Source organism: Bacteroides sp. AM41-16 (genome assembly GCF_003603495.1).
GTDB lineage: Bacteria > Bacteroidota > Bacteroidia > Bacteroidales > Bacteroidaceae > Bacteroides > Bacteroides uniformis.
Window position 1 is genome coordinate 1 of the sequence record NZ_QTNE01000010.1, and the last position, 57,671, is coordinate 57,671.

Annotated in this window: 48 protein-coding genes and 2 tRNA genes (1 of these 50 running past the window's edge); 26 read left to right on the forward strand and 24 right to left on the reverse strand. The window is 45.3% G+C overall.

Annotated elements, in window-relative coordinates:
• Positions 1 to 299: 299 nt before the first annotated feature.
• The 3 genes from radC to efp all read right to left on the reverse strand — a co-directional run bounded on the left by radC (position 300) and on the right by efp (position 2,719).
• A complete protein-coding gene (radC, locus tag DW896_RS10590) occupies positions 300 to 986 on the reverse strand; it encodes a DNA repair protein RadC (protein WP_005825180.1) in 687 nt (228 codons plus the stop codon).
• Between the two features lie 31 nt (positions 987 to 1,017).
• Positions 1,018 to 2,007, reverse strand: coding sequence for a glycosyltransferase family 2 protein (locus DW896_RS10595; RefSeq protein WP_005834737.1), 990 nt, complete (start codon positions 2,005 to 2,007; stop codon positions 1,018 to 1,020).
• A gap of 145 nt (positions 2,008 to 2,152) precedes the next feature.
• A complete protein-coding gene (gene efp / locus DW896_RS10600) occupies positions 2,153 to 2,719 on the reverse strand; it encodes an elongation factor P (RefSeq protein ID WP_005825176.1) in 567 nt (188 codons plus the stop codon).
• 194 nt (positions 2,720 to 2,913) lie between these two features.
• On the opposite strand from efp, the gene rpmH reads away from it, so the two are divergent.
• The 7 genes from rpmH (at position 2,914) to DW896_RS10635 (ending at position 8,236) form a co-directional block, all read left to right on the forward strand.
• A complete protein-coding gene (rpmH, locus tag DW896_RS10605; protein ID WP_004292199.1) occupies positions 2,914 to 3,075 on the forward strand; it encodes a 50S ribosomal protein L34 in 162 nt (53 codons plus the stop codon).
• 169 nt (positions 3,076 to 3,244) lie between these two features.
• The gene (locus tag DW896_RS10610; RefSeq protein WP_034532686.1) at positions 3,245 to 3,892 is read left to right on the forward strand and encodes a PASTA domain-containing protein; all 648 of its coding nucleotides are present in this window, start codon (positions 3,245 to 3,247) and stop codon (positions 3,890 to 3,892) included.
• A gap of 53 nt (positions 3,893 to 3,945) precedes the next feature.
• Entirely contained in the window at positions 3,946 to 5,016 is a 1,071-nt protein-coding gene (locus DW896_RS10615) for an RluA family pseudouridine synthase (RefSeq protein WP_005834741.1), read from the forward strand.
• Positions 5,013 to 5,993, forward strand: a complete 981-nt coding sequence (locus DW896_RS10620; RefSeq protein WP_057281366.1) for a D-alanine--D-alanine ligase — start codon at positions 5,013 to 5,015, stop codon at positions 5,991 to 5,993. Before DW896_RS10615 ends, DW896_RS10620 begins: the two co-directional genes overlap by 4 nt.
• Before the next feature lie 12 nt (positions 5,994 to 6,005).
• Entirely contained in the window at positions 6,006 to 7,163 is a 1,158-nt protein-coding gene (locus DW896_RS10625) for a hypothetical protein (protein WP_005825164.1), read from the forward strand.
• A 4-nt stretch (positions 7,164 to 7,167) separates the two neighbouring features.
• Entirely contained in the window at positions 7,168 to 7,836 is a 669-nt protein-coding gene (locus tag DW896_RS10630; RefSeq protein WP_117589164.1) for a NigD-like C-terminal domain-containing protein, read from the forward strand.
• Positions 7,837 to 7,849: 13 nt separating this feature from the next.
• Entirely contained in the window at positions 7,850 to 8,236 is a 387-nt protein-coding gene (locus DW896_RS10635; RefSeq protein ID WP_035449865.1) for a rhodanese-like domain-containing protein, read from the forward strand.
• 140 nt (positions 8,237 to 8,376) lie between these two features.
• Here the strand turns inward: DW896_RS10635 and DW896_RS10640 are convergent, their stop codons facing one another.
• From DW896_RS10640 to ribD, 11 genes are all read right to left on the reverse strand, one after another.
• Positions 8,377 to 9,330, reverse strand: a complete 954-nt coding sequence (locus DW896_RS10640; protein WP_005825157.1) for an acetylornithine carbamoyltransferase — start codon at positions 9,328 to 9,330, stop codon at positions 8,377 to 8,379.
• Between the two features lie 44 nt (positions 9,331 to 9,374).
• The gene (locus tag DW896_RS10645) at positions 9,375 to 10,622 is read right to left on the reverse strand and encodes a glutamate-5-semialdehyde dehydrogenase (protein ID WP_009037774.1); all 1,248 of its coding nucleotides are present in this window, start codon (positions 10,620 to 10,622) and stop codon (positions 9,375 to 9,377) included.
• Positions 10,623 to 10,688: 66 nt separating this feature from the next.
• Positions 10,689 to 11,768 (reverse strand): glutamate 5-kinase, encoded by a 1,080-nt coding sequence (gene proB, locus DW896_RS10650; RefSeq protein ID WP_035449862.1) that lies wholly within the window; start codon positions 11,766 to 11,768, stop codon positions 10,689 to 10,691.
• The gene (locus tag DW896_RS10655) at positions 11,758 to 11,997 is read right to left on the reverse strand and encodes a DUF2007-related protein (RefSeq protein ID WP_005825154.1); all 240 of its coding nucleotides are present in this window, start codon (positions 11,995 to 11,997) and stop codon (positions 11,758 to 11,760) included. The genes proB and DW896_RS10655 overlap by 11 nt, the downstream gene beginning before the upstream one ends.
• 75 nt (positions 11,998 to 12,072) lie before the next feature.
• Positions 12,073 to 12,912 (reverse strand): glutamate racemase, encoded by an 840-nt coding sequence (murI, locus tag DW896_RS10660; protein ID WP_016272511.1) that lies wholly within the window; start codon positions 12,910 to 12,912, stop codon positions 12,073 to 12,075.
• Between the two features lie 109 nt (positions 12,913 to 13,021).
• On the reverse strand, positions 13,022 to 13,528 hold the full coding sequence (locus DW896_RS10665) for an OmpH family outer membrane protein (RefSeq protein ID WP_005825151.1): 507 nt from the start codon (positions 13,526 to 13,528) through the stop codon (positions 13,022 to 13,024).
• A gap of 128 nt (positions 13,529 to 13,656) precedes the next feature.
• Complete coding sequence (locus tag DW896_RS10670; RefSeq protein ID WP_035449860.1) at positions 13,657 to 14,172, reverse strand: OmpH family outer membrane protein; 516 nt, start codon at positions 14,170 to 14,172, stop codon at positions 13,657 to 13,659.
• 41 nt (positions 14,173 to 14,213) lie between these two features.
• Positions 14,214 to 16,853, reverse strand: a complete 2,640-nt coding sequence (bamA, locus tag DW896_RS10675; RefSeq protein WP_119993213.1) for an outer membrane protein assembly factor BamA — start codon at positions 16,851 to 16,853, stop codon at positions 14,214 to 14,216.
• A gap of 52 nt (positions 16,854 to 16,905) precedes the next feature.
• On the reverse strand, positions 16,906 to 17,640 hold the full coding sequence (locus tag DW896_RS10680; RefSeq protein WP_005834753.1) for an isoprenyl transferase: 735 nt from the start codon (positions 17,638 to 17,640) through the stop codon (positions 16,906 to 16,908).
• Between the two features lie 5 nt (positions 17,641 to 17,645).
• Positions 17,646 to 19,010, reverse strand: a complete 1,365-nt coding sequence (locus DW896_RS10685; RefSeq protein ID WP_118132377.1) for a DUF6242 domain-containing protein — start codon at positions 19,008 to 19,010, stop codon at positions 17,646 to 17,648.
• Positions 19,011 to 19,144: 134 nt separating this feature from the next.
• Complete coding sequence (gene ribD / locus DW896_RS10690; RefSeq protein ID WP_117952290.1) at positions 19,145 to 20,200, reverse strand: bifunctional diaminohydroxyphosphoribosylaminopyrimidine deaminase/5-amino-6-(5-phosphoribosylamino)uracil reductase RibD; 1,056 nt, start codon at positions 20,198 to 20,200, stop codon at positions 19,145 to 19,147.
• Positions 20,201 to 20,274: 74 nt separating this feature from the next.
• Between ribD and prmC the strand changes: the two genes are divergently transcribed.
• The 7 genes from prmC to DW896_RS10725 all read left to right on the forward strand — a co-directional run bounded on the left by prmC (position 20,275) and on the right by DW896_RS10725 (position 24,460).
• Entirely contained in the window at positions 20,275 to 21,111 is an 837-nt protein-coding gene (prmC, locus tag DW896_RS10695; RefSeq protein ID WP_057086998.1) for a peptide chain release factor N(5)-glutamine methyltransferase, read from the forward strand.
• On the forward strand, positions 21,108 to 21,587 hold the full coding sequence (locus tag DW896_RS10700) for a regulatory protein RecX (protein WP_005825143.1): 480 nt from the start codon (positions 21,108 to 21,110) through the stop codon (positions 21,585 to 21,587). The genes prmC and DW896_RS10700 overlap by 4 nt, the downstream gene beginning before the upstream one ends.
• Positions 21,588 to 21,669: 82 nt before the next feature.
• Positions 21,670 to 22,308 carry an orotate phosphoribosyltransferase gene (gene pyrE / locus DW896_RS10705; protein ID WP_005825142.1) on the forward strand — a complete coding sequence of 213 codons (639 nt, stop codon included), beginning with the start codon at positions 21,670 to 21,672 and terminating at the stop codon, positions 22,306 to 22,308.
• A 93-nt stretch (positions 22,309 to 22,401) separates the two neighbouring features.
• Positions 22,402 to 22,812: an SRPBCC family protein gene (locus DW896_RS10710; RefSeq protein ID WP_057087000.1), complete on the forward strand. Its 411-nt coding sequence runs from the start codon at positions 22,402 to 22,404 to the stop codon at positions 22,810 to 22,812.
• Positions 22,813 to 22,840: 28 nt separating this feature from the next.
• Positions 22,841 to 24,181, forward strand: coding sequence for an argininosuccinate lyase (gene argH / locus DW896_RS10715; protein WP_009037779.1), 1,341 nt, complete (start codon positions 22,841 to 22,843; stop codon positions 24,179 to 24,181).
• Positions 24,182 to 24,283: 102 nt separating this feature from the next.
• A tRNA-Gly gene (locus DW896_RS10720) sits at positions 24,284 to 24,356 on the forward strand.
• A 20-nt stretch (positions 24,357 to 24,376) separates the two neighbouring features.
• Positions 24,377 to 24,460, forward strand: a tRNA-Leu gene (locus DW896_RS10725).
• Between the two features lie 349 nt (positions 24,461 to 24,809).
• Here DW896_RS10725 and DW896_RS10730 read toward each other — a convergent pair.
• The 10 genes from DW896_RS10730 to argR form a co-directional block, all read right to left on the reverse strand.
• Positions 24,810 to 26,060, reverse strand: a complete 1,251-nt coding sequence (locus tag DW896_RS10730; protein ID WP_119993215.1) for an acyloxyacyl hydrolase — start codon at positions 26,058 to 26,060, stop codon at positions 24,810 to 24,812.
• A 219-nt stretch (positions 26,061 to 26,279) separates the two neighbouring features.
• Complete coding sequence (locus DW896_RS10735; protein WP_035449846.1) at positions 26,280 to 27,935, reverse strand: AMP-binding protein; 1,656 nt, start codon at positions 27,933 to 27,935, stop codon at positions 26,280 to 26,282.
• A 7-nt stretch (positions 27,936 to 27,942) separates the two neighbouring features.
• Positions 27,943 to 28,497, reverse strand: a complete 555-nt coding sequence (locus DW896_RS10740; RefSeq protein WP_016272528.1) for a helix-turn-helix domain-containing protein — start codon at positions 28,495 to 28,497, stop codon at positions 27,943 to 27,945.
• Between the two features lie 121 nt (positions 28,498 to 28,618).
• Positions 28,619 to 29,392, reverse strand: coding sequence for a pyrroline-5-carboxylate reductase (gene proC / locus DW896_RS10745; RefSeq protein ID WP_005834777.1), 774 nt, complete (start codon positions 29,390 to 29,392; stop codon positions 28,619 to 28,621).
• Positions 29,393 to 29,521: 129 nt separating this feature from the next.
• Complete coding sequence (locus DW896_RS10750; RefSeq protein ID WP_119993217.1) at positions 29,522 to 30,643, reverse strand: aspartate aminotransferase family protein; 1,122 nt, start codon at positions 30,641 to 30,643, stop codon at positions 29,522 to 29,524.
• Positions 30,644 to 30,648: 5 nt separating this feature from the next.
• Entirely contained in the window at positions 30,649 to 31,617 is a 969-nt protein-coding gene (argC, locus tag DW896_RS10755) for an N-acetyl-gamma-glutamyl-phosphate reductase (RefSeq protein ID WP_005834778.1), read from the reverse strand.
• A complete protein-coding gene (locus DW896_RS10760) occupies positions 31,610 to 31,828 on the reverse strand; it encodes a PspC domain-containing protein (protein ID WP_035449836.1) in 219 nt (72 codons plus the stop codon). Before DW896_RS10760 ends, argC begins: the two co-directional genes overlap by 8 nt.
• Positions 31,829 to 33,034 (reverse strand): argininosuccinate synthase, encoded by a 1,206-nt coding sequence (locus DW896_RS10765; RefSeq protein ID WP_035449833.1) that lies wholly within the window; start codon positions 33,032 to 33,034, stop codon positions 31,829 to 31,831.
• Between the two features lie 12 nt (positions 33,035 to 33,046).
• On the reverse strand, positions 33,047 to 33,604 hold the full coding sequence (locus DW896_RS10770) for a GNAT family N-acetyltransferase (protein ID WP_005825115.1): 558 nt from the start codon (positions 33,602 to 33,604) through the stop codon (positions 33,047 to 33,049).
• A gap of 35 nt (positions 33,605 to 33,639) precedes the next feature.
• Complete coding sequence (gene argR / locus DW896_RS10775; protein WP_005825113.1) at positions 33,640 to 34,113, reverse strand: arginine repressor; 474 nt, start codon at positions 34,111 to 34,113, stop codon at positions 33,640 to 33,642.
• A 522-nt stretch (positions 34,114 to 34,635) separates the two neighbouring features.
• Here argR and DW896_RS10780 point away from each other — a divergent pair.
• The 12 genes from DW896_RS10780 to DW896_RS10830 form a co-directional block, all read left to right on the forward strand.
• Positions 34,636 to 35,229: an RNA polymerase sigma-70 factor gene (locus DW896_RS10780; protein WP_119993219.1), complete on the forward strand. Its 594-nt coding sequence runs from the start codon at positions 34,636 to 34,638 to the stop codon at positions 35,227 to 35,229.
• A gap of 67 nt (positions 35,230 to 35,296) precedes the next feature.
• The gene (locus tag DW896_RS10785) at positions 35,297 to 36,304 is read left to right on the forward strand and encodes a FecR family protein (RefSeq protein ID WP_057281361.1); all 1,008 of its coding nucleotides are present in this window, start codon (positions 35,297 to 35,299) and stop codon (positions 36,302 to 36,304) included.
• Positions 36,305 to 36,545: 241 nt separating this feature from the next.
• Positions 36,546 to 39,854 carry a TonB-dependent receptor gene (locus DW896_RS10790; RefSeq protein ID WP_117713833.1) on the forward strand — a complete coding sequence of 1,103 codons (3,309 nt, stop codon included), beginning with the start codon at positions 36,546 to 36,548 and terminating at the stop codon, positions 39,852 to 39,854.
• A gap of 74 nt (positions 39,855 to 39,928) precedes the next feature.
• Positions 39,929 to 41,662 carry a RagB/SusD family nutrient uptake outer membrane protein gene (locus tag DW896_RS10795; RefSeq protein ID WP_119993221.1) on the forward strand — a complete coding sequence of 578 codons (1,734 nt, stop codon included), beginning with the start codon at positions 39,929 to 39,931 and terminating at the stop codon, positions 41,660 to 41,662.
• Between the two features lie 122 nt (positions 41,663 to 41,784).
• Positions 41,785 to 44,418 carry a family 78 glycoside hydrolase catalytic domain gene (locus tag DW896_RS10800; RefSeq protein WP_057281520.1) on the forward strand — a complete coding sequence of 878 codons (2,634 nt, stop codon included), beginning with the start codon at positions 41,785 to 41,787 and terminating at the stop codon, positions 44,416 to 44,418.
• Positions 44,419 to 44,562: 144 nt separating this feature from the next.
• Positions 44,563 to 45,939, forward strand: a complete 1,377-nt coding sequence (locus DW896_RS10805) for an SGNH/GDSL hydrolase family protein (RefSeq protein ID WP_119993258.1) — start codon at positions 44,563 to 44,565, stop codon at positions 45,937 to 45,939.
• A 14-nt stretch (positions 45,940 to 45,953) separates the two neighbouring features.
• Entirely contained in the window at positions 45,954 to 48,524 is a 2,571-nt protein-coding gene (locus DW896_RS10810; RefSeq protein WP_119993223.1) for a glycoside hydrolase family 38 C-terminal domain-containing protein, read from the forward strand.
• A complete protein-coding gene (locus DW896_RS10815) occupies positions 48,514 to 50,670 on the forward strand; it encodes a GH92 family glycosyl hydrolase (RefSeq protein ID WP_119993225.1) in 2,157 nt (718 codons plus the stop codon). The genes DW896_RS10810 and DW896_RS10815 overlap by 11 nt, the downstream gene beginning before the upstream one ends.
• Positions 50,671 to 50,721: 51 nt before the next feature.
• Positions 50,722 to 51,738: an alpha-L-rhamnosidase N-terminal domain-containing protein gene (locus DW896_RS21685; RefSeq protein ID WP_234130848.1), complete on the forward strand. Its 1,017-nt coding sequence runs from the start codon at positions 50,722 to 50,724 to the stop codon at positions 51,736 to 51,738.
• A gap of 48 nt (positions 51,739 to 51,786) precedes the next feature.
• Positions 51,787 to 53,385 carry a family 78 glycoside hydrolase catalytic domain gene (locus DW896_RS21690; RefSeq protein ID WP_234130849.1) on the forward strand — a complete coding sequence of 533 codons (1,599 nt, stop codon included), beginning with the start codon at positions 51,787 to 51,789 and terminating at the stop codon, positions 53,383 to 53,385.
• Positions 53,386 to 53,420: 35 nt separating this feature from the next.
• The gene (locus DW896_RS10825) at positions 53,421 to 55,763 is read left to right on the forward strand and encodes a GH92 family glycosyl hydrolase (protein ID WP_081030678.1); all 2,343 of its coding nucleotides are present in this window, start codon (positions 53,421 to 53,423) and stop codon (positions 55,761 to 55,763) included.
• A gap of 123 nt (positions 55,764 to 55,886) precedes the next feature.
• On the forward strand, positions 55,887 to 57,671 hold the 5' portion of the coding sequence (locus DW896_RS10830; protein WP_057281517.1) for a glycosyl hydrolase. The gene runs 1,389 nt beyond the window's last position; the window shows 1,785 of its 3,174 coding nt (coding positions 1-1,785); its start codon is at positions 55,887 to 55,889; the stop codon falls past the right edge of the window.

Below are 57,671 nucleotides of genomic sequence, written 5' to 3' on the forward strand. Positions count from 1 at the left end.
TATCGGTTATAAAAAGAAAAAGCGTCTAGCTAAATCAGGAAAAGACAGTTTGACGGTGGGGAAACACGCTTCACCCGCTGGGGGAACTCCCTTTACCCCTGGGGAAACTCCTTTTACAATAGGCGGTAAAGGTCTTTACAATATGGGGTAAAGGGCGTTACAATATAGGGTAACGGCTTTTACATACCGCGGTAACGGCTTTTACATTAGCTGGTAAATAGCAGGTAAATACAATATGCTGATAGTTAGTGTTATGACCGCTTTTGTCTTTCGTATAGTATGTCCGTAACTTGGATTATTTATAGCAATCCTTCGTCGTTGAAGCTGTAATGGCTTCCGTCCGTGACGATGACGTGGTCGGTCAGGTGTATGTTCATGGTTTGGGCGGCTTTCCTCACGAGTTCCGTCAGCCGCTGGTCGTCGTTGCTGGGGTGCGGGTTGCCGGAGGGATGGTTGTGGATAAGGGCTATCTGTGTGGCGCGTTGCAGCAGGGCTTCGCGCAGGATGCTGCGCACGTCGGCGGTAGTCTGGTCGATGCCGCCGCGGCTGATGCGTACCTTGTCTATCACTTTGGCGGCGTGGTTCATAAGCAGTACCCAGAATTCTTCTGTGGCAAGGTCGCAGAGCAGGGGATGGAACAGCTCGTAGATGTCGGCGGAAGAGCGGATGGCGGTACGTCCGGAGCGTTCCTGCAGCTTGCGGCGTTTGCCCAGTTCCAGGGATGCCATGACGGTGATGCTTTTGGCGGGGCCCATGCCTTTGAATCGGGAGAAGTCCCGCACCTCCCATTTGCCCAGGCGGTTGAGGTCGTTGCCGCAGGCGGCGAGTATGCGCTGCATCAGTGTCACGGCGGTTTCTTCCGTATTGCCGGAGCCGATGAGGATGGCTAGCAGTTCGGCATCGCTCAAGGCTTCCGCCCCTTTCTGCATCATCTTTTCCCGCGGGCGGTCCTCTGCAGCCCACTGGTTGATATTCAGTTTCTCCATATCATCCCTAATCCTTAACCCCTAATCCTCCTTATTTGTAAAAGTTCTTTTTGAACGCCTCGAACTCGTCCTTGCCAAGTATGCAGCGGTTCCACCAGGCGCGCAGGAACCCCGTCCCGTATCCGATGAGCTGGATGAAGGAGGCGGCGACGGAGTAGAGCCCGATGCTGAGGCTACGGTTCCGGATAGTGGAGTCCATGCATACCAGAAGCGCATAAAGAGCGATGGGCAGCAGGCTGTACGGGCAGAAGGGCGTTCCCAGCAGGAATATGGCCACTCCCAGGGTAAATGCAGCCGGCAGCAGGTGGACGAGCTTCAGCGATTCCGGATACTTCTTGTACAGATTGATGCGGGCAATCCCGGAATTGTGTACCTGCTTGAAGAATTTTCGGAAGTCTGTCCGTCGCTTGTGGTATACCCAGGCACCGGGGAACAGCCGGCATGTATATCCTCCCTTGAAGATTCGGATGCTGAAGTCGATGTCCTCCCCGAAGCGCATCCGCGAGAATCCGCCCAGGGCTTGGTACACTTCCTGCCGCACACCCATGTTGAAGCTACGCGGATAGAACTTGTCCATCTTCTTCTTCCCCCCACGGATACCGCCGGTGGTGAAGAAGGAGGTCATGGAGTAGTTGATGGCTTTCTGTATGTTTGTGAATGATTCGTGCGCGCGGTCGGGGCCTCCGAAGGCATCGGCGGCTTCGTGCTGCAGCTCTTCTTCCACAGCAAGGAAATAACCTTCGGGCAGGATGCAGTCCGAATCCAGTATTATCAGGTATTCACCCTTGCTTCGTTCCACCCCGTAGTTACGGGTCTGCCCGGGGCCGGAGTTGGGCTTGTCATAGTAATGTACGTCCAATAGTTCCTGATACTTCTCTGTGACCGGCTTGCAGGGGATGGAGGAGCCGTCCTCCACCACAATCACTTCAAAATCCTTGAAACTTTGCTGCGTCAGGCTTTGCAGCAGTTCATCCACCTCATCGGGGCGGTTGTATACGGGGATGATGACGGAGTATCTCATGGGTATGGCTTTATGTTTTGGTTGTCTCCGCAAAGATATATCATTTAAGCTTTGTAGATGAATAAATGGAAAGAAAAATCCCCGGATGCCAAGTGGAGCACCGGGGATGATATGAAAAGGGCATTTGCCTGATTTCCAAAAGGGCTTATGCTTTTACGCGGCTTACGTAAGAACCGTCGCGCGTATCGATTTCGATAGTCTCGCCTTCGTTGATGAACAAAGGAACGCGGACCGTTGCACCTGATTCTACCGTAGCGGGCTTCAGCGTGTTGGTGGCTGTGTCGCCTTTCAGTCCCGGTTCCGTATAGGTAATCTTCTGCTGAACCTTGATGGGCACATCAGCATAGAGTACGGTTTCTGTAGAAGCGTCTGATACCACGTCTACTATCATTCCTTCGAGCAAGAAGTCAACACCGTTGATGAGGTCGTGGGCGATGGGAATTTGGTCAAAAGTCTCCTGGTTCATGAATTGGTAGTTGTCACCGTCATGATAGAGGTATTGGTGGGGACGACGTTCTACACGCACGTCTTCCAGTTTCTCACCGATGTTGAAACGACGTTCCAGAACGTAGCCGTTCACCACGTCTTTCAGCTTGGTACGCATGAAGGTATTACCTTTTCCCGGCTTTACATGCAGGAAGTCGATGCAGAAATACAGCTTGCCGTCCATGCGGATGCAAGTTCCGATTTTAATGTCTTGGGCATTAATCATACTTATAGTCTTTAATATTATTATATTGGTATTTACTTCTTTAGTGCTGGTTTGCGGGTGCAAAAGTAATGGAATTCGGTAAAAAACACAAAAACTTTTGAGAGAAAATGAGTTATCTCTTGGTTTATTTGAAAAAAGTATCTATTTTTGCAGCCCGAATTCGTGAGAATAATAACATAAAACAAGATACAGTAATGAAAAGAACATTTCAACCCTCGAACAGAAAGAGAAAGAACAAACACGGTTTCCGTGAGAGAATGGCTACAGCAAACGGCCGCAGAGTATTGGCAGCACGTCGTGCTAAAGGCAGAAAGAAACTGACTGTTTCTGACGAATACAACGGAGTAAAGGCATAATAGTCGTTCTCGTTCGTATTAAAGAAATAAGGGAGCTGCAAAAGACTGATTCTGGTCTTTTGCAGCTTTTCTTATGTATTGTGCCCGCTTCTCCGGAAAAAACTATTGCCAACTCCGTGTACTATGTGGTGAAAATTGTATCTTTGTCCCAAATAATGCATTATCGATTATGACAATAAAAGATTTTTTCTCTTTCCGGCAGAACCGGTTCTTCTGGGCGAACATACTTGCGATGGCCGTTGTGGTAGTGGGATTGCTGTTCGGAGTGCTGAAAGGACTGGATATATATACCCGCCACGGCGAGGCTGTGATAGTGCCCGATGTGAAGGGCATGGGAGTGGAGGAAGCCGAGAAAATGTTCCGTAACCGCGGCTTGGTCTGCATCGTTTCGGATTCCAGTTATGTCAAGACTCTTCCTGCCGGCTGCATCCTCGAATATAATCCGGCAGCCGGACAAAAGGTAAAGGAAGGACGTACCATCTATCTTACAATCAATACGATTGAAGTCCCTCTGCACATAGTACCCGATGTGGCGGACAACAGTTCGCTGCGGCAGGCGGAAGCGCGTATTCTGGCTTCGGGCTTCAAGCTGGCCGAGATACAGTATATTCCGGGTGAGAAGGACTGGGTGTATGGCGTGAAGTATAAGGGTCGTCAGCTTTCCATCGGCGAGAAAGTGCCCGCCGGTGCAGTGCTGACGCTGATGGTGGGAGATGGAGGCGCCTTGCAGGCAGACTCCCTGGGAGTGGATTCTGTGGGAGGTACCGTTGAACCCGTGTTGTCCGAAGACTCCGCGGCAGATGAGTCCTGGTTCTGATAAACATCTGACTCCAATCGTAAATTGTAAATAGTCAAATTGTAAATGCCGTGATGATAGAAGAATTGCCGGATGATATAGATAATGATGAGCTGGACGACGTAGAGCCGGTGGGTGACGAGGCGCAACTCTATGAACACTTCCGTGTGGTGGTGGACAAGGGGCAGGAGATGATGCGGGTGGACAAGTATCTGTTCGACCGCTTGACGAACTCCTCGCGCAATCGCATCCAGAAGGCTGCCGATGCAGGCTTCGTGATGGCGAACGGCAAGGCTGTGAAAAGCAGCTATAAGGTGAAGCCGATGGATGTAATCACTGTGATGATGGACCGTCCACGCTATGAGAATGAAGTCATCCCCGAAGACATCCCCCTTGATATAGTATATGAGGACAAGTATCTGATGGTAGTGAACAAACCTGCCGGTCTGGTGGTGCACCCCGGTCATGGCAACTATCACGGTACGCTTGTCAACGCCATAGCCTGGCATATGAAGGATAATCCCGATTATGATGCCAATGACCCGCATGTGGGACTGGTGCACCGCATCGACAAGGACACCTCCGGCCTGCTGGTGATAGCCAAGACTCCGGATGCCAAGACGAATCTCGGCAACCAGTTCTTCAACAAGACGACAAAACGCCGTTACCGGGCGCTGGTCTGGGGAAATGTAGAGCAGGATGAAGGGACCGTTGTCGGCAATATCGGTCGTAATCCCAGAGACCGCATGCAGATGACCGTCCTCCCCGACGACCAGGGAAAGCATGCCGTCACCCATTACCGGGTGCTCGAACGTTTGGGATACGTCACACTGGTGGAATGTATCCTTGAAACGGGACGCACCCATCAAATCCGTGTGCACATGAAGCACATCGGACACATACTTTTCAACGACGAACGTTACGGTGGACACGAAATCCTGAAAGGAACCCACTTCGCTAAATACAAACAATTTGTAAACAACTGCTTCGACACTTGTCCGCGGCAGGCATTGCATGCCATGACGCTGGGGTTTGTGCATCCCGTCACCGGAGAAGAAATGTACTTCACTTCGGAATTGCCCGATGACATGACCCGGCTGATAGACAAATGGAGAGGCTATATCAGTAACAGAGAATTAGAATGAAACGCACGATTGCTATTGTAGCCGGAGGAGATACCTCCGAATTCCACGTCTCCCTGCGTAGTGCACAGGGGATTTACTCCTTCATCGACAAGGAGAAGTATACCTTATATATTGTAGAAATGCACGGACTGGACTGGCATGTACAGCTGCCCGACGGCGCTAAGGCTCCGGTAGACCGCAATGACTTCAGCTTCGTGCTGGATGGCGAGAAAGTGACATTCGACTTTGCCTATATCACCATCCACGGAACTCCGGGTGAGGACGGCCGTCTGCAGGGCTATTTTGATATGCTCCACATCCCTTATTCGTGTTGCGGAGTACTGGCAGCGTCGCTCACGTACGATAAGTTTGCCTGCAACCAGTATCTGAAAGGTTTCGGTGTGCGCATTGCCGAATCGTTGTTGCTGCGCGGCGGACAGTCGGTGACGGATGAAGATGTGATGGAGAAAATCGGTCTGCCTTGCTTCATTAAGCCCAGCTTGGGAGGTTCCAGCTTCGGCGTGACCAAGGTGACGGCGAAAGAGCAGATACAACCTGCCATAGCCAAGGCATTTGCGGAAGCGCAGGAAGTACTGGTGGAGGCCTTTATGGACGGAACCGAGATTACCTGCGGCTGTTACAAAACAAAAGACAAGTCCGTAGTGTTCCCCATTACGGAGGTGGTGAGCCACAACGAGTACTTCGATTATGAAGCTAAGTATAATGGTGCGTCTGACGAGATTACTCCCGCCCGCATCTCGGACGATTTGACCCGCCGGGTGCAGACGCTGACTTCTGCCATTTATGATATACTCGGGGCCTATGGCATTATCCGCGTGGACTATATCATTACCGAAGGGGAAAAAATCAATCTGCTGGAGGTGAATACCACCCCCGGAATGACTGCCACCAGCTTTATTCCCCAGCAGGTTCGTGCTGCCGGAATGGAGATGAAGGATGTAATGACAGATATTATAGAAAACAAGTTTAAGGATTAATCATTATTCATTATGAATGCGAACGTGGAATTTGATGAAATCCGTCCTTATCATGATGAGGAACTTCCTCAAGTCTATGAGGAACTGATTGCCGATGCGGCGTTCCGGCAGGCAGTGGATACTGTGATGCCTGGTGTACCTTTTGAAGTCTGGTCGCAGAAAATGCGCGCGTGTAAAACCAAGCTGGAATTTCAGAAGACCTTCTGCTATGGGCTTCTGTGGAAATTGGCGAAGGAGGCTACGGATGGATTGACTTTGGACCATACCGCGTTGCCGGCAGACAAGTCGGCGGCGTATACCTATATCTCCAATCATCGCGACATTATTCTCGATTCCGGTTTCTTGTCCATTCTTTTGGTAGACCAGGGTATGGATACGGTAGAGATAGCCATTGGCGACAACCTGCTTGTCTATCCGTGGATTAAGAAATTCGTGCGTGTCAACAAGTCCTTCATTGTGCTGCGTGCGTTGACCATGCGCCAGATGCTGGAGGCTTCCGCACGCATGTCCCGCTATATGCATTATACCATCAGTGAGAAGAAACAGTCTATCTGGATTGCACAACGTGAAGGGCGTGCCAAGGATTCCAACGACCGCACGCAGGACAGTGTGCTGAAGATGCTGGCAATAGGCGGTGAAGGCGACGTCATTGACCGCTTAATGGAAATGAATATAGCTCCGCTTGCCATTTCCTATGAATACGACCCTTGCGACTTCCTGAAAGCGCAGGAGTTCCAACTGAAACGGGACATTGAAGGCTATAAGAAAACGACGGCTGACGACTTGCTGAATATGCAGACCGGACTGTTCGGCTATAAAGGGCGGGTACATTTCCAGACGGGTGCCTGCATGAATGATGAATTGGCGAAGATGGACCGTTCACTTCCGAAGCCCGAACTCTTTGCACGCATGTCTGCACTGATAGACAAACGCATTCATGCCAGCTACCGGATGTATCCCAATAATTATGTGGCACACGACCTTCTCGAGGGGAAGGAGGATTTTTCCGACCATTACACTGCCGAGGATAAGCAGCGCTTCACGGCCTATATAGAACAACAGTTGGAGCGTATCTCCATTCCTAATAAGGACGTGGACTTTCTGCGCGGAAAAATGCTGCTGATGTATGCCAACCCGTTGAAGAATTATCTGGCGGCTATAAAAGAATGAATACATGAAGAAGTACTGTGATTGGTGGCTTTTGCCTTTGTTGGCCTGTCTGTTGACTGGTTGTGGCGATGATGATTATCATTATCCTTCCGTGAAGCTGGAGTTCCTGACTGCCTTTTCGGGGGCTGACGGCTATCTGCAGTCTGTTGTGACAGATGAAGGGGAAACCTTGCCGGTAGTGGAGGACAAGACAAAGACGAACATAGAGGCAAACGCCTCGGTACGTGTCATCAGTAATTATGCTTCGGAGGTAACTGCCGATGGAACTGCCGGTGCGGTGCTGTATGCCTTGAGCGGTGTTCTTTCTGTCGTTCCCCAAACGGTCGACAAGTTCGAGGAGGGCGTCAAGACAGACCCTACTGATGTACTGGGTATCTGGATGGGACTCGACTATCTCAATATGACACTGATAGTCAAGGAGAATGGTGAACATAAGTTCCATTTTATTGAGGATGAAGTGATTGTGGATACTGCTACCGGGTGTAGTGAAGTATATCTGACGCTGTATCATGACGCAAAGGAGGAGGTGGTGTCTTATACCAGGCGTGCCTACGCTTCCGTACCTTTGCGGCAGTATGCGGCAGAGGGTATACAGAAGGTTATGGTTCATTTCAGTGTGCACACTTATTCCGGTGACATCAAGACTTACGATTTTGTTTATAACCCTGACTAAAATGAAATATTCGATGAAGACATTGTTCGCGGGTTTTTGCCTCGTTTTTACCACCCTCTTTTCCTGCCAGCAGAAGGAGGGACAGTTCAAGTCTGTTTCGGTAGATGACTTTTCCACATTGATAGCCAATCCGGAGGTGCAGCTTCTGGATGTGCGTACTGTTGCCGAATACTCGGAAGGACACGTGCCCCACAGTATCAATATCAATGTATTGGATGAGTCGTTTGAAACGATGGCCGACTCCACTCTGCAGAAGGACAAACCGGTTGCAGTATATTGTCGTAGTGGTAAGCGTAGTAAAAAGGCCGCTGCCATACTGAGCAAAAAAGGATATATAATCTATGACCTTGACAAAGGTTTCATCGGTTGGGAAGAAGCGGACAAAGAAGTGGAAAAGTAATAGCGGTGTAGCTGAAATGCATTTGCTATAATTTCTTTTTAGGCGAGGATTACGCGGATTTCACGGAAAAATTTAAGAAAAGAATCCGCGTTTTCCGCGTAATCCGCGCCTAAAAAGAATAAAGTAGTCTTGTCCTCTGGTTAGAGGCTTTCAAGCAGTCTCTTCAGCACCACTGTTGCTGAAATCTCCCGGTTGGCCGCTTCGGGGATTACGATGGACTGCGGGCTTTCTATCACATCATCCGTCACAATCATGTTACGTCGAACCGGCAGGCAGTGCATGAAGTAGGCATTGTTGGTAACGGCCATCTGGCGCTCGCCTACTGTCCAGGTGCGGTCTTTGCTCAATATTTGTCCGTAGTTGTCGCCTGTATAGGCCGCCCAGTTCTTGGCATAGACAAAATCGGCTCCTTCAAAAGCTTTCATCTGGTCATATTCTACGCGGGCATTTCCTACGAACTTGGGGTCGAGTTCATAACCTTCGGGATGTGTAATCACAAAGTCATAATCAGTTGCATTCATCCATTCGGCAAAGGAGTTGGGGACAGCCTGGGGCAATGGACGCGGATGTGGAGCCCATGTCATCACTACTTTGGGGCGTGCCGTCTTCTTATATTCCTCAATGGTTATCAGGTCGGCAAAACTCTGCAGCGGATGGCGTGTGGCAGCCTCCATGGAGAATACCGGCCGGCCGGAATGCTTGATGAACTGCTCCAGTATCACTTCGTTGTAATCGTCTTCCTTATTTTCGAAGCGTGCAAAAGAACGTACGCCGATGACGTCGCAATAGCAGCCCATCACGGGAATGGCTTCCAGTAAGTGTTCCGGTTTGTCACCGTCCATGATGACACCACGCTCTGTCTCCAGTTTCCAGGCTCCCTGGTTGATGTCCAGTACAATTACGTTCATGCCCAGATTCAATGCAGCCTTCTGTGTACTGAGGCGGGTACGCAGGCTGGAGTTGAAGAAAATCATCATCAGCGTTTTGTTACGTCCCAGTTCCACATATTTGAAACGGTCTTTTTTAATCTCGAATGCTTCGTCCAGTGCAGACTTCAGGTTACCGATGTCCTGCACGCAAGTAAAGTTCTTCATATTTACAGTCTTTTTAGTGTATCTATATCTTTGTTATTCGGCTGTCAAGGTCTGGTCTGTCCGGAACCTTCGATAATCCATTTGTATGTGGTGATTTCTTCCAGAGCCATCGGACCGCGGGCGTGTAGCTTCTGGGTGCTGATGCCAATCTCGGCACCGAGTCCGAATTGTGCGCCGTCGGTGAAAGAGGTCGGTGCATTGACGTATACGCAAGCGGCGTCCACTTCCCGGCAGAACCATTCGGCACGTGTCTTGTCGTCCGTAATGATGCATTCGCTATGTTTGGAACCGTACTTCCGGATATGTGCCAATGCTTCCTGGAAAGAATTCACGGTTTTAATGGCCATCTTGTAGTCCAGGAACTCTCTGCCGTAGCAGTCTTCAGTGGCAAGTCTCAACAGCTCGACGGGATATTTGTCACGCAGACTGTGGTAGGCGGGTTCATCGGCAAATATCTCTACATTGCTTGATTGCAGCGGCAGGCATAGGTCGGGCAAATTAGCCAGGCTGTCGGCTTCGATAATCAGGCAATCCAAAGCGTTGCATACACTGACCCGGCGTGTCTTTGCATTGGCAATGATAGATGGACCTATGCTTATATCGCCATAGCGGTCGAAGAACGTATGGCATACGCCGGCACCTGTCTCTATAACCGGTACTGTGGCATTCTGGCGTACGAAGTTTATCAGGCTGCTGCTGCCGCGCGGAATTATCAAATCTACATAATCGTTGGCATGCAGTAGTTCGGCAGTCGCCTCTCTGTCGGCAGGAAGCAGTTCCACGATATGTGTATCTACGTTGAAATGCTCCAGTACCTCGTGTATCACGCTGATTATGGCACGGTTGGAATAGTCTGCATCGCTTCCGCCTTTCAGAATACAGGCATTGCCGCTTTTAAGGCAGAGTGAGAATACATCGAAACTGACGTTGGGACGGGCTTCGTAGATAATGCCTATGACACCGAAAGGTACACTGACCCTTTTTATCTTCAATCCGTTGGGTAATACGTTCTCTTTAAGGACTTTTCCCAAAGGAGAAGGGAGGGCGGCTACGTTGCGGATGTCCGCAGCGATGTCCTGCAAACGGCTTTTTGTCAGTTTCAGGCGGTCGTATTTAGGGTCGGTAGAAGGCATACGCTCCAAATCCTTCTGGTTTTCACTCAGAATGAAGTCTGTTTTGTTTATGGCAGCGTCTGCAACAGCCAGTAATATTTGGTTGATTTCTTTGTCGCTCAACGCTAGCATGTTACGGCTGGCATCTTGTACGGCGACAAAAGTTTTGTTTAAGTTCATTTTCTTACTGAGTATAGAGTGATAAATATGCAAGTATGAATATCGTGGATAGTATCCGTCTGTGTCCTATTCTATATATAGGTAGTCGTAGTGCACTACGGGTTTCTTTCCATGTTTTCCCATTGTTTCCCGTGCCTGGCTGGAGTCACAGTTGGCTTTTCCCACACCGATGGGTTTACCGCCGAAGTCGATAATCCGTACGATGTCGTCCTTCTCGAACTCGCCTATAACGTCAGTGATGCCTACCGGTAGGATGCTTACTGCTTTGTCCGAGAAGAGCAGTTCGGTGGCACAATGATTGATGTGCAGTTCGCCTTTGGCAAACCCTTCGCTGTGCGCAATCCATTTCTTGATGCTCGATACCGGTTCCGGAGACGGAATGAAACGGGTATAGTTTAATTCTTCATTATTCATTATTTTCACAAGGATGTTGTCCCGCTTCCCGTTGGCTATGATTACTGTGATGCCCTCATCCGCCACTTTGCGGGCAATGTTGGTTTTTGTCAGCATGCCGCCGCGTCCGAAGCTGGACTTGGAAGTTTGTATGTAGGAGGAGAGGTCTTTGCCTTGTTCTATTTCACGGATGACTTGAGACTCCGGGTCGGCGGGTGAACCGTTGTAGATACCGTCTATATTGCTGAGAATGATTAGTGCCTGGGCATCCATCATGGAGGCTATCAGGCCGGACAGCTCATCGTTGTCGGTGAACATCAGTTCGCTCACGGAGATGGTGTCGTTCTCATTGACAATAGGAATGACGCCGTTCTCCAGCATTACGGTCATACAGTTTTTCTGGTTGAGGTAATGGCGGCGGGTGGAAAAGTTCTCTTTCATTGTGAGCACTTGTCCCACGGGGATGCCATGCTCCCGGAACAGCTCGTAGTAGCGGTTGATGAGTTTGGCCTGCCCTACAGCGGAAAAGAGCTGGCGCTGGTCTACGCTGTCCAACTTCTTGGTGGGGCGCACTTCACTACGTCCCGAAGCAACGGCTCCGGAAGAAACAAGTATTATTTCTATGCCGGCCTTGTGCAGCTCGGCTATCTGGTCCACCAAAGCGGACATGCGGGTGACGTCGAGAGTGCCGTCACGACGTGTCAAAACATTGCTGCCTACCTTGACAGCAATTCTATTGAAATCAATCTCCATTTTCTCTCTTTTCGTATTCACGGACTACTTCCATGGCGGCTTCGTAGTCCTTCTCATTGACGAGAACGGAAACATCTACCGCAGTGGCAGGCAGTACAACGTTTACTACCATTCCGTCTTTTGTTACAGCTTCAATATCACTATTTCCCAGCAGGCTCTTTACGAGTTCTGCTTCCCACGGTGAACCGGTGAACACCTCAACGAGTTTGCTTTTGTCTTCTTCTTTCATGATGGTATGAATTTAGAGGTTTCTGTCTTACAAATATAACAAATGTTTTTGTTTTAATGTTTAATGCTGACGAATTTATAGTTCAATCCTCTCAACTCTTATCGATTCATTCAGGAAAGTAGAAGCCGATTCTGTGAATTTCTCCTCCGATTCCGTGGTGCGGTAGACGCATCTTCCACCTTTGGTACATTTTTTGTCCATTTCCGGATGGCGGTGAAGATAGTCTTTCAGGCTGTCTGCTACCAGTTCCCCCTGGGTGACGGTCGTGATGCCGTCGGGCATGTATTGCTGTATCTTGGGCAGCAGCAACGGGAAGTGCGTGCAGCCCAGAATGACGGTGTCTATCTGCGTGTCTTTGGCCAGCAGGTTGTCGATGTTCTTGCGTATGAAGTAGTCGGTACCCTCACCTTGTGCCTCGTTGTTTTCTACGAGGGATACCCATAGAGGGCAGGCTTCACCGCTCACTTTGATGTCGGGGAAGAGTTTATGCACTTCCAGCGGATAGGATTCAGACTTGATGGTTCCTGCCGTGGCAAGCACTCCCACATGGCGGCTTTGGGTAATGTTCCCTATGCATTCTACGGTTGGGCGAATTACTCCCAACACACGGCGCATAGGGTCGAGGCGAGGCAAATCATTCATTTGTATGTTGCGCAGAGCTTTTGCCGAAGCTGTATTGCATGCCAGAATGACGAGGTGACAACCCATCTCGAACAGTTTGGTAACTGCCTGCAAGGTGAACTCATAGACAATCTCGAACGAGCGGGTTCCGTAAGGCGCGCGCGCGTTGTCGCCCAGATAAATGTAATCATATTGGGGAAGGGCTTCCCGTATCTTGCTCAGGATGGTCAGTCCGCCATATCCGGAATCGAATATTCCGATGGGACCGGCTGCAGAAGGTAATGTCTGTTTCATGCTTTCTAAAGACTATGTACCATGCAAAGATAATGCAAATTTCTCAGTAATGTATAAAAAATAAGCGCGGATAAAACTATCCGCGCTTGCTCTATCATAGATAATTCTATTATTTAATGCCCAATTGCGTTTTAACTTTGGCAGTTACATCAACGCTCTGTGCTCCTACGAATGGTATCGGGGTACGGGCCAAGTCGAAGATATAGACCACGCCTTCAGCCTTGCCGACAGCCTGGATGGCTTCGTCCAGTTTCTGATAGATGGGAGCCATAGCATCTTGCTGTGCTTTCTGCATACTTTGATAAGCTTCTTGTTGGAACTGTTCTTGACGTTGAGCCATATCCTGCAACTCTTTCTGACGTCTTTCTGCAATGTTTTTCGGCAGAGAGTCGGCTTGTGCCAGGAATTCTTGGTACTTCTTTTGGAATTCTTCGTTTGTACGCTGCATTTCATCCTGGTATTTTTTAGACATGGCGTCCAAGTCAGCTTGGGCTTTGGTAAATTCAGGCATAACAGCGATTACATCTTGAGAATTCATGTGAGCGAATTTAGCTTGCGCCATAGCTCCCAGCGGGAGGGCGAACATAACTACGAGTAGTGCGATTTTTTTAAGCATAATGTTTATTATTTATTTGAATGATTATTCGTCGGGGACAAATATAGCGCAAACTGAACGCAATACAAAATAAGCTCGCTTATTTTTAATCCAGAATGCAGTCTATATTCTGAAACAAATGTATGAAATTAATTTGAATATCCCAGTTTTGCAAGTACCTCATTGCTGACGTCAATACTCGGTGAGGCAAAAATGATACTTGATGCGGAAGCGCGGTCTACAACTGCTGCATATCCGTTTTGTGTAGCAATTTCCTTTACAGCATTGTATATTTCGTCTTGAATGGGTTGCATCAGACTTTCACGTTTTTTATACAGTTCGCCTTCCGGACCGAAGTATTTGCGGCGCAGTTCGGCTGCTGATTTCTCTTTAGCGACAATCTCTTCTTCCTTTTTACCTCTCTGTGTTTCAGAAAGGGAAGCAATCTGAGACTGATAGTTCTTGTACAGAGTCTTGGCTTCTTCGGAAATCTTTTCGACCTCACTCTGCCATTGTCTGGAGGATTGCTCCAGTTGTTCATTGGCACGTTCGTAAGCAGGAATATTTTCCAGGATATATTCCATGTCAATCAAGGCGAACTTCTGTGCACCGGCTGTTATGCTTACTGCAAACAGCGTAAAAAGGATCAATAAACTCTTCTTCATAACGATACTGCATTAATTGTCAATTATCAATTGTCCATTGCTTAGAATTCCTGTCCCAGGATGAAGTGGAACTGGCTACCGCTGTATTGGAATGTAGGACCAATTTTGTCGAAACCGTAAGCCCAGTCGATACCCATCATACCGATCATCGGGAGGAAGATGCGGACACCGACACCGGCTGAACGCTTCAATTCGAATGGGTTGAACTTATTGACATCATGCCATGCATTACCGGCTTCTACAAACGTTAACGCATAAATACTGGTACTTGTTTCGAGCATCAAAGGATATCTTAATTCCAGTCCGAGACGTGTATAGGCATAACCTTCAGAGCCGTATGGAGTCAATGAGCTGTTCTCATAACCACGGAGGGCGATGCTTTCTGTAGCATAGCTGGAGTAGCCGGTCATACCGTCACCACCCACGTCAAACGTTTCGAATGGAGACTTCTTGTATTTGTTGTAGTGTCCCAGCAAACCGAATTCTACACGTCCCATCAATACCGGAGTACGTTTAACGGTAATCGGGTCCATCAACGGGATATAGATTTTGGATTTGAATTTCCACTTGTGGTATTCAATCCACTTGTGCATCTTGTTCATGTCTTCCTGGCTGCTGGTGCTGTACTTGCTGTAATCGGTACCGTCGAACAGAGAGAAAGGCGGTGTGATTTGTGCAGACAACGAGAACTCGGAACCTTGGCGCGGATAAATCGGGTTGTCGATAGAGCTACGGGACAAGGTCAGGTTGAGGCTGAGGTTATTACACTTACCGTTGGTAACCGGGAAGTACTGCCAGTCACTCAGAACATAACGTTGGTAAGACAACTCGGCTGTGAATTGGAAATAGTCATCCGGCCACTTCAAGCGCTTACCGAACATCACAGCAAGACCATACATCTGGATAGATTTGTCCGGGTCGTAATAATTCTCGTAGTTGTTGTAATTGCCGTAGTTGTACATACCGTAGCCATACATACCACTATAATAGCTGTTGTAATAGCTGTTCATGTAGGCCGAATTGTAATAACGGCTACTGATGTCGGTCTGGCGGGAATAGAAAGCCGATACGGAGAACGCATTCGGGCGTTTACCGCCAAACCACGGGTCGTAGAATGAAACGCTGTATGACTGATAGTATTTGGCATTGGTCTGTCCGCTGATGGTCAATGTCTGACCGTCACCTTGCGGGAGGATACCGCGGTAGTTCTCACCCGGATGCAGCAGGTTGGACAGAGAGAAATTGGTGAACTTCAGACTTAACTTACCGATAATACCCGTTTGTCCCCAACCGGCGGAGAACTCTACCTGGTCGTTGGCTTTGGATACAAGGTCATAACCGATGTCTACCGTGCCGTCTTCCGGTCTCGGCTGGATGTCGGGCTGGATTTGTTCGGGGTCGAAGTGTCCCATCTGCTGGATTTCACGCATGGAACGCATCAGGTCTTCACGGCTGAAGAGTTCGCCCGGACGGGTACGGAGTTCACGGCGTACTACGTTTTCATACAAACGGTCGTTACCGTTGATGCTGACTTTATTGATGGTAGCCTGGCGGCCTTCGTAGATACGCATTTCCAAGTCGATGGAGTCGCCCACGATGTTTACTTCCACCGGTTCGAGGCTGTAGAACAGATAACCGTTGTTGTAGTAGAGGTTGCCGATGGCATCGTCATCGGTCATTGTACGTTCTTCAAGTAACTTTTGGTTGTAGACGTCACCCTTCTTCATCTGGAGGAGGAAGTTCAGTTGTTCGGAAGGATACAGTGTGTTACCTACCCAGGTTACATTGCGGAGGTAGTATTTCTGCCCTTCATCAATTTGCATAAAGATGTCTACAGTACGGTCATCGTAGGGCTTGATACTGTCTGTCACGATGATGGCGTCACGATAACCCAGTTCGTTGTATTTGTCGATAATCAGCTGTTTGTCCGCTTCGTAGTTGTCCTCAATGAATTTCTTGGTGCGGAACAGATTGAGCAGCTTGCCCTTTTCGTTTGTTTTCTTCATCACACGCTTCAGCTTCTTGGTCGTGAGGGCCTCGTTGCCTACAATGGTGATTTGATGTACTTTCACTTTCTCCTTCTTGTCGATGTCGATGTTGACAATCACTTCATTCTTCTTTTCCGGATCATCACGTTGGGTGATGATTACATCTGCATTCTTGAAGCCCTTGTCGTCAAAATAGCGCTTTATCAAGGTCTTGGCGCGGTCCACCAGATTAGGTGTAATCTGACCGCCCTTTATCATGCCGATTCTGCTTTCCAGGTCTTCACGCTCTGACTTCTTCACACCGTTGTAGCGTATGTCGGAAACACGCGGACGCATGGTCAGATGAATGGTCAGCCAAATTTGGTCACCTTCAATCTTGTCTGCTGTAATTTCCACGTCAGAGAACAGACCGTGGCGCCAGTAGCGCTTACAAGCTTGTGTAATCTCGTCACCCGGCACGGTGATAGTCTGCCCTTTGGATAGTCCGGACAATCCGACAATTACATAATCCTCATAGTTCTGGGCTCCTTCGACCTTAATGTCGGCTATTTCATACTTCTTGGGTGTTCCCGAATAGAGTATAACCGGCTTTTCGGTTTCATCGGTGTTGTTTACGTCCTGTGCTGCTGTTGTCAGTGCGCAGCCGAAAAGGCAGACAAACGTTACGAGTATGGAGAAAATACGATAGTGCATCTTTTTATTTACTATTTTACAATTTACTATTTACTATTTGTGTGTCCGGTGATTAATTGATTTGCTCGCTGGTCTTGCCGAACCTGCGTTCGCGTTTCTGATAGTCACATATGGCTTTGCGTAGCTCCTCTTCACGGAAGTCGGGCCAATAGGTATCACAGAAATAAAGTTCCGAATAGGCGCATTGCCAGAGCATGTAGTTACTGAGGCGGAGCTCTCCTCCGGTACGTATCAGCAGGTCGGGGTCGGGCATGAAGTGGGTTGTCAGATGACGGGATATGAGCTCACTGTCGATTTGTTCGGGTTTCAGCTCACCTTTCTGTACCAGGTCGGCTATTTGCCGGGCAGCTTCCGTTATTTCCCAGCGGGAAGAGTAGCTCAATGCCAGTACCAGGCACATTCCCGTGTTGTGGGAGGTGTGTGCCACGCAAGTGTTGAGCCGTTGCTGTACGTTGGCAGGCAGTTTTTCAATATCTCCTATTACCCGGAAACTGATATTGTTCTTCATGAACGTCTCTTCCTCTATGGAGTCGAAGAGCAGTCCCATCAAGGCGGCTACCTCGTCCGACGGACGATTCCAGTTCTCGGTAGAGAACGTATATAAAGTAAGGTATCTGACTCCTAATTTAGCGGCTTCCTCTGCAATGACGTGCACAGTCTCTGCGCCGGCCTGATGTCCATAGCTGCGTTCGTGTCCACGCTGCTTGGCCCACCGTCCGTTACCGTCCATGATAATCGCCACGTGCTGGGGTATCCGGTTTAGATCGATTTCTTCCTTATATGACATCATTATTATTGTATTTCGAAGCCCAATCTGTTAAGACGTCCGCGCCATACTTCATTTTTGGTGCCGTTGCCGCCGAATATCACCCAAATGAAGTCCCGTTTGTCTGCCGGGGCCACAGTTTTGTCTTTCGTCGGTTCCACTATAATGGAGTACGCGCCTTTCCCTTTGAATTCCTGGGGTAGCAGGAACTTGGTTTCTGTCTTGCTCCACGCAATGCCTGTGATGGAGTTGTAGATGGCGTCAAGTTCTCCTCCAAAGCAATAGAACATGTCGCCATAGTACATAATGGCAGGGTTGACCATGCCGGGACAAGATGTGTCGTACACCGTGTTAGCCAGGCTTGCCCAGCCTTTGCCGTCCAATGAGAACCAGGGTATTGTCTCTTGTTCGTTGGCCAGCGGCATTCCTGCCAGAACCACCTTCTCTACACCATTGCCGGTGTTGGTCTGGGTGGTGGATATGTTTTCGGTAGGGAATCCTGCCGGGACTTCCTCAAGGGTAAGGTTGTCAGCCGTGTTTTCCGTTTCCCAATTCTTTCCGTCTTTACAGATGTTGAAATATTGCTTTCCATTGATTTCCACAATACCCGAGAGCCGGTCGGAGAAACCATTGATGAGGACTATGACATTGTCTCCCAATGTAGTGACTTCTGTCCAGGCGCCGCCGTTGGTGGAGCTGAATACTCTCTTGCTTTTTGTAACCATGTAGAGTGCATTGTTATACTCTACGGCAGATGTCAGCTTTACGTCTGAGGGGAGGTTGCTGACATTGACTTTACTCCAGTTGTATTTATCGGGCGCAGTCGATGTCTTGTAAGCGGTAGTGTTGGAAGTGTAGACAAACAACTCGTCTCCAAGTATAACCGCTTTTTGCTGGCCTAAATTGATGGTATTGGAGAATACATTCCCTCTTTTCTGCATGTCTGTCCAGACGAGTGAGTCCGGGTCTTGCAGATGTACATTAACTTTCAGTTTATATTCGCGGACTGTAACACCGTCGGCGGCATGTGCTTTGAACAGCATGCCGGCATCGTTGTTCATGGCGGGTCTCAAATCCACGGAGTCCGACATGACGAATACCGTGTCGGTAGGCGAGCCTGAAGTTATCCAACCGGTAACGGTCATAGTATCAATCAGAATACGGTCAATGATGGTATCTGAACCTACGGGCAATGAATCTCTGTTATAGATGAGTCTATTGAGCTGGTCAATTGTAAATTTGTAATGTTTGCCATGTATGGTATCGATACCAAAAGCATGTATAGTAGCATCGGAGCTGAATTCATAATTGTCGTCAGAGTCAAGGCATGAACTTAGAGCAAATGACACAATAAGAAAACTCACAATTACTGATCGAAACTTTATTCTCATTTTGAAAGTTAGTGTTTATTTACAAGTTGCAAAAATAGGAACATTTTTTTCTATAAACAGCTTTACGAGGAAGTTTTATATAAAATTATAGATAATATCCCCCTTTTTCTCGATAAAAAAGCCCTGAAATGAGGCTATTGACTGTTTCTTGAGGCAGTATAATGGCGAAAACTCCTGCCGAAAGAATGCTCTGTTGCAAATGGATATCCGTCACTGATTTCGGGTGCTTTGACGCCGGAATGAAGAAGGTACGGAGTTTCTTCCACAAAGATTTCGTCCCACAATCCGGCAGCGATGAAGGATTGGAGAGTTTGGCTGCCACCCTCTACCAAAAGGGATTGTAATCCGCGTGTATACAGCGTTTCCATGATTTCGGGGAGTACATTCCGCCGGTAGTCGCTGACTGGCAGATACTCTACATTCGGTAGCGGAGCGTGCGGGGCTTCTGTAAAAACGAGGGTCGGCACGCTACCGTCAAATAGGTGAAGGCTGGGGGATAGCTTTTGTTGCCGGTCCAGCACGATACGTACCGGTGAACGACCATACCAATGGCGGACATTCAGGCCGGGATTGTCCAGTTCAGCCGTACGGGTACCTACTAATATGGCACTGTGCTCTGCCCGTTTCTTGTGTACCAGCATCGAAGTCAGCGGGCTGGAGAGGATAACCGGTTTACCGTCCGTGCGGGAGTAATCGATATATCTGTCAGAAGATTCCGCCCATTTTAGGGTGATGTAGGGGCGTCGCAAAGTATGGAAAGTGATGAACCTGCGGATGAGCTGCCGACATTCTGTTTCCAGCACTCCGACAATAACTTCACGTCCGGCATCCTTCAGTTTCTGTATGCCCCGGCCCGCAACCTTAGAGAAAGGGTCCCGGCACCCGATGACGATGCGTGGAATCTGCTTCTCGATGATGAGGTCTGCACAAGGAGGAGTTTTGCCATAGTGCGAACACGGTTCCAGGCTGACATAGATGGTGGAACGTTTCAGCAGGGACGTGTCTTTCACGGAACGGATGGCGTTGACCTCAGCGTGGGCTTCTCCACAGCGCACATGGTATCCCTCGCCTATGATTTTCCCGTCACATACTATTACCGCTCCCACCATCGGGTTGGGTGCTGTATTGCAAAGTCCGTTTTGTGCCAGTTGGATGCATCGCAGCATATATTTCTCTTCTTCTGAATTCATATCCTTGCTTGTCTTTTGGTTGAATAATCAAAATTAATGATTACTTTTGCAGCCCGAATAAAACCGGACCCCGAATGAATGTAACCGTTTCACATATCCGCAGTGCTTTGCAGGAATGCTACCCTCCCCGGGAGGCGGCCAATCTTTCCCGTATTGTCTGCTGTGAAATGTTTGGTCAGAGTCATATTGACTATTACCTGGGCAAAGATATGATTTTATCTCCAAACGATGAAAGGGAATTGGAAAGCATTCTTTCCCGTCTGTGTAATTTTGAGCCCATACAGTATGTGCAGGGTACTGCCCGTTTCCTGGGACGTACTTTTCGGGTGGCTCCGGGGGTACTTATTCCCCGCCCCGAAACGGAAGAGCTGGTGGAGGGGATGCTGAAGGAAGTCGCTCCGGTTTCCCGTATTCTCGACATTGGCACCGGAAGTGGGTGTATTGCCGTCACTTTGTCTAAGGAGTTGCCGGAAGCGGAAGTAACTGCTTGGGACATTTCCGAAGAAGCTCTTGCCATAGCCGGCGACAATAACCACCTTTTGCAGGCTTCCGTGCTATTTGTACAGCGTGATGTCCTGACGTATCAACCGGTTGAGGGTGAATGTTTTGATGTAATCGTCAGTAATCCGCCTTATGTTACGGAAATAGAAAAGCGGGATATGGAACCAAACGTCTTGAACTGGGAACCCTCACGGGCTTTGTTTGTTCCGGATAGCGACCCGCTCCGTTTCTATCGGCGTATAGGTGAACTGGGACGGAGCATGCTGACGGCCGGCGGCCGACTCTATTTTGAAATCAACCGGGCATTTGGAGAGGCTGTCGCTTCGATGCTTCGCAAGCAAGGCTATACGAATGTCCGTATCCGAAAAGATATTTCCGGCAACGACCGGTACGTAATTGCAGAACGATGATAGAAATAACTGAAACTGAAGCTTTGAACAGAGTGGCGGCATATTGCTCCACTGCCGAGCATTGCCGGGCGGAGATTGCGGAGAAACTGCAACGCTGGGGCATTGCCTATGATGCCATAGACCGTATCATCAACCGTCTGGAACAAGAGAAGTACATTGATGAAGAGCGCTTCTGCCGTGCTTTCATCAACGACAAATACCGTTTTGCCAAATGGGGCAAGATGAAGATAGGGCAGGCGCTCCAGTTGAAAAAGATATCTTCATCTGTCTATTGGCCCTATTTGAACGAGATTGATGAGGAGGAATACCACGCCGTCTTGCAGAAACTGCTGGCGGCAAAGCGTAAAAGCGTCCGTGCCGAAAGTGAGTATGAGTTGAATGGCAAACTGGTGCGTTTTGCCTTGAGCAGGGGGTTCGAAATGAAGGATATATGTCGTTGCATAGAGGTTTCTGAGGAAAATGACTACTCCGAATGAAAATTATCGGCTTTCTCTTTTTTATTCTCATTCTGTTTCCGTATTTTTGTGCCATATTTATCATATATAGATTAGTTTTGCTATGAAAACTTTAGAAAGATTGTTTGCAGAGAAGTTGCTGAAGATAAAAGCGATTAAACTACAACCGGCTAACCCGTTCACTTGGGCATCCGGATGGAAGTCTCCGTTTTATTGTGATAACCGCAAAACCCTTTCTTATCCTTCTCTCCGTAATTTCGTAAAGATTGAAATTACGCGTCTGATTTTGGAACGTTTCGGACAGGTGGATGCCATTGCCGGTGTGGCAACGGGAGCTATCCCGCAAGGTGCCTTGGTGGCCGATGCATTGAACTTGCCGTTTGTATATGTACGCTCCACTCCGAAAGACCATGGACTGGAGAATTTGATTGAAGGTGAACTTCGTCCCGGTATGAAGGTGGTAGTCGTGGAAGATTTGATTTCTACGGGTGGAAGCAGTTTAAAGGCTGTAGAAGCTATCCGCCGTGACGGATGTGAGGTCATCGGTATGGTGGCTGCCTATACTTATGGTTTCCCGGTTGCCGAAAAGGCTTTCAAGGATGCCAAGGTGCCTTTGGTGACGCTGACCAATTACGAGGCTGTGATGGAAGTGGCACTGCGTACGGGCTATATCGAGGAAGAAGATGTGGAGACTCTGAATGAATGGCGTAAAGACCCTGCACATTGGGAATCTGGTAAATAAGAACTTATTTGTAAAAATGTTAATATGGATAAAAGAGCCATTCGGATAGATTCTGTCCGGATAGTTCTTTTTTCTTTTTGAATACGATTGATCATGACGAAATTTGAGAGTGGAGTGAAAGTTGTACCGGCTTCACAAGAAGCTGTTTATGAAAAGCTTTCCGACCTGAGCAATCTGGAGAAGGTGAAAGACCGTTTGCCTGAAGACAAAGTGAAGAACTTGAGTTTTGATGCGGAGAGCATGACGATAGAGGTGGCTCCCGTAGGAAAGATTACGTTGCAGATTGTGGAGAAGGAACCTTGCAAGTGTATCAAGTTTGCAACAACCACTTCACCGCTGCCCTTCAATCTGTGGATACAGATTGTACCCGTCACCGAAACCGAATGTAAAATGAAACTGACCATCGGCATGGATATAAATCCGTTTATGAAGACCATGGTGCAGAAACCCTTGCAGGAAGGATTGGAGAAGATAGCAGATATGTTGGCGATGATACAATATTAATCACTAACCATTAATCATTAGAAACAACGTGGCTCAGAAACTTTGGGAAAAATCCGTTCAGGTAAATAAGGATATCGAACGCTTCACGGTAGGCCGTGACCGTGAAATGGACCTTTATTTGGCAAAGCACGATGTGCTGGGTTCCATGGCGCACATCACGATGCTCGAAAGCATTGGCTTGTTGACGAAGGAAGAACTGCGGCAATTGCTGGCCGAATTGAAGGAAATCTATGCGATGGCCGAGCGTGGAGAATTTGTGATAGAAGAGGGAGTGGAAGACGTTCACTCACAAGTGGAACTTATGCTGACGCGCAACTTGGGTGATATAGGTAAGAAAATACACAGCGGACGTTCGCGCAACGACCAGGTGTTGCTCGATTTGAAGCTCTTTACCCGTGCAGAGATAAAGGAGGTGGCGGAAGCTGTGGAGCAATTGTTCCATGTGCTGGTTATGCAGAGCGAACGCTACAAGGATGTACTGATGCCGGGTTATACACACTTGCAGATAGCCATGCCGTCTTCTTTCGGACTTTGGTTTGGGGCATACGCCGAGAGCCTGGTGGACGATATGATGTTCCTTCAGGCAGCTTTCAAGATGTGCAACCGCAATCCTTTGGGTTCTGCTGCGGGATACGGTTCCTCGTTCCCGCTGAACCGTACGATGACTACCCGTCTTTTGGGATTTGATTCCCTCAACTACAACGTAGTGTATGCCCAGATGGGGCGTGGCAAGATGGAGCGTAATGTTGCTTTCGCCCTTGCCAGTGTGGCCGGAACCATATCGAAATTGGCTTTTGACGCATGTATGTTCAACAGTCAGAACTTCGGTTTTGTGAAGCTGCCGGACGATTGCACTACCGGCTCCAGCATCATGCCTCACAAGAAGAACCCGGACGTCTTTGAACTGACGCGTGCCAAGTGCAACAAACTGCAATCCCTTCCCCAGCAGATTATGATGATAGCCAACAATCTTCCTTCCGGCTATTTCCGTGACTTGCAGATTATCAAAGAGGTCTTCCTGCCTGCTTTTCAGGAACTGAAAGACTGTCTGCAGATGACGACTTACATTATGAATGAAATCAAGGTGAACGAACATATTCTTGATGATGACAAGTATCTGCTTATTTTCAGTGTGGAGGAAGTCAACCGCTTGGCACGTGAAGGGATGCCTTTCCGCGATGCCTACAAGAAGGTGGGACTGGATATTGAAGCCGGAAACTTCTCGCACAGCAAAGAGGTGCATCATACCCATGAAGGCAGTATCGGAAACCTTTGCAACGATGAAGTCTCTGCCCTGATGCAGAAAGTGGTAGATGGTTTCAATTTTGAGACCATGCAAGCTGCAGAGAAAGAGTTGCTGGGCAGGTAAAAGGTTCTGCGGGTTCAAGTCCCGCTGCGAGTACTGTACTTTTATAAAAAAAAATTTGGCAGAAACGGGAAAACTGTTTATCTTTGCACCCGTTCTCCAAATGCGGAAATAGCTCAGTTGGTAGAGCATAACCTTGCCAAGGTTAGGGTCGCGAGTTCGAGTCTCGTTTTCCGCTCTCTTTTCCCTTTTTAGGATGCTCGAATGGTGGAATGGTAGACACGAAGGACTTAAAATCCTTTGGCCATTGCGGCTGTGCGGGTTCAAGTCCCGCTTCGAGTACTCGATTAAGCTCTGTGAATCATTGATTTGCAGAGCTTTTTCTTTATAAGCTCTTGATATGAAAGACCGTTTCTCTATAGCGAACAAAGTGTTTCCCTTAATAGAACAAGTTGTTTCATTATGGCGAACACTTTGTTTCCCTTAACAAAACATTTCGTTTCATCATATGAAAACAAACTGTTTTTCCTTATTGGAACAAACTGTTTCTCTATACTTGAACAAAGTGTTCATCGCTGTGAACTAACAAACTAACTATAATACTATAGTAGATGATATGCGCGTGGCACTTACTAATATGTGCTTGCAGATGAAATAAAAGAATCTATATAAATAGCCTCCTCTTTATTGTTCAGAACAGCTTGGGGCGTTTGTTATTGAACCGATAGCCGATACCCAACATCAGATAATTGGGCTCATGAAATTCCCGGAGGTTATATCCTATATGGAGATACGAATTGCGTGTTACGTCTATTTTCAGGGCAAGAATCTGATAGAAAGACTTCATGTCACCGCCGCCGTGCAGAACATTGGCTCCCAGACCGATACCTACCGTGAAGTAAGGCATGACAAATTCTCCGCGGGCGGATAAGCCCAATGCCATCTGCTTCTTGGCGGGCGGAGTATAGAAGCCGTTCTCTTCCTCGTACGATTCTTTCATGTTCGCACTGTGGTCGTATACGCCGTCCAACGCCACACCGGCGCGGAATTTATAGCCGAAGTTGTACATGGGTGCAAAGCTGAAACCGAACACGTTGTAAGTGCCGGGTGCGGGTACCTGGCCACTACTGCCCTCATGGGCCACTGCTTTCTTTCGCCAGGAGCCGAACAAAGTCAAGTCGTAGCTGACGTGGCGGGGGAATGGAGGAACGATAGGGCGTTGCCATGATTGGGCGAGCTCATCCGCTCTGCGGTTAAAGTTATATACCAATCCCACTTTGCAGTCCACCGTGTTCAGACCGGAGTTGGGATATTGGGTGTTTCCGTTGGAAAAGTGGCTTCCGGTAGCTCCTATCATCAGGTCGAACTTGGGGGAGAGTGCCCACTTTAAGTAGAGGTTCACATTGAGATAGGCATTCACTTTCGAGCCGATAATCTGGTTCTCCGGGTTGTCGTATTCATCGTAGGGTTTCCAGCCGAACGATGCGCCGAAGTTCCATTCATAGTTCAAGGATATGCGGGGGCTGAATTGGGCGATGCGTCCCCCTTGAAACAGATAGACCGCCAGCGGGTTGCCCAGCTCTTCCGGATTGCCGAAGTTGAAATAGCCGACTCCAATCCCTTGATAGGCTCCTATATAAGCCTGGTCGGCAACGGTGTGGGGACGGAGCTGGAAGGAGTATTTCAGATGGCCGGCATAGGCATTTTTCATGGGCTTGTATTGGTGGTTGGAGTACTCCAGAAAAGGGTTGGTCTGAAAAATATAGCCAGCACGCCCTTCTACGCCTAATCTATGGATGAAGCGCTGTGAGAAAGGGAGTGTATCCCGTTTGTATTCCGAATGACTATCGGATGTCCATTGTTGGGCGTATATTGTATCAGACAAGAAAAGTACCGCTCCTAAGAAAGCCAGTATTTTCCATATCTGCATTCTATTTTTCATATGCCGTGTCGGTCTTTCTTGTTTATAAATGTTCCAAGTGAAGTTTAATTTCGTGCAAATATAGTTCTTTTCTCCTTTTGGTATTCACAATGAGACAACTATTTGTAAAAAGAGGGGGTAAAACAGAAATCGTCAATAGAATGGCCGACTTCGGTTTTATCCCCTCCTTATTCATTCACCCGGATGTTGTCTTATGATTCAGATGCTGGGTGGCGAGTATTATTTCCGGTCGTTCTCCCGGATTTCCACACGGCGGATTTTCCCGCTGATGGTTTTGGGGAGCTCATCAACAAATTCGATGACACGCGGGTATTTGTAGGGAGCCGTCACTTTCTTCACATGGTTCTGCAACTCCTTGACAAGCTCTTCTCCGGTGCGTGCCTTGTACTCTTTTGCCAACACAATCGTAGCTTTTACCACTTGACCGCGGATTTCATCGGGCACACCGGTAATGGCACATTCCACTACGGCTGGGTGGGTCATCAATGCACTTTCCACTTCGAACGGGCCGATGCGGTAACCGCTACTTTTGATAACGTCGTCGGCGCGGCCCACGAACCAGAGGTAGCCGTCTTCGTCCTTCCAGGCTACGTCTCCCGTGTAGTAAATGCCGTTGTTCCATGCCTCGTGGGTACGGTTGGCATCGCGGTAGTATTCCTTGAACAATCCCAGCGGTTTGCCTTTGTCGGTACGGATTACAATCTGTCCCTGCTCACCGGCTTCCACGGAACGTCCTTCGTGGTCTATCAGGTCTACGTCGTATTGCGGATTGGGCAATCCCATGCTGCCGGGTTTCGGTTCCATCCACGGCATGGTGGCAACGGTAAGGGTCGTTTCGGTCTGTCCGAATCCCTCCATCAGCTTGATGCCCGTCAACTTCTTGAAGGTCTCGAATACGGCGGGGTTCAATGCTTCTCCGGCGATGGTGCAGTATTCCAGACTGGATAGGTCGTACTTCGTGAGGTCTTCGTGGATGAGGAATCGGAAGATGGTGGGCGGCGCACAAAGCGACGTGACGTGATAATCTTGTATCTTCTCCAGTATGGCTGCGGGAGTGAATTTCTCGTGGTCGTATACAAATACGTTGGCGCCGGCAATCCATTGTCCGTAGAGCTTGCCCCACACGGCTTTTCCCCAACCGGTGTCGGCAATGGTGAGGTGTAGGCTGCTCTCTTTCAGGTTGTGCCAGAAGCTGCCGGTGACGATGTGTCCCAACGGATAGGTGAAGTCGTGGGCCACCATTTTGGGCTCTCCGGTAGTGCCGCTGGTGAAGTACATCAGGGAGATGTCATCGTTCGTATTCGGATGTTCAGGTTTCACGAAAGGAGCGGCAGCCTCGATACCTTTGTGAAAGTCTTCGAATCCTTCGGGAACTTCCGGCCCGACGCTTACGAGGCGTTTCACAGAAGGAGACTCCGGCATGGCTGCCGTGATATGGTCGGTGATGACGCTTTCGCCGGCGCAGACTATCATCTTGATGTCTGCGGCGTTGCAACGGTATACGATGTCTTTCTTCGTCAGCAGGTGGGTGGCGGGAATCACCACTGCACCGAGTTTGTGTAGTGCCACAATGCTGAACCAGAATTCGTAACGGCGCTTCAGTATCAGCATCACCATGTCTCCGTGGCCGATGCCGAGGCTTTGGAAATAGGAAGCCGTCATGTCTGTGTACCGTTTCATGTCGGCAAAGGTAAACTGCCGGCATTCGCCCTGGTCATTGGTCCACAACAGTGCGGGTTTGTCGGGTTGCTCGGCGGCCCAGGCATCCACTACGTCGTAGCCGAAGTTGAAATTCTCCGGTACGTTTATCTTCAGGTTCTTGATGAAGTCCTCCTGTGAGGTGAAGGATGTTTGAGATAAAAATCTTTCTACCATAACTTTATTACATGATTACTGCCAGGAATTTTACAGTCTTTCCGTCAAGCGCCTTCATGCCGTGCGGCAGTTTGGAGTTGAAGTATAGACTGTCTCCTTCGTTTAAGATTAAGTCTTTGCCGTCGATGCTGACCATCATACGGCCTTCCAGTACGAGGTTGAACTCCTGACCGGCATGGCTGTTGTAATGTATCGGCTCGCTGTCCGGTTTCGGTTCTACGGTCACAATGAACGGGTCTGCCGTGCGGTTGATGAAACCGGCTGCCAGCGATTGGTATTTATATGCCTTGGTACGTTCTATACTGGTTCCTTTTCCGGCACGTGTCAGGAAGTAGGAGCTCATTTTGGGCTCTTGCCCAAACATCAGTGCGTCCAGTGATATGCCGTAGTGCCGTGCTATCTTCTGCAGCATGCTGACCGAGATGTCGAATTCTCCGGTTTCGGCCAGGCGGTACTCTTCTGCAGAAATGTCGCAGTCACGGGCGATATCGTCGGCAGTCAGTTCCAATACGTCACGCAGTCCGCGCAGGCGTTCGGCTATTTGTCTGATTTGTTCGTCCATAATTATATTTTTTTAATGGGTTGTTATTAAAGTGTGGCAATGTGCCAATAGGCTGCACAATGTTTAATTATACCGTAGCTCATAGGCATATCGGGACATCGTTACATTAGCACATTAAATATCATTTACTCGCTTTGATGGCTTTAATCACAGTGGAGGTGAATCCTTCATGTTCCAGCTCGTTGATTCCCTTGATGGTAATTCCTCCGGGGGTACACACCTTGTCAATCTCAACACTGGGGTGCGTGTCGTTGTTCAGAATCAGCTCGGCTGCCCCTTTCACGGATTGTGCCACCATGCGCATGCCGTCTTTGGGATAGATACCCATTTCAACGCCGGCCTGCATGGCTGCCTGGATATACTTAAGCACGTAGGCGATGCCGCAGGAAGTCATGGCAGTGGTTGCCGCAATCTTTTCTTCGGGAATGAGCATGGCGAGTCCCATCTGGTTGAAAATGTCCAGCATCAGTTGCTCCTGCTCCTTGGTGGCATTGCGGCTGGCGATGAGTGTCATGCTTTCCATCTCGCTGATGGCGGTATTGGGAATAAGACGGAACATGGTCATTTCTTTGTCTGCTACATAGTGTGTCAGCTCTTCAAAAGGAATGCCGGCTGCAACGGATATAAGAATCTCTGTGCCTTTTAGTTCCAGTTCCTTTATCACTGGCTCCATCAGCCATGGCTTCACGGCAAAGATTATCATATCTGCACCGGCTGCCGCTTCCTGGTTGTCATTGGTCACTTGCAATGCGGGGAATTCTGCCTTCAGCTTGTCCAGCTTGCCCTGGGTGGGGTTGGAGACAATGATGTTACCGGCAGGGATGATTGTTCCTTTTGCCAGCCCTCGGGCAATGGCTCCCCCCATATTTCCTGCACCGATAATTGCTGTTTTCATATCTTTTTGTTGTTAAAAGAGTTGTTTTGCTGGCAAAGGTAGATAAATTTTCTACAAAAAACGACCGAGAGAGAAAGGTATTCTGCTTTTCGGTCGTTTCTTTTGCTGGCTGATTATTTGTGTCAAATATTAAAGTACTTTCTTGAAGCGTTCCAAGAATTCCTTTGCTTCATCCATGCCGAGGCACAGAGGCGGCAGCAGGCGAAGTACATTCGTACCGCTTACACCGGTGAATACATGCTGCTCTTTCAGTAGTCTTAGGCGCAGTTCCTTGATGGGTTCTTCAAATTCCAGCCCTATCATGAGTCCGCGTCCGCGAACGTCCTTGATTTGAGGGAATTTCTTTAGTTCCGTTATCAGGAAGTTGCCGACTTGGGCTGCATTCTCTATCAGGTTTTCCTGCTCTATCACATCCAGCACGGCAAGGGCGGCACTGCAAGCCAGGTGGTTTCCGCCGAAAGTGGTTCCAAGTTGCCCGTATACTGGTGTAAACATTGGGCTGATGAGTACGCCTGCCATCGGGAAACCATTGCCGATGCCTTTTGCCACGGTGATGATGTCGGCTTTGATGCCGTTGTACTGATGGGCGAAGAACTTGCCGCTGCGTCCGTAGCCGCTTTGGATTTCATCGAGAATCAAGACCGTGTTGTGTTCCGTACAAGTCTGGCGGAGAGCCTGCATGAATTCGTCTGTCGGCAGTTGGATGCCGCCTACACCTTGTATGCCTTCGATAATCACTGCGCAGACATCTCCTTTGGACAATTCGACCTTCATGGCTTCGATGTCGTTCAACGGGAGGTAGGTGACGTGCCCGCAGTTGTTGATGGGAGCGATGATTTTAGGATTGTTCGTTACTTCCACCGCCAGTGAGGTACGTCCATGGAATGCTTTTGAGAAGGATATCACACGGGTACGGCCATTGTAGAAAGAGGCGAGTTTCAAGGCGTTTTCATTGGCTTCGGCACCGCTGTTGATGAGGAAGAATGAGTAGTCGTCATAGCCACAGACTTTTCCCAAGCGTTCTGCCACTTGCTGTTGCAGCTTGTTAATTACTGAGTTTGAGTAGAATCCTAACGTAGCAACTTGGTTACTCACCATCTCTACATAATGTGGATGTGCATGTCCGATTGAGATGACTGCATGACCACCGTAGAGGTCGAGGTATTCGGTACCGTTCTCGTCCCATACATGGCAGCCTTTTCCTTTGACGATGTTGATGTCAAAGAGAGGGTATACGTCGAATAAATTCATTTTTTTTAGAATGCAGAAGGTTTCAACCGTAATCCTACGGTCTCTTCCAGGTTAAACATTAAATTCATGTTGTGGACTGCTTGTCCGCTGGCACCTTTCAGGAGGTTGTCGATGCAGGAAATGATAAGCAGCTTGTCACCGTGCTTCTCCAGGTGGATGAGGCATTTATTGGTATTCACCACTTGTTTCAGGTCAATGTTCTTTTCCACGACAAATGTAAAGGAATCTTTGGCGTAGTATTCTTCGTACATACGGATGATTTCTTCCAGAGCCACTTTGGTCTTTACTACGATGGTAGTGAAGATACCGCGCGGGAAGTCACCCCGGTAGGGGATAAAATCTATTTCTGCATCGAAACTGTTTTGCAGCTGGCGGAGTGATTGCTTGATTTCGGGCACGTGCTGGTGCTCGAAAGCTTTGTAAACACTCATGTTGTTGTTGCGCCAGCTGAAGTGGCTCGTGGCACCCGGTTTCACTCCGGCACCCGTACTTCCGGTGATGGCATTCACCATGATGTCATCATTCAGCATTAGGTGCTTGGCGAGCGGCAGCAGCCCCAATTGTATGCAGGTGGCAAAGCAGCCCGGATTGGCTACATGCTTTGCCTTGCAGGTGGCGCGGCGGTTCAGTTCCGGCAAGCCGTAAATGAAGTCGTGGTCAGGAGAGGCTATGCGGTAGTCCATGGAGAGGTCGATGATTCTCAACTCCTCGGGCACGTTGTGGCTTTCGAGGAATTTTCTAGTGTCGCCATGTGCCGTACAGAAAAACAGCACGTCGATTTCTTCCAGCGGAAGCTGGTCGGTAAATACCAAATCTGTTTCACCGTACAGTCCTTCGTGTACATCAGTAATTTTGTTGCCGGCGTTGCTTGAACTGTTTATGAATACGATTTCCGCTTCCGGATGGTTGAGCAGTAAACGTATCAGTTCGCCTGCCGTGTATCCGGCTCCGCCGATGATTCCTACTTTAATCATTTCTATAATATCTATTGGATTCTTCTGGTATGATAATCAATAATATAATGTATATAATTACACCTGCAAAAGCAGTAAAGACGGTAGCGAACGTATAAACGATGCGTACTAAAGATACGTCAAGTCCGAAAAAGTTTGCCAGTCCTGCACATACACCGGAAAGCATTCTTCCGGTTCGGGGACGTGTCAGTTTCCGTTTCTTGTCCGTCATTTAGATTTTCTCGTCTTTGTGATTTGAATAATATGCACGCAGTGCCGTGGAGGTTACTTTGATGAAGCCCTTGGCATCTTCTGCCGTCCAGCCTTTCTGCATTTCGCCGTATTCGCCGAACTTGTTTTTCACAAGGTCGTCCTTGCTTTCTACACCTACGGTAGAGAAGCAGAGTGGGTGAAGCTCGAGGATAGCCGTACCGTTTACGTTGCGTTGCGAGGATTCCAGCATGGCTTCGATGTCGCGCATTACCGGTTCCAGATATTGGCTTTCGTGCAGGAACATGCCGTACCAGTTGGCTACCTGGTCCTTCCAGTATTGCTGCCATTTGCTCAAGGTATATTTCTCCAGGAACTTGTGTGCGCCGATAATCAGCATGGGTGCGGCAGCTTCGAAGCCTACACGGCCTTTGATACCGATAATCGTGTCGCCTACGTGCATGTCGCGGCCGATGCCGTATGCTGCACCGATCTCTTCCACTTTCTGGATGGCTTTGATGGGATCGTCGAATGTCTCGTCGTTCACGGCTTTTAGTTCCCCCTTCTCAAAAGTGAGGCGCAACTGTTCGCTGCCCTCTTTGGTGCAGTGTTTCAGGTAGGCGCTTTCGGGCAATCCTTGTGCAGAATCCAGAATCTCACCACCACAGATGGAGGTGCCCCACAGACCCACGTTATAGGAGTATTTCAGTTTGGTGAAGTCGGCGGCAAAACCGTGTTGGTTCAGGTAGTCAATCTCTTCCTGACGGCTCAGTGCCATGTCGCGTGTCAGCGTAATGATTTCCACGCCCGGAGCCATGACGAGGAAAGTCATGTCGAAGCGAATCTGGTCGTTACCCGCACCCGTAGAACCATGAGCGATGGCATCGGCGCCGATTTCGTTGGCATAGCGTGCAATGGCCAGTGCCTGGAAGATACGTTCGGAACTTACGGAGATGGGGTAGGTACCGTTACGCAGTACGTTTCCGAATACCATGTATCTTAGGCTTTTTTCGTAGTACTCTTGCGTCACGTCAATGGTGACGTATTCTTTGGCACCCAGCTTGTAGGCATTCTCCTCGTTAGTCTTCAACTGTTCGGGGCTGAAACCGCCAGTATTGGCACAAGCTGCATATACTTCGTATCCTTTTTCTTTGGCAAGATACATGACCGTGAATGAGGTATCCAAACCGCCGCTGAATGCGACTACCACTTTTTTCTTCTTTTCCATATCCTTATATTTTTATATTTTATCTTCTTCGTGCAGCTTCGGGTCGTAAAGCATTGCTGTGCAGATGCAGAATTTACGGTTCTTGGCTACCAATATATCATGGTTGATACAGCCTTCGCAACCTTTCCAGAAGGATTCGTCATCGGTTAGTTCGTTGAAGGTGACGGGCACATATCCTAGCTCGGTATTCATTTTCATGACGGCAGCTCCACTGGTGAGACTGAAAACTTTGGCATTGGGCCAACGTAGGCGTGCCAGGCGGAAAGAGGCGGTCTTGATACGTTTTGCCAGTCCCAGTCCCCGGTATTTGGGGTGTACTATCAGACCGGAGGTTGCTACATATTGCTTGTTGCCCCAGCTCTCTATGTAGGTGAAACCGGCAAAATCGTCTCCACACAAGGCTATGATGGCCTTTCCTTCTTTCATCTTAGTAGCTACGTATTCGTGTGTGCGTTCTGCGATGCCCGTTCCGCGTACCTTGGCAGCTTCCCGGATGGTATCCAAAATCTTGTCCACGTAAACTTCATGTGAGGCGTCAGCCACCATCACATCAATTTGTTTCGAATCCATTTCTTATTTAATTTCTTATTTTTTGTTGTTATCTATCATTTAATGTTCGGGATGATTTGCGATAGGAAGCTGCGTACCTCGTCATGTGACGCCGCTTCGTGCACCACCAGCATGATGGTGTCATCTCCGGCAATGGTACCCAGAATGGCGGGACACTCCCGGTTGTCGATGTCGTAGGCCATGCTGCTGGCATATCCGGGCCGGGTACGGATGACGGCAATATTGCCCGAAAATTGAAGTGAAACGAATCCGCTTGTCATCAACATCTCACTTGCACTCTGGTCGTTCGAACGTTTATACATGATGTTGTTGGGCAGCACATATACGTATTTACCGTTCATGTTCGCTGCTTTCGCTACTTTCAGCTGTTTCAAGTCGCGTGACAAGGTGGCTTGTGTCAGTTCAAAGCCTTCCTTGCTCAAAGCTTGCAACAGTTCTTCCTGAGAACTGACGTCTTTGCTTGAGATAATCATCTTGATGGCGTCTAACCGATTGGCTTTTTTCTTCATTTTCTGTATAATTATTCTAAGAGTGGCGCAAAATTAGGGATTATTTCGGAAAGAATATGCAAAAAAGAGACTTTTTTCTTTGTTTTATGTATGTATTGTGCATTTTTCTTTGAAAGATGAGCTTTATTTGTTCTGGAAGGCAATAATCTTAGAAATAAAAAAGTGCATTTTGGGACTACCCTCTATTCTCTTTATTTTGTCTTATGCATATACTGGAAAAATACATAGATGATTGTTTTATAAAACTAATGCAGATGATTTTTGTATATACATTTGATTTTATCTGAAGGTAAATCCGGGGCTTTGATAAGGATTCGGGCTTCATCCATGGCGTTTTTTGTTTATAAGTCTGATAAACTTTATTTGGAATAGATTAATCTTTTTCTGTAATCGATGGTCAGTGTTATTATAAAATATTACTTTTGCTTTAATCTTATAATCAACCAACATAGAGGAACAATATGGTTTTCTTGATAGAAAGTATTAATAATTAAGAATTTACCCTTTGTCACTTTAATTACTATGGAAAAATATATTATTGAAAAACTGAGATTAGGAGATGAACAGGCATTTAGATATATATACGATTGCCATTACATTCTTCTTTGTCGTTTTGCATATCAACTGTTGGATGACGTTGCTTTAGCAGAAGAAATAGTGGATGATACTATCTTCTATTTGTGGGAGCATCGTACTGACATTGAAATAACCTTTTCCTTACGTGCCTATTTGATGCGTGCAGTGCGTAATCGCTGCCTGAATGAATTGAATTCACAAAGGCATCGCAAAGAACTTCATTTCTCTTCTTTTATGCTTCCAGAAAATATGGAATTTTTAGATAGTGTTTTTGTGGAGGATAATCATCCTTTAGGTACTTTACTTGAGCAAGAGTTGGAAGAAGAATTATTGAAATGTATTGAGGAACTTCCAAAAGAATGCCGTGCGGTTTTTAAGAAAAGCCGTTTTGAACAAAAAAAATATGAAGAAATAGCAGATGAACTGAAAATATCGGTGAATACAGTTAAGTATCATATTAAAAATGCTTTAGCATCCATTCAATTACATATGGGAGACTATCTGAAACTGCTGATATTGTATATGTTTTGGGAAAATTGAAAAAAATACATTTTAGACTACCCTCTTTCTTTTCTATTTTGTCTTACTTATAAACGTACTTGTAATTATGTATACAGAAGAAAAATATAACGATATAGATAAGCTGATAGCATCGTATTTATCCAATGAATTGGATGAAAAATCCTTTTCTGAGTTAAAGCGGTGGAGTATGGAGTCAGAAACTAATCGTATTTATGTACGCGATCAGTTGGAAATTTGGTTCTCTTCAGGCGTATTGAGCGATAAGACCTTCTTTAATAAGAATGAAGCATTTGATTTATTTAAGCAACGGGTTGCTGAGGCTGGAAGGAATAAAAGACTTCGACGTTTTTCTTGGAAAGTGATATATCGCGTAGCCGCTGTAGTTTTACTTTTGTTGTTGCCTTTGGCTACTTATTGGCAAGGAAAGGAGGTTGTCAAACATAATTTTGCAGATATGGTAGTAGAGGCTCCATTAGGAGCACGTACTAAATTATATTTGCCGGACGGCACATTAGTATGGTTGAATGCAGGTTCTAAGATTGTTTATTCGCAGGGATTTGGTGTAGATGATAGAAACTTGTCTTTGGAAGGAGAAGGGTATTTTGAAGTTACTAAAAATGAGAAGATTCCTTTTGTTGTTGAAACAAGGGAACTTAATTTGAAGGTGCTTGGAACGAAGTTTAATTTTAAAAATTATCCAGAAGACGAGGAGGTTACTGTAAATCTGATGGAAGGAAAGGTCGCTTTGCAAAATGAACTGAAAAAGATGCCCGCTTTGTATCTGGCTCCTCGAGAAAAAATGGTTTTGAATAAACGAACTGGTATAATAAAGAAATCGAAGACCCATGTAGAATATTCAAATGCCTGGTCTAGGAATGAATTGTTTTTTGATGAAGAATTGTTGGAAGATATTGCGAAGAAATTGATGCGTAGCTATGATGTGAAAATACAAGTGGCTGATTCTTTGCGGAACAAACGATTCTATGGTAGTTTTAAAATAATAGGAAACACCATTGACGAAGTACTTCAAACAATAGCTTCTACCAATAGAATGCAGTATAGGTATGAAGATGAAAAATATATTTTATATTGATTTTTGAGAATGAGTAAATGTGTTGAACCTTAAAAACATTGAAGACATGAAAATAAATCCTTCCGGCTGATGCGATGAAGGCACTTGAGTAATAAAATGGAGGGTGCGGCAACACCCCCCCAGATTAAAAGTCAAGTAGTCTTGATAGAGATCACCTTGAATTTAAGATTATGCAAAGATAGTGAATCTTTAAATAATCTTGTTAATTACCTTAGTTATTTAATTAAAAATCAGGAGTATTATGAGATATTTTAAAAGGGCTATATTAATAGCCTCGGCAGCGCTTTGCTTTAATTTATCGGCCTTTTCGCAAGATATAACGCTGAAAGCCAATAATGTAACGGTAAAGGAGGCGATGGAGCAGTTGAAGAAATCGTCTGGATATTCATTTGTATTTTCATCGGCAGATGTCAATACAAAGAAACGTATCTCTATATCAGTAGAAGATGCAGGTATAGAAGAAGTTATAAAACAAATTCTGCAGGGACAAAGTGGATTTAGTTATGAAATTCAGGGTAAAAAGATTATTATAAAAAAAGCGCAGACAGGAACTGTTTCTTCTGCGCAAGAGGGTAAGGTTAGAGGACGTATCGTTGATGCTACCGGTGAACCGGTAATCGGCGCTACGGTTAGGGAACAAGGTACATCCAATGGTACAACTACCGACATTGACGGTAATTTTACCTTGGATGTAGCTCCTAATGCCAATTTGGAAGTGTCTTATATTGGTTATCAGACCCAGGTCTTGAAGGCCCAGAGTGGCAAAATGCTTGCTGTCACATTGAAAGAAGATACACAGTTACTGGATGAGGTTGTGGTTATCGGTTATGGTACGACAACACGAAAAGATTTCACAGGCTCTGTGTCATCCATGAAGTTGGAAAATTCGCCAGTAGCGCTGGTTGCTAACACGAATGCTTTGGAAACTCTGAAAGGTTCCGTGGGTGGTTTGGATATTGGTGCTACTAATACAGCTGGTGGTCAACCTTCTATGTTAGTCCGGGGACAAAATTCTATTTCGGGTAATAATGACCCGTTACTGATTGTGGATGGTGTGATTTTCTTAGGTAGTTTAAATGATATCAACCCCAATGATATAGCTACAATTGATGTCTTGAAGGATGCCACTTCTGCGGCAGCCTATGGTTCACGTTCGGCAAATGGTGTTATTGCTATCACTACTAAACGTGGTAAATCGGGTAAGCCTGTGATAAATTTGAATATGACAGGTACAATGCAATCTTGGCATCGTCAACCGGAGTTCATGAATGGCAAAGACTATTTACAGATGCTTCATGATAAAAATGGAACTACTGTAGAGTCGCTGAGTGCACAGCAGAGAGCTAACTATGAGGCTGGTCATGAGACTAATTGGTTAGATGAGATCTCCCGTACTGGCTGGTTGCAGGACTATCAGGTATCCGTATCGGGTGCAGGTGAAAAGATGAATTATTATATGTCCACTTCTTATACGGATAATCAAGGGATAATCATTGGCGATGACTTTTCTCGTTTTACAATGATGGCCAAAATCAGCACGGATATTACAGATTGGTTGGAAGTGGGTGCAGATGCCTCTTATTCTTATTCAGACTATTCGGGAGCAGGTGCTGAGTATAACAGAGCGGTTCTTCTTGGTCCGTACGATGTAATGTATCGTAAAGGCACTAATTTGTTGGAAAGATTCCCTTTAGGTTCTAATGAATTTGAAAATCCATTATGGAAAGACCAGTCTGGTACTTATGATAATTTGGATACTAGACGTACGTTCCGAATCAATGCACATGCTGTGGTTAAGCTGCCTTGGGTAAAAGGTTTGAGCTACCGTTTCAATTATTCAGCTTACATGAATGTGAACGATGGCGCCGAATTCTACCATGAAGGATATTATGCTCCATTGGGTGCTTATGATGATGACTCCCGTTATTCTGCAGAAACCGTTTATTCTAAATTAGGATCAACAAATGGTTATTATCAGAATACAAGAGCGAATAGCTGGGTAGTGGATAATATTTTGAATTATAAGAATACGTTCGGTAAACATACCATTGATTTGACCGCTGTTGCTACTCGTGATAGTAAATTTGACAGATGGGATAAAATGGAGGGACGTGATTATGTAGCTAATGGCAATACGAACTTGGGCTATAATGGCTTGCAATATGCTACAACACAAAAGACCACTACTGGCATTACACGTCGTAGAAATGCCGGTTATTTTGCCCGTGCATCCTATTCTTTTGACGATGCTTATTATCTTACAGCTTCTTATCGTAGAGATGGTGCTTCAGTTTTTGGTGCGGATAATAAATGGGGTAATTTCTATGCTTTCGGCGGTGCATGGCGTGTTACTCATGAGAAGTTCATGGAGAAAGTTCGTTTTTTGAATGATTTGAAACTTAAGTTATCCTGGGGTAGAAATGGTAACCAGGGTATTGATCCTTATGGAACTTTGTCCGAGGCTGTTATCGGCCCGGGTGGTGGCATTGCTTATCCTTTTGGAAACTCTACGGTACCTTCATTTGGTATAAAACAAAATTCATTGGGTAACAGCGGTCTTGGATGGGAGACGACTAATTCGTGGAACTTCGGTTTTGAGTCGGCTTGGTTGAACAACCGCTTGTTTGTTAACATGGATGTGTATTTGTCAAGAACTACTGACCAAATATTCAATCGTACTATTCCTTCAATGACAGGTTTTGATTCTATGAAATCAACAATGGGTGAAGTTGCTAATCGTGGGGTGGAATTCAGTATTCATTCTGTAAACATCGAGAATAAAGATTGGCGATGGGATACTAATCTTACCTTTTGGCTGAACCGTAATGAATTGGTTCATCTATATGGTGAGGATTTGGATGGTGATGGTAGAGAAGATGATGATTTGGGGAACAATCTATTTATTGGGCACTCTATTCATTCTATCTATGGTTACAAGGTGGCGGGTATTGTGCAGAAGGATGATACAGAATACATACAAGCCAATGGCGCTACCCCGGGTAATCCGAAATATGTGGATGTAGATGGCAATGGAACCATTGGTGTGGAAGACCGTACCATACTGGGTACATCAGACCCTCGTTTCAAGATGAGTTTGTCAAACACCCTTTCATGGAAGAATTTTGAATTATATTTTATGCTTACCGGAACGTTTGGAGGAAATGGATATTATGTAAGTGAAAATGCTCCGGCTTTCCTTGCTGGTGGTGGTGGCGGTGGAGCCTATTCTAACAATATGTATATACCCTATTGGACAGAAGAACGTCCGAGCAATAAATATCCTGCGGCAAACTTTAGTGGTGATGGACGTTTCAAAGGTTTACAAAGCCGTGCCTTTGTTCGTCTGCAGGACATTACATTGTCCTATACCTTTAATTCTGCTAAAATAAAGAATTTCGGTATCAATAATTTGCGTGTCTTTTTTACTGGAAAGAATCTGTTCACGATTACAGGTTGGGAAAATGGAGATCCTGAATTAGGTAATACAATTTTATCTTCTACGTATCCTATTTCAACAAATCTCTCGCTGGGAGCAAACATTAGTTTCTAAACTTTATACTTTGATGAATTATGAATATTTTAAAAAATAAAATCAATGTTGGATTAATAGCTTTATCTGCTATTATGGCAAGTGGTTGTGATGATTCTGCTTTCTTGAAGGAATCTCCGGAATCTTCCTATGCAATAGAAAATGTATTCAAAAGCTCCAACCAGGTGAAACAAGTACTTACGTCCTGCTACGAGAAAGTGCGTGATATATTTTGTACTTCTGCACCTATGCAGTTCTCTCCGAGACATTTCTATATGGGAAATAACGGAACTGATATGTTTGATGTTCCCAACGGTCGGGATGCACAGAATATGAATGATTATAGTAAGTTGGCAGCCGACTATGACATTTACAAGCAAGTATACAATAATTTTTATAATCTGGTATCCCAAGCTAATCTGGCCATATCTGCTGCCGAAGAGGTCGCGTGGAGCTCCGAGGTTGACAAGACCCAGACATTGGCAGAAGCACATTTTTTCAGAGCATATGCTTATATGAACTTGGGTGAGCTGTATGGTGGAGTGCCTTTGGTAACTGAACGTATTACTGGACCACGTTATGATTTTCAACGCAGTAGTCGTGTGGAAACTTATCAGCTTGCGATAGATGACCTGGAAAACTATGCTTTGAATCTTCCAGAAACCCATGCAGAAGCGGGACGTTTGGTGAAAGGAGCTGTTCAGCATTATTTGTGCCAGCTTTATATTGATAAGGGCGTAGCATTGCAAGAAGAAGGTCAGGATGGTGCTGAATCTTTTCGTAAGGCTAAGGAATATGCTGATGCTGTGATAGATGGAGGTATCTATCGTCTGATGATGAACCGTTTCGGTACTCGTCAGCATGAGAATCCTACTTACTATTATGCAATCAGCATACAGGACCAGACAGCAGAGCATACTTATGAGTCTGCTGGGGTACATATTGAGGGGAATGTTTACTGGGATTTGTTCCAAGAAGGCAATCAGGATTATCAGAATGGTAATACAGAAGCTATTTGGGTAGCCCAGATGAGCTTGGATCTCTGTCAGCAAGGATATACAGCAAACCGTATGGCTCATTCTTGTAACTATAGTCCGGTAGCCCGTGACGTGCAAGGAGAATTGATGGGGAGTTTAGAAGATGTAGGTGGTGAGGGGGTTACGGCTGTAATGCCTACCTATTATACACGTGACATCATTTATGAAGATAAATGGGCGGAAGATATGAGAAATTCCGAGGCTGTATTCAGAAGGACATTTGTGGGGAACCAAAAAAATGGTAACTATTATGGCAAGGTGGTTCCATGGGATGTGTTGCATAAGGTTTCAAATGGGGTAAAAGATAGGCAAGCTGAAACATTTTTGTTCCCTATTTCCTGTAAGATTGCTACGGATAAATATTCCGGTTATATTGCAGGTATTGATGGTAATTTTTCTTTCCTTTATAGAGATGATTATTTGGCACGTTTACCGGAAACTATCTTACTACGTGCGGAGGTGAAATGGCGTTTAGGAGATAATGCCGGTGCTGCTGCTGATATTAATAAATTGAGGGAAAGAGCACAATGTGGCTATATGGTTATGGCCTCAGATGTGAATTTGGATTTGATTTTGGATGAACGTGCCCGTGAATTGGTTTATGAAGAGCATCGTTGGAATACTTTGCTCCGTATGGGAGGTACCGTAGCTATTGACCGCATTAAAAAGTATGCTTATTGGGATGTGGCTCGTACTTCACTTGCTAATAAAAATTTCAACCTTTGGCCGATTCCTCAAAGTGTGATTGACACTAATAAAGACATAAAGTTGGAACAGAATCCGGGTTGGTAAAAGAGCTATATTATGATATGGTAAAAAGATACCCGGAGGAGTAAAAGAGAATTAAAGAATATATGTATTTGTTTGAAGACTCTTTTTCCTACGGGTATCTGTTTTTTAGTAATTCAATCGTTATGAAGAAAATTCTTTTTTTATTATTGTTTTGTCTATTGGGTTTTCAGTATTCTCTGGCTGGTCCGATTCTCCTGGAAGACCTTCGCTGTGAGAATCTGAAGAATCCTCTCGGTATAGATAACATAACCCCGCATTTCAGTTGGAAGGTGTTGTGTGATATTCCTATGAGTCAGGAATATTATGAAATACAAGTGGGGGCAGATAGCCTTGAGTTGTCTCGGGGAAAAGCTGATTTGTGGAATTCCGGCAAGACGAAATCTTGTGCTTCTGTGATGATCCCTTATCAAGGTAAGGACTTGAAATCACGCCAGTTATGTTATTGGCGTGTACGTGTGGGCAATGAAAAAGGGGAGCTCTCGGAGTGGAGTCCTATCCAACGTTTTGCAATAGGTATATTGGGAAATGACAACTTGCAGGGAAAGTTCATTAGTCTGGACGGAGGTAATGTGGATTCGCCTTTGCTGCGGAAATCATTTACAGTGGACAAGCCTTCTACCACCTTTTTATATGTCAATTCTTTAGGATATCATGAAGTGTATATCAATGGAAAGAAGGTGGATTCCTCTGTTTTGTCACCTGCAGTTTCACAACTGGATAAGCGTTCGTTGGTTGTGACCTATGACATTACGTCTTTTTTGAAGTCTGGTAAAAACGAAATACTCTTATGGTTGGGAAAAGGTTGGTATAAGAAAACCACTTTCAAAGCTGAGCATGACGGTCCGGTGGTAAGGGCCGATTTAAGCACTTTGAAAGATGGGAAATGGAAAAAACTTCTCACGACAGATGTTACGTGGATGGGACGTGAGAGTGGTTATGCTGATATGGGAACCTGGAATGCTTTGCGCTTCGGCGGTGAACGGATAGATGCTCGCATGCTTCCTGCTGGTCTTACGGCAAGGGAGTTGGACAAACTGCAATGGAAGTCGGCTGTTGAAGTATGTGTGAATGACCGGAAAGCGACTCCGCAGATGTGTAGTGCAAATAAGATCCAGGAAACGTTGACAGCAAAGAGTATCACTGCCCTTGGTAACAATACATGGTTAGTGGATATGGGGAAGGTGTTGACTGGCTGGTTTGAACTACAAACTCCTCAACTGCCTGAAGGGCATGAAATAACGGCAGTTTATAGCGATTTTATGAAGGCTGATGGCAGTATTGAAGAGCAAGGGGAGAGTGATCTCTATATTGCTTCCGGTAAAAATGGTGACAAGTTCTGCAATAAGTTCCATCACCATGCTTTCCGTTACATTAAAATTTCCAATTTGCCTTATCATCCGCAACCGTCGCAAATAAAAGCTTACTTGGTACATGGTGATTATCGTCCAGCATCTACATTCGTTTGTTCGGATGTAGACTTGAATGCTATACATGATATGGTGAACTACACATTGCGCTGTCTGACTTTCAGCGGTTACATGGTGGATTGTCCGCATTTGGAACGTGCCGGTTACGGCGGTGATGGTAATTCGTCCACACAGGCATTCCAGACTATGTATGATGCTGCTCCGACTTATATGAACTGGTTACAAGCATGGGGTGATGTGATGCAAGAGGACGGTGGACTGCCTCATGTAGCTCCTGCCGGTGGTGGTGGCGGCGGTCCTTATTGGTGTGGGTTTATAGTTCTGGCCCCTTGGCGTACTTATGTAAACTATGGAGACAGCCGGCTGTTGGAACGCTATTACGACAATATGAAGAAATGGTTCGGTTATGTGGACAGATACACCGTAAACGGATTGTTGAAACGCTGGCCCGACACAACTTACCGTGATTGGTATCTGGGAGACTGGTTGGCTCCCATAGGTGTAGATAGCGGGAACCAGATGTCGATAGACTTGGTGAACAACTGTTTTGTCAGTGACTGTCTGGATGCTATGTGCAAGATAGCGACGGCATTGGGACGCAAGGATGAAGCGGAGGGTTTTGCCGTGCGTAAGGAGAAGTTGAACGTTCTGATTCACCAGACATTCTATAACGATGAAGAAAATATTTATGCTACAGGGTCACAACTGGATATGTCTTATCCGATGCTTGTAGGGGCAGTGCCTGACGCTTTATATGATAAAGTAAAGCAGGAGATGCTTGCCCGTTCAGCTGGACAGTACAAAGGACATATAGCGGTTGGTCTGGTTGGGGTCCCTATCCTGACGGATTGGGTTATCCGGAATAAGGAAGCCGATTTCATGTATGACATGTTGAAGCAACCAGACTATCCGGGATATCTGCACATGCTTAATAATAATGCTACTACTACATGGGAGTATTGGAATGGGGAGCGTAGCCGTGTGCACAATTGTTATAACGGTATTGCTAATTGGTTCTATCAGGCTGTCGGCGGTATTCGAGCTGATGAAAAACAACCGGGTTACCGGCATGTGTTTATTGAGCCGCAAATTCCACAAGGGGTGACTTGGGCAAATACTACTAAGGAATCTCCTTATGGAACTATCATAGTGAATTGGAAATTGCAAGATGACTGTTTAATGATGCATGTTGTGTTGCCGGTAGGAGTGGAGGCAAGTGTTGCTATTCCCAGCAATGCTAATAAAGGTGTTGTGAATGGTCAAGAAGTTAAATTGGATAAGCAGTATTTGGAATTAGGCACAGGCACATATGATATAGAAATCAGGTAGTTATAATCATTTTCTGGAGATAAAGATAGAAGTCCTATTTTCAAAAATAAGGAGTAACTGCTAGGTGTTCATTTCTTTTGTAATAGAAAGGATGCTTTGATTATGCATCTTTTGGGAAAATATTTACTGATAAAAAAGAATAAGATGAAGAAATTTATAATTGTAGCAATTTACTTATTAATGGGTATTAATGGAATGCAATCTCAGAGCATTCCGGTTTTTAAGGAGGGAGAGCGAGTTGCTTTTGTAGGTAACAGTATAACTTGTGGAGGACATTATCATTCCTATATATGGTTGTATTATATGACCCATTTCCCGAATCGACGCATTGATGTCTTTAATGAAGGTGTCGGGGGCGATGTGGCAAAGCAGATGTCTCAACGATTGGACAAGGTTTTTGAACATAACCCCACTGTGGTTACTCTTTCGTTCGGCATGAATGATACCGGTTATATGGATTACACTCTTACAGAGAATGCAAATATAGGGCGTAAGAACGTAGAAGCCTCCTGCCGTGATTACAAAGTCATAGAAGATACCTATAAAAAATATCCTAAAGTTCAGAAGGTGCTGATTGGCAGTTCGCCTTATGACGAAACTTCTTGTTTCAATAAGGTCCCTTTTCCGGGAAAGAATAAGTTGATTCAGGATATTTCTGATTTTCTGAAAGAAAGGGCACATGCCAATCGGTGGGGATATGTGGATTTTAATCGTCCGATGACAGAGATCAACATGCGTGAGCAACAAGCTGATTCTACATTCACGTTGTGTGGCGGTGACCGTGTCCATCCTACAACAGACGGCCATTTGGTGATGGCATATTTATTCTTGAAAGCTCAAGGATTAGCTAATGAGCCTGTTGCAGATATAGCTATAGATGCTTTAACCAGGACTGTGAACCGTTCAGATAACTGCAAGATTGATGATTTGGTTGTTTCTTCTGAAAATATCAGTTTTACTTATCTAGCTAATTCACTCCCTTATCCGATAGACAGAAGCCATTACAACAACGAACTGCATACGCAGGCTGATGCATTGAATGTCATACCGTTCATGGATGAAATGAATTATGAGGGTTTGGCGGTGAAAGGCTTGTCCGATGGTTATTATGTTTTGAAAATTGATGGAAAGACAATAACACGTCTAACAGCCGGTGACTTGAAACGTGGAATCAACCTGGCTGCTTATGACAATACCCCTCAAAACGAACAAGCACAAGAGATACGCCGGTTGAATGAGCAGCGCTGGTTTATGGAACGTGAGATGCGTGAATATTACTGGATGGAATATAACTTGATGCGTGACAAAGGGCTGCTGTGGGCAAGTGATGAAAAGGCTGTTGACACTATGTTGGAGAATCGTAGGACTAATCCTTTTGTTAATATGTTGAAAGATTATTGGTTGCGTTTCATGCATAAGAGTGTTCGTGAAGATAACGAAAATGAGCAGTTGGAATTGGTGGAGCGTATTTATAAAATGAATAAACCACAGGCTTTGAAAGTGGAACTGGTTAAGCTTTAATTGAGGGAAACGGTATGAGGGAAAGGTTTATAATCTTTTTAATAGGTTTGCTGGGCTTTAATAGTTTGGTAAAAGCCCAGCAAGCCTATTTTATAGATGGCTATCATGGAGGGGTCTATGGACACTATCCTATGGGGCAGACTTCATTCATTGTCCAGAAATTGAAACAGTATCCGGATTGGAGAGTCAATCTGGAGATAGAACCGGAATCTTGGGAAGTAGTCAGACAACGCGATCCAGAGGGTTATTCTGCTTTTAAACAAATGTTCAAAGACCAGTCTGTCCGTTCCGGACGCATAGAATATGTGAATCCTACTTATGCTCAAAGTTATTTTTTCGGAACTTCGGGAGAAAGTGTTATCCGTCAATTTCAATATGGGATGCGTCTTCTTAGAAAACACTTCCCCGAAGCTGTTTTCACCACTTATTCGGCAGAAGAACCTTGCTTTACAAGTTGCTTACCTATGGTCTTGAAGTCTTTAGGCTTTTCGTATGCTTCGACAAAGAATCCCAATACCATGTGGGGAGGCTATGTAAGTGCTTATGGGGGGGGATTGGTGAATTGGGTAGGACCGGACGGGACGAAACTTGTTACAGTACCCCGTTATGGCTGCGAAGATTTACAGCCGGGTTCGACCTGGCAGTCCATAGCTTGGTTTAACAGTAGGGATTATATTGGGAAATGCCTGGATGCGGGGATTAAGCATCCGGTAGGCATGTGCATTCAGGATGCGGCATGGAGCCATGGCTGGAATAAGGGACCTTGGTTGGGTCAAGATACTGCTGCTTATTATTGTCCTACAGCTTATAAGACTTGGCGTGACTATATACAGAATTGTTCGAACGGAAGTACTGGAGATGATTGGCATTTTTCACAGGAGGATGTGTTATGTTCTTTAATGTGGGGAACACAAGTTATGCAACGTCTGGCGAGGGAGATTCGTACAGCAGAAAATACCATTGTCCAAGCGGAGAAGATGGCTTCTTATGCAAAGCTGTATCGGGGAGAGAAATGGCCCATGGATTCCATAGATGAGGCATGGCGTACATTGATGCTTTCTCAGCATCATGATTGTTGGATTGTTCCGTATAACCGTTTGAATGGTGGGAAAACCTGGGCAGAAACGGTAACCGATTGGACTAGAAATACAAACCAAAAGAGCCAACGAGTGATAGACCAATCTTTAAAGCTAATGGCGGGTCAAAGGAGAGGAAACAAGATTTGGGTCTTCAATACATTGGCTGTGGAGAGAGAAGAACTGGTTTCTGTCGAAGTCCCTTCTTCATGGAAGGGCAAGGATTGGATAGCGGTTGATAATCGGGGGGTAGAATCTCCTACCCAATGGATTGATGAAGGGGAAGTAACTAAATTACTGTTCCGTGCAAAAGTTCCATCTACGGGGTTCGCAACTTATACTTTCCAGGAGTCAACAAGCCGTACTAAAGCAACTTTTTGTTTCGAGCGGATGCATGATGGTAGGTGTCGTTTGGAGAGTGACTTATATTCTCTGGTTTTAAATCCGTCTAAAGGTGGTGCTGTGGAAAGTCTTAAGGTAAGATTCCTTCAAGACAGAGAACTGGTTGATTTGGGTAATGGACGGAGTTTTAATGAGTTGCGGGGATTCTTTATTGAGAAAAATTCTTTTTTGTCTAGTACCGAACAACCTGCTACGATTCGGTTAATAGAGCAGGGCCCTTTACTGATGAAGGTGTGCGTACAAGGTAAGATAGGGGTGCATCCTTTTGTACAGACAATTCAATTGGCGCAGGGTGAACCTCGAATCGACATGCATATAAAGATTGATTGGATGGGTGATGTGCAGATTGGTGAACCGGGTATTGAATTTAAGACTGAAGACCCGCGCAAATCCTTTTATGATGACCGGTATAAACTGCTACTTTATTTTCCTACGGAGATAGAATCGCCCTTGATTTACAAGGATGCTCCTTTCGATGTGTGTAAAAGTCGTTTGGAAAATACATTCTTCAATCGTTGGGACAGCATTAAACATAATGTCATTGTACATTGGGTCGATAAGGTTGCCGGAGATAATTCGTGTGGGCTGGCTTTGTTCTCTGACCATACAACCAGCTATGTGCATGGGGAGGATTTTCCTTTGGCATTGAATGTGCAGTATGCAGGCAAAGGGCTTTGGGGAATGGATTATAGAATAGATAGACCTACAGAATTCTCATATTCTATATTACCTCATCAGGGAAATTGGGAGCAATGCCGTTTATGGACACGTAGTGAAGAACGGAATGAACCGTTGATAGCTACATTGGCGGGTGATATTTCTTTGACTTCTGCTTCTTTCCTATCCGTAGAAAATGATGCCTATGAATTGTCATCCATGTATTATGAAGGAAAGAGTTTGTATGTCCGTTTGTTCAATTCTCTGAGTAATGATACTTCGAGAAAGATTGCTATAACCGGAACGAATTTGAGTGTTAAACTAGTAGAATTGGATGGCCGGACTATAGAAACATTGCTTGTACATGAGGAAAATGGGAAGAGTTATTTGGATTTAGCCATTCCTCAATTCGGAATACGTACATTAAGAATTGATTCGAATGAAAAATAAAATATTATTATCTCTTTTTTTATTATTAAATCCGTTCTTCATATTAGGAAACAATTGGACTGATGATAAAAATTATGCGGAGGAAGTCAATACGTTGATTGGTACGAAAGGGCTTGGCCTTGCGTCGGGCTATCTTTATCCAGGGGCCACTTATCCTTTTGGGATGGTACAGTTTACTCCATCTTATTTTTCAAAAAGTGCCGGTTTTGTAATCAACCAATTGAGTGGAGCCGGTTGTGACCATATGGGTAATTTCCCCACTTTTCCCGTAAAGGGAAAGTTGCAGGCCTCTCCAGAGAATATTTTGAATTACAGAATCAATATTTCTAAAGAACAAGGTCATGCCGGATATTATGAAGCAACAGTACAAGAGGATATTCGGGCACATTTGACGGTTACTGAGCGAACAGGTATGGCCAAGTATGAATTTCCAGCCAATCAGACCATGGGGACGGTTATCATAGGTGGTGGTATATCAGCCACCCCTATAAATCAAGCAGCAATTGTTATCACTGCTCCCAATAGGTGTGAAGGGTATGCTGTTGGGGGAAATTTTTGTGGATTACCTACTCCCTACAAAGTCTACTTTGTTGCGGAGTTTGATAAAGGCGCAGTTGAGTTTGGAACCTGGAAACAGAAGGAACTGAAACCTAATACAACTTTTGCCGAAGGAGAATGTTCTGGTGTTTATTTTACTTTTGATTTAGATAAGAAGAAGGATATACAATACAAGATTGGAGTTTCTTATGTGTCCGTTGATAATGCGCGGAAAAATTTGAGAATGGAGAATGCAGGCTGGAACTTTGATGAGATAAGGGGAGAAGCCGAAAAAAGTTGGAACCACTATTTAAGCAAGATAGAGGTTGAAGGCGACAATGCGGACCGTATCACCCAGTTCTATACACATTTGTATAGAACAATGATTCATCCGAACGTTTGCAGTGATGTAAACGGTGAATATATGGGGGCTGATAACCGGGTATATAAATCACGTTCCAAACAATATACTTCTTTTAGTAATTGGGATACTTATCGTACGCAGATTCAGCTTTTGGCTATGCTGGAGCCAGATGTGACTTCTGATATTGTAATTTCTCACCAGGATTTTGCAGAACAATCCGGTGGCGCTTTTCCACGTTGGGTGTTGGCAAATGTAGAAACGGGAGTCATGCAGGGGGATCCTACTCCTATTCTGATTTCGAACGCTTATGCGTTTGGAGCCAGGAATTATGATCCTAGACCGATTTTTAAAACAATGAGAACAAATGCAGAAATACCGGGAGCCAAATCGCAGAATATAGAAGAAAGGCCGGGATTAAAGCAATATCTGGAGAAAGGTTACTATAATGCTTCCGAACAATTGGAGTATACTTCTTCAGATTTTGCTATCGGACAATTTGCTTTGCGTGCTATAGGAGATGAATTCTCGGCCTGGCGTTATTTTCACTTTGCACGTTCCTGGAAGAACCTTTTCAATCCGGAAACTGGTTGGTTACAATCCCGTAACTCCGATGGCTCTTGGAAACCGTTAAGTGAGGACTTTCGTGAATCTACTTATAAAAATTATTTTTGGATGGTGCCTTATGATATTGCAGGCTTGGTTGAAATGATTGGTGGTAAAAAAAATGCAGAGCAACGTTTAGATGAGTTCTTCCAACGTTTGGATGCTAATTATAATGATGCTTGGTTTGCTTCGGGTAATGAACCAAGTTTTCATATTCCTTGGATATATAACTGGGTAGGTTGTCCGTATAAGACACAGGCTGTCGTAAATCGGATACTGAATGAACAGTATTCTGGCAAGATAGATGGGCTTCCTGGCAACGATGATCTCGGAACAATGGGAGCATGGTATATTTTTGCTTGTATAGGATTATATCCGGAGATTCCGGGAATTGGTGGTTTCACCATAAATACGCCAATCTTTTCTTCTGTAAAGATTCATCTGAAAAATGGTTCTATTTTTATTAAGGGTGGCTCTGAGAAAAACATCTATATCAAGTCTTTAAAGGTGAATGGGGTACTATATAATAGTACTTGGATAAATTGGGATGAACTCTCCAATGGTGCTACTTTAGAATATCAGACTTCCGGTAAGGCTGATTTGAAATGGGGTACCAAAGTGCTGCCTCCTTCTTTTCCTTGATTTGAGAAACGAGTGAATGTTGTTCCTTTTTTGAATAATAAATTGAATATCATGAATAAATTCTTTATAAAAATATCTTTGGTGTTCGCTATGTTATCGTTTGTTGCATGTGCAGAAAGGGGGATTGACATAGTGAATCTGCGTTGTGATTATATGGAAAGTCCATTGGGAGTCGATAATCCGAATCCGGTATTACAATGGCAATTGATCTCAGAAGGAACGGGTAAGTCTCAGTCTGCATACCGTATTATTGTATCGGATGATTTGTCTTTAATAAAAAGAGGACAAGGAGATTATTGGGACTCTGGAAAAGTGTTGTCTTCAGAATCTATCGTCCGGTATCAAGGCAAGAAGTTATCTGCCAGAATGCAACTTTATTGGAAAGTGATGGTTTGGGATGAGTGTGATGTCCCTTCTGAATGGAGCAATATTGCTGACTGGAGCATGGGCTTGCTGTGTCCTTCGGATTGGAAAGCGCAGTGGATAGGGAATAGGGAAGATATATTTCCAGACTCCACCCTGACTTTTCCAGCTCCTTATTTCCGTAAGGAATTTGTAGTTGCAAAACCTATAAAAAAAGCAATGGCTTATGTCTGTGGATTGGGCTTCTATGAAATGTATTTCAATGGAGAAAGAGTAGGGGAACAAGTATTGGCACCTGCTGTAACCAACTATGATAGACGGTCTCTTAAGAAATTGTTGTATCATTATGATGACCAGTCTACGCAACGTGTATTTTATAATGTATTTGATGTAACAGGAAACCTTAAAATGCAGAATAATGCTATAGGTATAATATTGGGGAATGGTTGGTACAATCAGCGTGATCGCACAGTGGAAGGGCATATGTGGTATGATGTTCCTAAAATGATATTACAATTGGAGATTGAATATGAAGATGGAACCAAAGAAATGATAGTTTCAGATAATTCATGGAAGACTACAACAGGACCATTATTGCATGATGCTATATTTACGGGGGAAATTTATGATGCTCGTAAAGATTTGGGACATTGGAATCGAGAGTCCTATGATGATAATATATGGGAATCAGCATTACAAGTCTGACCGCCTACCGGTACATTGATGTTCCAGACAATCCCTTTTAATAAGGTTATGCAGATTGTGGATACTCATTTTGAGCAACTTAATGATTCACTCTATATCTTTACGTTGCCCGAAACAGTATCCGGTTGGTGTACCTTGAATGTAGAAGGTAATTCCGGGGATATGATACGGTTACGTTTTATCAGTGAGGAAGGATTGGATTATGGGCAGACAGATACTTATATTTTGAAAGGTGGCGATAAGGAAGAATGGGAGCCTAAATTTACATGGCACACTTTCAGAAAGGTGGAGGTCGTATCTCGGAACACAAAAATTTCAGAGTCTAGTCTGATTGTGAAATCTATATTTACAGATGTGAAGAATACGGGGAGTTTTGAATGTTCCAATGAACTCTTTAATCGTATTTGTCAGGCTTATAATCGTACTATGCATGCTAACTTTAAAGGGATTGTAAGTAGTGACCCGCATCGTGAACGGTTGGCTTATACGGGGGATGGACAAGTTATAACTGAAAGTCTGCTTTATTCGTACGATATGACGCGTTTTCTCCGGAAGTTTATAGATGATATGGATGATGCGCGGAATAAAGTTACCGGATATGTACCGCATACTGCACCTTTTAGCGGTGGAGGAGGTGGGCCTGCATGGGGATCGGCTTATATTATTGTTCCTTGGGCTTATTTCTGTCATTACGGTGATACCGAAATATTACAGAAACACTATGATGGCATGAAGCAGTGGATAGGGTACCTTGGTACACGGACTAATGACCGTGGGCTTATAGTTAAGGAAGAACCGAATGGCTGGTGTTTGGGAGAATGGTGTACTTTGTATAACCATATAGAAATTCCGACGGCGTTGGTCAATACAGCATACTTTTACCATGTAACTTGTATAATGGCAGACATAGCAAAGGTATTGGGGCAGAAAGCGGATGCAGAATTTTTTAGGGCTTCGGCTCGGAGTATAAAAGAAAATTTTAATTCAGCCTTTTATAATCCTCTTACCAATCATTATTGGGAAGGAAGGCAAGGAGCCGATGTTTTTGCATTGGGGTTTGGACTTGTTCCTGACGATGAATATGAAAAGGTGTTTTCTGCAATGCTGGGCCATTTAGAACAACTTGATTATCATTTTGATACAGGCATTTTTGGCACTCCGCTTTTATTGAAGGTTTTGACGGATAATGGAAGGGCCGATCTGGCATATAGACTAATGAATCAAAGAGACTTTCCAGGATATAGCTATTTGCTGGATGAAAAAAACAGTACATTGTGGGAAACTTGGGATGGTAGCGGAGATCCGGGAGGATGTGGGCATTGTCACCCGATGTTTGGAAGCGTCGTGGCATGGTTTTATCATTCGCTTGCGGGTATACGACCGGATAAATCCAAACCGGGTATGAAACATTTTTATATTGCTCCTGCACCGGTATCTGATTTGAGTTATTGTAGGGCGTCATATAACACTTTATATGGGAAGATAATTTCGGATTGGCATATAGACGAAAGAGGTAATTTTAAATTGAATGTGGAAATTCCAGTAAATACCTCAGCTACTATTGTACTCCCTCAATGGGGGAAAGAATGTGCAAAAGAACCTATCCAGGTTTTGTCCGGTTCATACAGTTTTAAGGTTTTGAAGTAGTATTCTATTTTTGATTAATAAAATAAATATAGGTTATGGCAAACACTATTTTTTATAAAGTAAGAAAGGGGAGTTTCTTTTTATCAGCATGCATTCTTTTGAATTGTACTTCTTGTTCCATATATTCGGGTAAAGATGAAATGGCACATGTTTCTGATTATGTGAATCCTTTTATCGGTGCCAGTACTAATACAGAGGCTGCCGGGGCTTATCATGGTCTGGGTAAAACTTTTCCAGGGGCCGTAACTCCCTTTGGGGCGGTTCAAGTAAGTCCTAATACAATAACTGGAGGAGACAATGGTTCCGGTTATAGTTATGAGCATGAAACTATAGAAGGATTTGCTTTTACGCAGATGAGCGGTATCGGATGGGGAGGAGACTTGGGTAATCTTTTGGTCATGCCTACAGTGGGTACTATGCGTACAAATTCGGGTAAAGAGAAAGGCATGAGTGGATATCGTTCTCGTTATGATAAAAGTTCCGAAGAGGCTAGTGCTGGATATTACAAAGTTCTATTGAGTGATTATCAGGTGAAAGTGGAGGCTACGGCCACTCCTCATTGTGGCATGTTGAGGCTGGTTTATCCGGAAAGTGAACAGTCACGGATACAGATAGACCTTGCCCGTCGTGTAGGTGGTACTTCAACTTTTCAAGCAGTGAAAGTCATTGATGAGCATACGATTTCAGGTAGAATGGAGTGTACTCCCGATGGAGGAGGTTGGGGAAATGGAGAGGGAAAGGCGAATTATACCGTGTATTTTTATGCCGAATTCTCAAAACCTTTGAAGACTTTCGGTGTGTGGAGTGTCAAAATACCGGAGGGGCAGAATCGGAAACTGGAATTTATTGAAAGTCCGGAATTTCAGAAACTAACATCAGATGCTTCTGTCATATACAATGTGGAGGAATATGAAGGAGAGCATATCGGCTTCTTTACAGAATTTGAAACGGAAGCAGGTGAGGAAGTGCTGTTTAAGTCAGGGATTTCGTATGTCAGTGAGGTTGGTGCAGAAAAGAATCTTAAGGCAGAAATTGCAGACTGGAATTTTGATGGTGTGAAAGCACAAGCACGGAATTTATGGGAGGCGGCTTTGTCGAAAATAAAAGTCCGGGGAGGTACTGATGAACAGAAAAAGATTTTTTATACTTCTTTGTATCATACAATGATTGATCCGAGAGATTTTACTGATGTGGATGGTAAGTATATGGGAGCTGACGGTAGGGTTCATGAATCCAAGCTGTTTACTAAAAGAACAATTTTTAGTGGTTGGGATGTGTTCCGTAGTCAAATGCCTTTGCAGACCATCATCAATCCTTGTTTGGTGAATGACTTATTGTTGTCTTTAACTACAATGGCAGAGGAAAGCGGTAAGGGCTATTATGAAAGATGGGAATTTTTGAATGCTTATAGCGGCTGTATGTTAGGTAATCCTGCCATTTCTGTATTGGCAGACGCTTATGCAAAAGGTATTTGCCGGTTGGATATGGACAAAGCTTATGAGTGTGCTGACAAGACCTCTAAAATGTTCGGGAATGCGGAACTGGGATATACTCCCAATCCGTTGGGTATTTCCAAAACTTTAGAATATGCCTATACGGAATGGTGTATGTCTCAGCTGGCAGTAGCTATGGGAAAACGAGAGGATGCTGAATACTATGCAAAATTATCCCGTTCCTATAAGAATCTGTATGATAAAGAAAAACATAGTTTTCGCCCGAAGGAAGCGGATGGCTCGTTTGAACCTTGGCCCGCAGATGGAAAATTGCATGAGTGGTACGGATGTATAGAGTGTAACGAGCTTCAACAAGGCTGGTTTGTTCCTCATGATATACAAGGCATGGTGGAATTGATGGGAGGAACCGAACAAGTCATTGCGGATTTGGATACTATGTTTGCAAAAACCCCGGATAGTTTCTTATGGAATGCCTATTATAACCATGCCAATGAACCTGTACACCATGTCCCTTATTTGTATAACCGTTTGGGACAACCGTGGAAAACCCAAAAATGGTCACGGTTCATTTGTGATAACGCTTATCATGATAAGGTAGAAGGCCTGGTCGGTAACGAAGATGTTGGACAGATGTCTGCTTGGTATGTGCTGTCTGCTTGCGGATTATATCCTATTTGTCCGGGTGATACCCGTTATGAGATTACCAGTCCTATTTTTGAAGTAATTGAGATTCAAGTAGGAGCAGGAAAGACTTTTATGATAAAAGCTAATAAAAACTCGGATAAGAATATTTATATTCAATCAGTTCGATTAAATGGACGGGATTATACCAAATGTTATTTGGATTACAAGGACATAATGGCCGGAGGTATTTTAGAGTTGGAAATGGGAAATACTCCGAATTTCTCATGGGGTATAAATTAGGTATATTGTCTAATGCTTTTCCACAAAAACACACAAAAGGTAGGGCGCAAATTCCCTACCTTTATTATTCAGTAAAACAGTGACTAATACTAATTAATCATGCAATATCAAATAAAGGTAAATATGGAAGAATTGTATCGTAAGATTGTACTCGGTTTGTTCTTGTCCCTTGTATTTGTGGGATGTAAACAGACATCGGATATGCTGGAGGTAAACTTCAAGACTCCGCCAGAGCAAATTCAGACGTCTGTTTATTGGTATTGGATAGCCGGAAATATTTCAGAAGAAGGAGTCGTGAAAGATTTATATGCCATGAAACAAGCAGGAATTAATCGTGCTTTCATAGGTTGTATAGGAGATGAATCCATGAAGTCGCCTTATCCTAAGGTTGCGTTTGGAAGCGAGGAATGGTGGAAGGTGTTGCATATAGCTTTGAAAACAGCTACGGAGTTAGGAATTGAAATTGGTATTTTCAATTCTCCGGGATGGAGCCAATCCGGTGGCCCTTGGGTGAAGCCAGAGCAGGCAATGAGGTATCTTACTTCTGTCAGTTGCCAGGTATCAGGTGGACAGAAAGTCAATTTAACATTGAAAAAGCCTGCCGATGATTTCCAAGATGTTAAAGTCATAGCATTTCCAGCTACTAAAGAAAAGACTGTTCTGTCTTCCGGTAAAGTCGTTTTCCCCAAGACATCTGGTGACGCTACTGTTGTAGATTTCTTGGCAACTGAAGATTTTACACTACGAAGTATCCGGATATATCCATCCACTAAGGCTATTCAGACTAATGCATATTTATCGGTGAAGGACGGAAACGAGTACCGTGAGTTGGCGAAGTTTCAGATTTCCCGTTTTAATGCAGCTTTGAACGTTGGTTTCGAACCTTATGCTCCGGTCGTGGTTTCTGTTCCTGCTACAGTGGGCAGAAACTTCAGATTGGAGTTGGATCAGAAAGTGGAAAGTTATGAATTGGAAAATATAGAGTTGCTGTCACAGCCATTGGTGGAACGTTATCCGGAGAAGTTACTGGCTAAAATGTATCAGACGCCTCTTCCTTATTGGCATGAATATCAATGGCGGGAACAACCGGTGTTGGATGATGCTTCGTTGGCTGTTGACCCAAACCGAGTATTGGATATATCTTCATTTTTGAAAGGTGATAATTTGGAATGGGATGCTCCTGCAGGAGATTGGGTTATTATGCGTATGGGAATGCGTCCGACTGGGGTTAAAAACAGTCCGGCAGATCCGGAAGCTACCGGTTTGGAGACTGATAAAATGAGTCGCAAACATGTTGCAGCACATTTTGAGGCATTAATGGGGGAAATTTGCCGTCGTATTCCAGAGGCTGACCGTAGGAGTTGGAAGGTTGTGGTACAAGATAGTTATGAGACCGGAGGGCAAAACTTTACCGATGACTTCCTGGAGTCATTCTGTCAGCGTTATGGTTATGACGCATTACCATTCTTACCCGCTTATGAAGGATATGTAGTGGAAAGCCAGGATCGTACGGACCGCTTTTTATGGGATATGCGTCGCTTGGTAGCCGACCGTATAGCGTACGATTATGTAGGTGGGTTGCGTGATATCAGTCATAAATACGGGTTACAGACATGGCTTGAAAATTATGGGCATTGGGGATTTCCAGGTGAATTCTTGCAATATGGTGGGCAGTCTGATGAAATTGGTGGTGAATTCTGGAGTTTTGGTGAGTTGGGCAATATTGAGAACCGGGCTGCTTCCTCTTGTGGGCATATTTATGGGAAGAATAAGATATCTGCTGAGTCTTTTACAAGTGGTGGCCGTCCGTTTGAATGCTATCCCGCTACGATGAAAAAGAGAGGGGATCGTTTCTTTACGGAAGGTATTAATAATACGCTGCTACATGTATATATTTCTCAACCGTCT

Excerpts from the sequence above, each read along its gene's own strand:
- DW896_RS10810 (WP_119993223.1), top strand. The coding sequence starts at position 45,954 with ATGAGGGAAAGGTTTATAATCTTTTTAATAGGTTTGCTGGGCTTTAAT.
- DW896_RS10640 (WP_005825157.1), bottom strand. The coding sequence starts at position 9,330 with ATGAAGAACTTTACTTGCGTGCAGGACATCGGTAACCTGAAGTCTGCA.
- argR (WP_005825113.1), bottom strand. The coding sequence starts at position 34,113 with ATGAAGAAAAAAGCCAATCGGTTAGACGCCATCAAGATGATTATCTCA.
- DW896_RS10805 (WP_119993258.1), top strand. The coding sequence starts at position 44,563 with ATGAAGAAATTTATAATTGTAGCAATTTACTTATTAATGGGTATTAAT.
- DW896_RS10740 (WP_016272528.1), bottom strand. The coding sequence starts at position 28,497 with ATGGACGAACAAATCAGACAAATAGCCGAACGCCTGCGCGGACTGCGT.
- DW896_RS10795 (WP_119993221.1), top strand. The coding sequence starts at position 39,929 with ATGGCAAGTGGTTGTGATGATTCTGCTTTCTTGAAGGAATCTCCGGAA.
- DW896_RS10625 (WP_005825164.1), top strand. The coding sequence starts at position 6,006 with ATGAATGCGAACGTGGAATTTGATGAAATCCGTCCTTATCATGATGAG.
- DW896_RS10645 (WP_009037774.1), bottom strand. The coding sequence starts at position 10,622 with ATGAACTTAAACAAAACTTTTGTCGCCGTACAAGATGCCAGCCGTAAC.
- DW896_RS10670 (WP_035449860.1), bottom strand. The coding sequence starts at position 14,172 with ATGAAGAAGAGTTTATTGATCCTTTTTACGCTGTTTGCAGTAAGCATA.
- ribD (WP_117952290.1), bottom strand. The coding sequence starts at position 20,200 with ATGAATTCAGAAGAAGAGAAATATATGCTGCGATGCATCCAACTGGCA.
- DW896_RS10790 (WP_117713833.1), top strand. The coding sequence starts at position 36,546 with ATGAGATATTTTAAAAGGGCTATATTAATAGCCTCGGCAGCGCTTTGC.
- DW896_RS10825 (WP_081030678.1), top strand. The coding sequence starts at position 53,421 with ATGGCAAACACTATTTTTTATAAAGTAAGAAAGGGGAGTTTCTTTTTA.
- DW896_RS10595 (WP_005834737.1), bottom strand. The coding sequence starts at position 2,007 with ATGAGATACTCCGTCATCATCCCCGTATACAACCGCCCCGATGAGGTG.
- DW896_RS10815 (WP_119993225.1), top strand. The coding sequence starts at position 48,514 with ATGAAAAATAAAATATTATTATCTCTTTTTTTATTATTAAATCCGTTC.
- DW896_RS10635 (WP_035449865.1), top strand. The coding sequence starts at position 7,850 with ATGAAGACATTGTTCGCGGGTTTTTGCCTCGTTTTTACCACCCTCTTT.
- argC (WP_005834778.1), bottom strand. The coding sequence starts at position 31,617 with ATGATTAAAGTAGGAATCATCGGCGGAGCCGGATACACGGCAGGCGAA.
- murI (WP_016272511.1), bottom strand. The coding sequence starts at position 12,912 with ATGAAACAGACATTACCTTCTGCAGCCGGTCCCATCGGAATATTCGAT.
- pyrE (WP_005825142.1), top strand. The coding sequence starts at position 21,670 with ATGAAAACTTTAGAAAGATTGTTTGCAGAGAAGTTGCTGAAGATAAAA.
- DW896_RS10680 (WP_005834753.1), bottom strand. The coding sequence starts at position 17,640 with ATGTCATATAAGGAAGAAATCGATCTAAACCGGATACCCCAGCACGTG.
- proC (WP_005834777.1), bottom strand. The coding sequence starts at position 29,392 with ATGAAAACAGCAATTATCGGTGCAGGAAATATGGGGGGAGCCATTGCC.
- DW896_RS21685 (WP_234130848.1), top strand. The coding sequence starts at position 50,722 with ATGAATAAATTCTTTATAAAAATATCTTTGGTGTTCGCTATGTTATCG.
- DW896_RS10800 (WP_057281520.1), top strand. The coding sequence starts at position 41,785 with ATGAAGAAAATTCTTTTTTTATTATTGTTTTGTCTATTGGGTTTTCAG.
- efp (WP_005825176.1), bottom strand. The coding sequence starts at position 2,719 with ATGATTAATGCCCAAGACATTAAAATCGGAACTTGCATCCGCATGGAC.
- DW896_RS10685 (WP_118132377.1), bottom strand. The coding sequence starts at position 19,010 with ATGAGAATAAAGTTTCGATCAGTAATTGTGAGTTTTCTTATTGTGTCA.
- DW896_RS10770 (WP_005825115.1), bottom strand. The coding sequence starts at position 33,604 with ATGGATTCGAAACAAATTGATGTGATGGTGGCTGACGCCTCACATGAA.
- DW896_RS10735 (WP_035449846.1), bottom strand. The coding sequence starts at position 27,935 with ATGGTAGAAAGATTTTTATCTCAAACATCCTTCACCTCACAGGAGGAC.
- DW896_RS21690 (WP_234130849.1), top strand. The coding sequence starts at position 51,787 with ATGCAGATTGTGGATACTCATTTTGAGCAACTTAATGATTCACTCTAT.
- radC (WP_005825180.1), bottom strand. The coding sequence starts at position 986 with ATGGAGAAACTGAATATCAACCAGTGGGCTGCAGAGGACCGCCCGCGG.
- bamA (WP_119993213.1), bottom strand. The coding sequence starts at position 16,853 with ATGCACTATCGTATTTTCTCCATACTCGTAACGTTTGTCTGCCTTTTC.
- prmC (WP_057086998.1), top strand. The coding sequence starts at position 20,275 with ATGAATGTAACCGTTTCACATATCCGCAGTGCTTTGCAGGAATGCTAC.
- DW896_RS10620 (WP_057281366.1), top strand. The coding sequence starts at position 5,013 with ATGAAACGCACGATTGCTATTGTAGCCGGAGGAGATACCTCCGAATTC.
- DW896_RS10655 (WP_005825154.1), bottom strand. The coding sequence starts at position 11,997 with ATGAAAGAAGAAGACAAAAGCAAACTCGTTGAGGTGTTCACCGGTTCA.
- DW896_RS10665 (WP_005825151.1), bottom strand. The coding sequence starts at position 13,528 with ATGCTTAAAAAAATCGCACTACTCGTAGTTATGTTCGCCCTCCCGCTG.
- DW896_RS10780 (WP_119993219.1), top strand. The coding sequence starts at position 34,636 with ATGGAAAAATATATTATTGAAAAACTGAGATTAGGAGATGAACAGGCA.
- DW896_RS10730 (WP_119993215.1), bottom strand. The coding sequence starts at position 26,060 with ATGAAAAATAGAATGCAGATATGGAAAATACTGGCTTTCTTAGGAGCG.
- rpmH (WP_004292199.1), top strand. The coding sequence starts at position 2,914 with ATGAAAAGAACATTTCAACCCTCGAACAGAAAGAGAAAGAACAAACAC.
- DW896_RS10610 (WP_034532686.1), top strand. The coding sequence starts at position 3,245 with ATGACAATAAAAGATTTTTTCTCTTTCCGGCAGAACCGGTTCTTCTGG.
- DW896_RS10750 (WP_119993217.1), bottom strand. The coding sequence starts at position 30,643 with ATGAATTTATTCGACGTATACCCTCTCTTTGACATCAACATCGTCAAA.
- DW896_RS10630 (WP_117589164.1), top strand. The coding sequence starts at position 7,168 with ATGAAGAAGTACTGTGATTGGTGGCTTTTGCCTTTGTTGGCCTGTCTG.
- DW896_RS10615 (WP_005834741.1), top strand. The coding sequence starts at position 3,946 with ATGATAGAAGAATTGCCGGATGATATAGATAATGATGAGCTGGACGAC.
- DW896_RS10700 (WP_005825143.1), top strand. The coding sequence starts at position 21,108 with ATGATAGAAATAACTGAAACTGAAGCTTTGAACAGAGTGGCGGCATAT.
- DW896_RS10760 (WP_035449836.1), bottom strand. The coding sequence starts at position 31,828 with ATGACGGACAAGAAACGGAAACTGACACGTCCCCGAACCGGAAGAATG.
- DW896_RS10785 (WP_057281361.1), top strand. The coding sequence starts at position 35,297 with ATGTATACAGAAGAAAAATATAACGATATAGATAAGCTGATAGCATCG.
- DW896_RS10765 (WP_035449833.1), bottom strand. The coding sequence starts at position 33,034 with ATGGAAAAGAAGAAAAAAGTGGTAGTCGCATTCAGCGGCGGTTTGGAT.
- proB (WP_035449862.1), bottom strand. The coding sequence starts at position 11,768 with ATGGAGATTGATTTCAATAGAATTGCTGTCAAGGTAGGCAGCAATGTT.
- DW896_RS10710 (WP_057087000.1), top strand. The coding sequence starts at position 22,402 with ATGACGAAATTTGAGAGTGGAGTGAAAGTTGTACCGGCTTCACAAGAA.